At 60.4% G+C, this 57,013-nt stretch carries 51 protein-coding genes and 2 tRNA genes (1 of these 53 cut by a window edge); 32 read left to right on the top strand and 21 right to left on the bottom strand.

Going from position 1 to position 57,013, the window contains the following annotated elements; genetic code table 11:
- Positions 1–431: the 5' portion of a L,D-transpeptidase family protein gene (locus TX23_RS21230; protein ID WP_057703892.1), read on the bottom strand. It extends 73 nt beyond the left edge of the window; only the first 431 of its 504 coding nucleotides appear in the window; its start codon is at positions 429–431; its stop codon lies off the left edge, out of view.
- Between the two features lie 37 nt (positions 432–468).
- Positions 469–1,017 (bottom strand): NUDIX hydrolase, encoded by a 549-nt coding sequence (locus TX23_RS21225; RefSeq protein WP_047711704.1) that lies wholly within the window; start codon positions 1,015–1,017, stop codon positions 469–471.
- Positions 1,018–1,164: 147 nt separating this feature from the next.
- Here TX23_RS21225 and TX23_RS21220 point away from each other — a divergent pair, with 147 nt between their 5' ends.
- The 5 genes from TX23_RS21220 to purT all read left to right on the top strand — a co-directional run bounded on the left by TX23_RS21220 (position 1,165) and on the right by purT (position 4,406).
- Positions 1,165–1,767 carry a CoA pyrophosphatase gene (locus TX23_RS21220; protein ID WP_017736785.1) on the top strand — a complete coding sequence of 201 codons (603 nt, stop codon included), beginning with the start codon at positions 1,165–1,167 and terminating at the stop codon, positions 1,765–1,767.
- Between the two features lie 35 nt (positions 1,768–1,802).
- On the top strand, positions 1,803–2,327 hold the full coding sequence (locus TX23_RS21215; protein ID WP_057703891.1) for a gamma carbonic anhydrase family protein: 525 nt from the start codon (positions 1,803–1,805) through the stop codon (positions 2,325–2,327).
- Positions 2,324–2,539, top strand: a complete 216-nt coding sequence (locus tag TX23_RS21210; RefSeq protein WP_057703890.1) for a DUF1289 domain-containing protein — start codon at positions 2,324–2,326, stop codon at positions 2,537–2,539. The genes TX23_RS21215 and TX23_RS21210 overlap by 4 nt, the downstream gene beginning before the upstream one ends.
- Positions 2,540–2,686: 147 nt before the next feature.
- Entirely contained in the window at positions 2,687–3,154 is a 468-nt protein-coding gene (locus TX23_RS21205) for a VUT family protein (protein WP_057703889.1), read from the top strand.
- A 70-nt stretch (positions 3,155–3,224) separates the two neighbouring features.
- Entirely contained in the window at positions 3,225–4,406 is a 1,182-nt protein-coding gene (gene purT / locus TX23_RS21200; protein ID WP_057703888.1) for a formate-dependent phosphoribosylglycinamide formyltransferase, read from the top strand.
- A 112-nt stretch (positions 4,407–4,518) separates the two neighbouring features.
- On the opposite strand, the gene TX23_RS21195 is transcribed toward purT, so the two are convergent.
- The 3 genes from TX23_RS21195 to TX23_RS21185 all read right to left on the bottom strand — a co-directional run bounded on the left by TX23_RS21195 (position 4,519) and on the right by TX23_RS21185 (position 8,165).
- Entirely contained in the window at positions 4,519–5,829 is a 1,311-nt protein-coding gene (locus tag TX23_RS21195) for an MFS transporter (RefSeq protein WP_057703887.1), read from the bottom strand.
- A gap of 272 nt (positions 5,830–6,101) precedes the next feature.
- Positions 6,102–7,340 (bottom strand): transporter associated domain-containing protein, encoded by a 1,239-nt coding sequence (locus TX23_RS21190; protein WP_057703886.1) that lies wholly within the window; start codon positions 7,338–7,340, stop codon positions 6,102–6,104.
- A 12-nt stretch (positions 7,341–7,352) separates the two neighbouring features.
- Positions 7,353–8,165 (bottom strand): cytochrome C assembly family protein, encoded by an 813-nt coding sequence (locus tag TX23_RS21185; RefSeq protein WP_003193966.1) that lies wholly within the window; start codon positions 8,163–8,165, stop codon positions 7,353–7,355.
- Positions 8,166–8,397: 232 nt separating this feature from the next.
- Here TX23_RS21185 and ffh point away from each other — a divergent pair, with 232 nt between their 5' ends.
- The 6 genes from ffh (at position 8,398) to TX23_RS21155 (ending at position 12,465) form a co-directional block, all read left to right on the top strand.
- The gene (gene ffh / locus TX23_RS21180) at positions 8,398–9,774 is read left to right on the top strand and encodes a signal recognition particle protein (RefSeq protein WP_017736777.1); all 1,377 of its coding nucleotides are present in this window, start codon (positions 8,398–8,400) and stop codon (positions 9,772–9,774) included.
- A 251-nt stretch (positions 9,775–10,025) separates the two neighbouring features.
- Positions 10,026–10,277 carry a 30S ribosomal protein S16 gene (gene rpsP, locus TX23_RS21175; RefSeq protein ID WP_003175899.1) on the top strand — a complete coding sequence of 84 codons (252 nt, stop codon included), beginning with the start codon at positions 10,026–10,028 and terminating at the stop codon, positions 10,275–10,277.
- Between the two features lie 5 nt (positions 10,278–10,282).
- On the top strand, positions 10,283–10,819 hold the full coding sequence (rimM, locus tag TX23_RS21170; RefSeq protein WP_057703885.1) for a ribosome maturation factor RimM: 537 nt from the start codon (positions 10,283–10,285) through the stop codon (positions 10,817–10,819).
- The gene (gene trmD, locus TX23_RS21165; protein ID WP_153475158.1) at positions 10,801–11,574 is read left to right on the top strand and encodes a tRNA (guanosine(37)-N1)-methyltransferase TrmD; all 774 of its coding nucleotides are present in this window, start codon (positions 10,801–10,803) and stop codon (positions 11,572–11,574) included. The genes rimM and trmD overlap by 19 nt, the downstream gene beginning before the upstream one ends.
- 45 nt (positions 11,575–11,619) lie before the next feature.
- Positions 11,620–11,970, top strand: coding sequence for a 50S ribosomal protein L19 (gene rplS / locus TX23_RS21160; RefSeq protein ID WP_003175895.1), 351 nt, complete (start codon positions 11,620–11,622; stop codon positions 11,968–11,970).
- An 81-nt stretch (positions 11,971–12,051) separates the two neighbouring features.
- Positions 12,052–12,465, top strand: coding sequence for an acyl-CoA thioesterase (locus TX23_RS21155; protein ID WP_057704005.1), 414 nt, complete (start codon positions 12,052–12,054; stop codon positions 12,463–12,465).
- Here TX23_RS21155 and TX23_RS21150 read toward each other — a convergent pair whose 3' ends face one another.
- On the bottom strand, positions 12,466–14,274 hold the full coding sequence (locus TX23_RS21150) for a cation:proton antiporter (RefSeq protein WP_057703884.1): 1,809 nt from the start codon (positions 14,272–14,274) through the stop codon (positions 12,466–12,468).
- 107 nt (positions 14,275–14,381) lie between these two features.
- On the opposite strand from TX23_RS21150, the gene xerD reads away from it, so the two are divergent.
- From xerD to TX23_RS21120, 6 genes are all read left to right on the top strand, one after another.
- Positions 14,382–15,278 (top strand): site-specific tyrosine recombinase XerD, encoded by an 897-nt coding sequence (xerD, locus tag TX23_RS21145; protein ID WP_057703883.1) that lies wholly within the window; start codon positions 14,382–14,384, stop codon positions 15,276–15,278.
- A gap of 148 nt (positions 15,279–15,426) precedes the next feature.
- A complete protein-coding gene (locus TX23_RS21140) occupies positions 15,427–16,158 on the top strand; it encodes a thioredoxin fold domain-containing protein (protein ID WP_005791088.1) in 732 nt (243 codons plus the stop codon).
- Positions 16,159–16,286: 128 nt separating this feature from the next.
- Complete coding sequence (locus TX23_RS21135) at positions 16,287–17,591, top strand: homoserine dehydrogenase (RefSeq protein ID WP_057703882.1); 1,305 nt, start codon at positions 16,287–16,289, stop codon at positions 17,589–17,591.
- Positions 17,592–17,658: 67 nt separating this feature from the next.
- Positions 17,659–19,068 carry a threonine synthase gene (thrC, locus tag TX23_RS21130; RefSeq protein ID WP_057703881.1) on the top strand — a complete coding sequence of 470 codons (1,410 nt, stop codon included), beginning with the start codon at positions 17,659–17,661 and terminating at the stop codon, positions 19,066–19,068.
- A gap of 129 nt (positions 19,069–19,197) precedes the next feature.
- Entirely contained in the window at positions 19,198–22,770 is a 3,573-nt protein-coding gene (locus TX23_RS21125; RefSeq protein WP_057703880.1) for an ATP-binding protein, read from the top strand.
- Between the two features lie 182 nt (positions 22,771–22,952).
- Positions 22,953–24,197, top strand: coding sequence for an EAL domain-containing response regulator (locus tag TX23_RS21120; protein ID WP_057703879.1), 1,245 nt, complete (start codon positions 22,953–22,955; stop codon positions 24,195–24,197).
- Here the strand turns inward: TX23_RS21120 and TX23_RS21115 are convergent.
- Positions 24,166–24,828, bottom strand: coding sequence for a response regulator transcription factor (locus TX23_RS21115; protein ID WP_057703878.1), 663 nt, complete (start codon positions 24,826–24,828; stop codon positions 24,166–24,168). The two genes, TX23_RS21120 and TX23_RS21115, sit on opposite strands and share 32 nt — an antisense overlap.
- A gap of 206 nt (positions 24,829–25,034) precedes the next feature.
- Between TX23_RS21115 and TX23_RS21110 the strand changes: the two genes are divergently transcribed.
- Positions 25,035–25,319: a DUF3509 domain-containing protein gene (locus TX23_RS21110; protein ID WP_057704004.1), complete on the top strand. Its 285-nt coding sequence runs from the start codon at positions 25,035–25,037 to the stop codon at positions 25,317–25,319.
- Between the two features lie 170 nt (positions 25,320–25,489).
- Here the strand turns inward: TX23_RS21110 and TX23_RS21105 are convergent, their stop codons facing one another.
- Entirely contained in the window at positions 25,490–26,689 is a 1,200-nt protein-coding gene (locus TX23_RS21105) for a CaiB/BaiF CoA transferase family protein (RefSeq protein ID WP_057703877.1), read from the bottom strand.
- Between the two features lie 137 nt (positions 26,690–26,826).
- On the opposite strand from TX23_RS21105, the gene TX23_RS21100 reads away from it, so the two are divergent.
- Together TX23_RS21100 and recJ are read left to right on the top strand one after the other, a co-directional pair.
- A complete protein-coding gene (locus TX23_RS21100) occupies positions 26,827–27,369 on the top strand; it encodes a YaeQ family protein (RefSeq protein WP_057703876.1) in 543 nt (180 codons plus the stop codon).
- Positions 27,370–27,518: 149 nt separating this feature from the next.
- Positions 27,519–29,228, top strand: a complete 1,710-nt coding sequence (recJ, locus tag TX23_RS21095; protein ID WP_057703875.1) for a single-stranded-DNA-specific exonuclease RecJ — start codon at positions 27,519–27,521, stop codon at positions 29,226–29,228.
- 135 nt (positions 29,229–29,363) lie between these two features.
- On the opposite strand, the gene TX23_RS21090 is transcribed toward recJ, so the two are convergent.
- From TX23_RS21090 to TX23_RS21075, 4 genes are all read right to left on the bottom strand, one after another.
- Positions 29,364–30,644, bottom strand: coding sequence for a virulence factor family protein (locus TX23_RS21090; RefSeq protein WP_057703874.1), 1,281 nt, complete (start codon positions 30,642–30,644; stop codon positions 29,364–29,366).
- The gene (gene mprF / locus TX23_RS21085) at positions 30,644–33,286 is read right to left on the bottom strand and encodes a bifunctional lysylphosphatidylglycerol flippase/synthetase MprF (protein WP_057703873.1); all 2,643 of its coding nucleotides are present in this window, start codon (positions 33,284–33,286) and stop codon (positions 30,644–30,646) included. Before mprF ends, TX23_RS21090 begins: the two co-directional genes overlap by 1 nt.
- Before the next feature lie 279 nt (positions 33,287–33,565).
- Positions 33,566–33,642: transfer RNA gene (locus tag TX23_RS21080), tRNA-Met, on the bottom strand.
- Positions 33,643–33,816: 174 nt separating this feature from the next.
- A tRNA-Met gene (locus tag TX23_RS21075) sits at positions 33,817–33,893 on the bottom strand.
- A 278-nt stretch (positions 33,894–34,171) separates the two neighbouring features.
- On the opposite strand from TX23_RS21075, the gene dinB reads away from it, so the two are divergent.
- Complete coding sequence (dinB, locus tag TX23_RS21070; protein WP_057703872.1) at positions 34,172–35,230, top strand: DNA polymerase IV; 1,059 nt, start codon at positions 34,172–34,174, stop codon at positions 35,228–35,230.
- Positions 35,231–35,314: 84 nt separating this feature from the next.
- Here dinB and TX23_RS21065 read toward each other — a convergent pair whose 3' ends face one another.
- From TX23_RS21065 to TX23_RS21050, 4 genes are all read right to left on the bottom strand, one after another.
- Positions 35,315–36,268, bottom strand: coding sequence for a hypothetical protein (locus TX23_RS21065; protein WP_057703871.1), 954 nt, complete (start codon positions 36,266–36,268; stop codon positions 35,315–35,317).
- A 20-nt stretch (positions 36,269–36,288) separates the two neighbouring features.
- The gene (locus TX23_RS21060; protein ID WP_057703870.1) at positions 36,289–38,004 is read right to left on the bottom strand and encodes a proline--tRNA ligase; all 1,716 of its coding nucleotides are present in this window, start codon (positions 38,002–38,004) and stop codon (positions 36,289–36,291) included.
- Between the two features lie 197 nt (positions 38,005–38,201).
- Entirely contained in the window at positions 38,202–39,734 is a 1,533-nt protein-coding gene (locus TX23_RS21055; RefSeq protein ID WP_057703869.1) for an AmpG family muropeptide MFS transporter, read from the bottom strand.
- Between the two features lie 43 nt (positions 39,735–39,777).
- Positions 39,778–40,131 (bottom strand): MGMT family protein, encoded by a 354-nt coding sequence (locus TX23_RS21050; RefSeq protein WP_057703868.1) that lies wholly within the window; start codon positions 40,129–40,131, stop codon positions 39,778–39,780.
- Positions 40,132–40,285: 154 nt separating this feature from the next.
- Here TX23_RS21050 and TX23_RS21045 point away from each other — a divergent pair, with 154 nt between their 5' ends.
- The 5 genes from TX23_RS21045 (at position 40,286) to groL (ending at position 44,911) form a co-directional block, all read left to right on the top strand.
- Positions 40,286–41,293: a DUF481 domain-containing protein gene (locus TX23_RS21045; RefSeq protein ID WP_057703867.1), complete on the top strand. Its 1,008-nt coding sequence runs from the start codon at positions 40,286–40,288 to the stop codon at positions 41,291–41,293.
- Positions 41,294–41,396: 103 nt separating this feature from the next.
- Positions 41,397–42,128: a HugZ family pyridoxamine 5'-phosphate oxidase gene (locus TX23_RS21040; protein ID WP_057703866.1), complete on the top strand. Its 732-nt coding sequence runs from the start codon at positions 41,397–41,399 to the stop codon at positions 42,126–42,128.
- 66 nt (positions 42,129–42,194) lie between these two features.
- On the top strand, positions 42,195–42,671 hold the full coding sequence (locus tag TX23_RS21035; RefSeq protein WP_032879654.1) for an FxsA family protein: 477 nt from the start codon (positions 42,195–42,197) through the stop codon (positions 42,669–42,671).
- 249 nt (positions 42,672–42,920) lie between these two features.
- Positions 42,921–43,214 (top strand): co-chaperone GroES, encoded by a 294-nt coding sequence (locus TX23_RS21030; protein ID WP_057703865.1) that lies wholly within the window; start codon positions 42,921–42,923, stop codon positions 43,212–43,214.
- 50 nt (positions 43,215–43,264) lie between these two features.
- The gene (gene groL / locus TX23_RS21025) at positions 43,265–44,911 is read left to right on the top strand and encodes a chaperonin GroEL (protein WP_057703864.1); all 1,647 of its coding nucleotides are present in this window, start codon (positions 43,265–43,267) and stop codon (positions 44,909–44,911) included.
- A 751-nt stretch (positions 44,912–45,662) separates the two neighbouring features.
- Here the strand turns inward: groL and TX23_RS21015 are convergent.
- Positions 45,663–46,388: a phosphatase PAP2 family protein gene (locus TX23_RS21015; protein ID WP_057703862.1), complete on the bottom strand. Its 726-nt coding sequence runs from the start codon at positions 46,386–46,388 to the stop codon at positions 45,663–45,665.
- A gap of 49 nt (positions 46,389–46,437) precedes the next feature.
- Positions 46,438–48,387, bottom strand: a complete 1,950-nt coding sequence (locus TX23_RS21010; protein WP_057703861.1) for an LTA synthase family protein — start codon at positions 48,385–48,387, stop codon at positions 46,438–46,440.
- Positions 48,388–48,586: 199 nt separating this feature from the next.
- Between TX23_RS21010 and colR the strand changes: the two genes are divergently transcribed.
- The 5 genes from colR to TX23_RS20985 all read left to right on the top strand — a co-directional run bounded on the left by colR (position 48,587) and on the right by TX23_RS20985 (position 52,356).
- The gene (gene colR, locus TX23_RS21005) at positions 48,587–49,270 is read left to right on the top strand and encodes a two-component system response regulator ColR (protein WP_003208587.1); all 684 of its coding nucleotides are present in this window, start codon (positions 48,587–48,589) and stop codon (positions 49,268–49,270) included.
- Entirely contained in the window at positions 49,260–50,540 is a 1,281-nt protein-coding gene (locus TX23_RS21000; RefSeq protein ID WP_057703860.1) for a sensor histidine kinase, read from the top strand. Before colR ends, TX23_RS21000 begins: the two co-directional genes overlap by 11 nt.
- A 188-nt stretch (positions 50,541–50,728) precedes the next feature.
- A complete protein-coding gene (locus tag TX23_RS20995; RefSeq protein ID WP_057703859.1) occupies positions 50,729–51,409 on the top strand; it encodes a class I SAM-dependent methyltransferase in 681 nt (226 codons plus the stop codon).
- Between the two features lie 3 nt (positions 51,410–51,412).
- Entirely contained in the window at positions 51,413–52,132 is a 720-nt protein-coding gene (locus TX23_RS20990) for a lipopolysaccharide kinase InaA family protein (RefSeq protein WP_057703858.1), read from the top strand.
- The gene (locus TX23_RS20985; protein WP_057703857.1) at positions 52,129–52,356 is read left to right on the top strand and encodes a hypothetical protein; all 228 of its coding nucleotides are present in this window, start codon (positions 52,129–52,131) and stop codon (positions 52,354–52,356) included. Before TX23_RS20990 ends, TX23_RS20985 begins: the two co-directional genes overlap by 4 nt.
- A 180-nt stretch (positions 52,357–52,536) precedes the next feature.
- Here TX23_RS20985 and TX23_RS20980 read toward each other — a convergent pair whose 3' ends face one another.
- The 3 genes from TX23_RS20980 to TX23_RS20970 are packed head-to-tail and all read right to left on the bottom strand — an operon-like array spanning position 52,537 to position 56,160.
- Complete coding sequence (locus TX23_RS20980) at positions 52,537–53,634, bottom strand: DUF1513 domain-containing protein (protein ID WP_057704003.1); 1,098 nt, start codon at positions 53,632–53,634, stop codon at positions 52,537–52,539.
- A gap of 2 nt (positions 53,635–53,636) precedes the next feature.
- Positions 53,637–54,701, bottom strand: a complete 1,065-nt coding sequence (locus TX23_RS20975; RefSeq protein WP_057703856.1) for an imelysin family protein — start codon at positions 54,699–54,701, stop codon at positions 53,637–53,639.
- A gap of 31 nt (positions 54,702–54,732) precedes the next feature.
- Positions 54,733–56,160 (bottom strand): di-heme oxidoreductase family protein, encoded by a 1,428-nt coding sequence (locus TX23_RS20970; RefSeq protein ID WP_057703855.1) that lies wholly within the window; start codon positions 56,158–56,160, stop codon positions 54,733–54,735.
- A 140-nt stretch (positions 56,161–56,300) separates the two neighbouring features.
- Between TX23_RS20970 and TX23_RS20965 the strand changes: the two genes are divergently transcribed.
- Complete coding sequence (locus tag TX23_RS20965) at positions 56,301–56,864, top strand: NAD(P)H nitroreductase (RefSeq protein WP_057703854.1); 564 nt, start codon at positions 56,301–56,303, stop codon at positions 56,862–56,864.
- Positions 56,865–57,013: the final 149 nt, after the last annotated feature.

Below are 57,013 nucleotides of genomic sequence, written 5' to 3'. Positions count from 1 at the left end.
CCGATGCAGCCGTCGGTCCAGTCCAGGGTGTGAAACCACTGTTCCGGGTAGTCTTCGGTGTCGGGGGTGCCGTGGATCATGATCATGCTGCCCGGCTTTACGCCTTCGCGGCGGGCGCGGGCGGCGTCGCTGATGTTGGGGTAGGAAATGTGCATGGCCAGGTTGAAGCGGTCGCTGGTCTTGCGCCAGTCGATCCAGTAGAGGCCTTCGGGTGTGCGGCGGTCGCCTTCGATCAGCTTGTGGCCCTTGGGGTTCTTGCCCAGGGAAATGCGGTAGGTCTTGAACGGTTTGCCGTCGTTGATCAGTTGCAATTGGTGGGCGGACTTGAGCACCAGGACTTTCTCGACCGTTTTACCGCCAAGGGTTTGCACCGTGGCGGCCGGGGACAGCGTGGCGAACGACAGGCAGATCAGAGCAAGCAACCAACGCATTGAAACGGTATCCCTTTGGCGACGATCGGCCGGCTTGTTATTGGGCGGGCTTGGACAGCGGTGGCACAGATTCGCTACGTACCGGGTACGCCTGTTGGCGACGGTCAGCGAAAAAGCATTCTAAGGTACGCCCGACCGTGCGGAAAGCCAGCTCGGACCAAGGGATATCGGCTTCGTCGAACAGCTTCACTTCCAGGCTTTCCTGGCCAGCGGCAAAGTCCAGGTCGATCAGTTCTGCGCGGTAGAAGATATGCACCTGGCTGATGTGCGGCACATTGATCAGGGTATAGAGGCTCAGGTTGCGCACGCGGGCGCAGGCTTCTTCCAGGGTTTCACGCATGGCCGCCTGCTCGACGGTTTCGCCGTTTTCCATAAAGCCTGCGGGCAGGGTCCAGTAACCCAGGCGTGGCTCGATGGCGCGGCGGCACAGCAGCACTTGGTCGCCCCACACCGGCACGGTACCGGCGACGATATTGGGGTTCTGGTAATGAATGGTCGAGCAGTGGTCGCATACATAACGCAGGCGTGCGTCGCCTTCGGGAATGCGTTGGGTCACCGGTTTGCCGCACTGGCTGCAGAAATTCATGCTGGGGTTCCTGGACAATGGGCACATCTTGGCTCGGTGCCGGGCGTTCCTGCAAGTTGTCGTTTCGCGACAGCCCTGCGGTTTTGGGGTTGGGCGCTCGCACGCTTTGGTGCATGATGCAAGGTAGCCAACAGACCGAGATGACTCATGCTGGACGAGCTACTTCGCCGGGTAAGCAATCACACCCCCCACACCCTGGAAACCGACGGGCGTTTCCCCGAGGCGGCGGTGCTGGTGCCGATTACCCGCAGTGACGAACCCGAGCTGATCCTGACCCTGCGCGCCAGCGGCCTGTCGACCCACGGTGGCGAAGTGGCCTTTCCCGGCGGGCGCCGCGACCCTGAAGACCCGGACCTGATCTTTACCGCCTTGCGCGAAGCCGAAGAAGAAATCGGCCTGCCGCCTGGGCTGGTTGAAGTCATCGGCCCGTTGAGCCCGCTGATTTCCCTGCACGGCATCCGCGTAACCCCCTATGTAGGCGTGATCCCCGATTACGTCGAATACCTGGCCAACGACGCCGAAATTGCCGCTGTCTTCAGTGTGCCCCTGGAGTTTTTCCGCCAGGACCCGCGCGAACATACCCACCGCATCGATTACCAGGGCCGCAGTTGGTATGTGCCAAGCTACAGGTTCGGCGAATACAAGATCTGGGGGCTGACGGCGATCATGATTGTCGAGCTGATCAACCTGCTCTACGACGATGCCAAGATCAGCCTGCACCAGCCGCCCAAAAGTTTTATCAATATCTAAGCCATCGCATGAATGGCAAGCCGTGAGGGAAAACCATGAAATACCGCCTGGGCGACGCCCGCGTCGAGACGCATCCCAACAGTTGGGTCGCACCCAATGCCACGCTGGTAGGCAAGGTCAAGCTGGAGGAGGGCGCCAACGTCTGGTTCAACGCGGTGTTGCGTGGCGATAACGAGCTGATCCTGATCGGCAAGAACAGCAACGTGCAGGACGGCAGCGTGATGCACACCGACATGGGCTACCCGCTGACCCTCGGCACTGGCGTGACCATTGGCCATAACGCCATGCTGCACGGCTGCACCGTTGACGACTACAGCTTGATCGGTATCAACGCAGTGATCCTCAATGGCGCCAAGATCGGCAAGCACTGCATCATCGGCGCCAACTCGCTGATCGGTGAAGGCAAGGAAATCCCCGATGGCTCGCTGGTCATGGGCTCCCCGGGCAAAGTGGTGCGTGAGTTGACCGAGGCGCAGAAGCGGATGCTCGAAGCCAGCGCTGCGCACTATGTGCATAACTCGCAGCGTTACGCGCGGGATCTGGTTGAGCAGGAAGAATGAGTACGGTTGAACGGCCTGTTGCCTCGCCGTGCGTGAGTATTTGCGCGCTGGATGACGACGATATCTGCACCGGCTGCCAGCGCAATGTAGATGAAATCACGCGCTGGAGCCGCATGGACAACGCCGAGCGCCGGGTGGTGCTGGGGTTGTGCCATGAGCGGGCGGTGGCCAGTGGGATGATGTGGATGACCCCTGGGAAATCTGGCGCCTGACAGGCCACCATCGCAGGCAAGCCAGCTCCCACCCTTGATGTGTGAATGCGTTCAAATGTGGGAGCTGGCTTGCCTGCGATGAGGCCCTGCCAGACGACAACCCTGTAATTGTGTACCCTGTGCGGCATTACCCACAGGTCCATCCCCATGCTTTTCCTGATCGCCTACATCAGCAGCGTCGTGCTGATCAACTTCGCCTTCTCTACCGCCCCACACCTGGATGTCATCTGGTCTGCCTGGGGCGGCCTGGTGTTTATCCTGCGCGACATGGTGCAAACCCGCTTCGGCCATGGCGCAATCATCGCCATGCTGGCGGCGCTGGTGCTGTCCTATATCACCTCCGACCCGTCCATCGCCCTGGCCAGTGCCACGGCGTTTGCGGTGTCCGAGTGTATCGACTGGCTGGTGTTCAGCATCACCAAGCGCCCGCTACATGACCGCCTGTGGATAAGTTCGGCGCTGAGCATTCCCCTCGATACCTTTATTTTCTTCGGTTTGATCGGTGCGCTCACACCAGCGGTAGCGGGCACGGCGTTGGTGTCCAAATTCGCCGGTGTCACCGTGGTGTGGTTGATCATGGCCTGGCGCATTCGCCGGCGGGCTGTCGCCAACTGAGGCCAATTTTTACAGTTCATGTAAAATGCCGGCCTTTCTCCCCCATGATCCGCTCCCCTGAGGACCTGAGATGACCCGAATCGGAACTCCATTGTCGCCAACCGCGACCCGCGTTTTGCTGTGTGGCTGCGGTGAGCTGGGCAAGGAAGTAGTGATCGAACTGCAGCGCCTGGGCGTTGAAGTGATTGCCGTGGATCGCTACGCCAACGCGCCGGCCATGCAGGTGGCGCACCGTAGCCATGTGATCAACATGCTCGACGGCGCAGCGCTGCGTGCGGTCATCGAGGCGGAGAAGCCGCACTTTATCGTGCCGGAAATCGAAGCCATCGCCACCGCCACCCTGGTGGAACTGGAGGCCGAAGGCTTTACCGTAATCCCGACCGCCCGCGCCACGTCGTTGACCATGAACCGTGAAGGCATCCGTCGCCTGGCCGCCGAAGAACTGGACCTGCCGACCTCGCCGTACCACTTCGCCGACACCTTCGAAGACTACAGCAAGGCCGTCCAGGACCTGGGTTTTCCGTGCGTGGTCAAGCCGGTGATGAGTTCGTCGGGCAAGGGCCAGAGCCTGTTGCGCAGCACTGATGACGTGCAGAAAGCCTGGGACTACGCCCAAGAGGGCGGTCGTGCCGGCAAGGGCCGGGTCATCATCGAAGGCTTTATCGATTTCGACTACGAAATCACCCTGCTGACCGTACGCCACATCGGCGGCACGACGTTCTGCGCTCCGGTGGGTCATCGTCAGGAGAAGGGCGACTATCAGGAATCCTGGCAGCCTCAGGCCATGAGCCCGATTGCTTTGGCCGAATCCGAGCGCGTCGCCAAGGCGGTGACCGAAGCCTTGGGCGGTCGTGGTCTGTTTGGTGTGGAGTTGTTCATCAAAGGCGATCAGGTGTGGTTCAGCGAAGTGTCGCCGCGCCCCCATGACACTGGCCTGGTGACCTTGATCTCCCAGGACCTGTCGCAGTTTGCCCTGCACGCCCGGGCCATCCTGGGTCTGCCGATCCCTTTGATCCGTCAGTTCGGGCCTTCGGCTTCGGCGGTGATCCTGGTGGAAGGGCAGTCGACCCAGACGGCGTTTGCCAACCTCGGCTCTGCGTTGAGCGAGCCGGATACGGCGTTGCGTCTGTTTGGCAAGCCTGAAGTGAATGGCCAGCGCCGTATGGGCGTGGCGCTGGCGCGGGACGAGTCGATTGAAGCGGCTCGGGCCAAGGCGACCCGTGCTTCCCAAGCAGTTGTTGTAGAGCTCTAAAACCCCGTCGCGTCTATCGCAGGCAAGCCAGCTCCCACATTTGATTGGGTTCACATATTTTGATGTGAGTGCTTTCTAATGTGGGAGCTGGCTTGCCTGCGATAGCGGTCTATCAGGCGACCTTGTTCAAGTCGTTATCCCGCGTCTCTTTCAGGCACAGCACTGCAATCAAACTCAGCAACGCTGCCGCCGACACATACCCACCGACATAACTCAGCCCGCCCATCGCCACCAGCTTGGTCGCGAAGAACGGCGCCGCCGAGGCTCCCACGATCCCACCCAGGTTATACGCCGCCGATGCGCCGGTATAACGCACGCGGGTCGGGAACAGTTCTGGCAGCAGCGCGCCCATCGGTGCGAAGGTCACACCCATCAAAAACAGCTCCAGCGCCAGGAACAGCGCCACCGCCCAGGTCGAGCCATGGGTCAGCAGCGGCTCCATGGTAAAGCCCGACAGAATCGCCAGGACCGCGCCGACAATCAGCACCGGCTTGCGCCCGTAACGGTCGCTGGCCAATGCCGCCAGCGGTGTCGCCAGCCCCATGAACAGCACCGCGAAACACAGCAGGCCGAGGAAGGTTTCACGGCTGTAGCCCAAGGTGGAAACGCCGTAGCTCAACGAAAATGCAGTGGTGATATAGAACAGCGCATAGCACACCACCATCGACGCGGCGCCCAGCAGCACCGGCAACCAATGTTGGCTGAACAATTCCACCAGCGGCACTTTGACCGGCTTTTCCTGGGCCACCGCATTGGCGAACACTGGTGTCTCGTGCAGCTTGAGGCGTGCATACAGGCCCACCATCACCAGCGCGGCGCTGAGGATGAACGGGATGCGCCAGCCCCAGCTGCGGAACTGCTCGTCATTGAGGCTCATGGCCAGGATCAGGAACAAACCGTTGGCCGCCAGAAAGCCGATCGACGGGCCCAACTGCGGGAACATGCCAAACCACGCGCGTTTGCCCTTGGGCGCGTTCTCGGTCGCCAGCAAGGCCGCGCCGCCCCATTCTCCGCCAAGGCCCAGGCCCTGGCCGAAGCGCAATACGCACAAGAGGATCGGTGCCCAGGCGCCGATGCTGTCATAGCCGGGCAGCAAACCGATCAAGGTGGTGCACACCCCCATCAGCAGCAGCGAAGCCACCAGGGTTGATTTACGGCCGATGCGGTCGCCGAAGTGACCGAACAACGCCGACCCCAACGGGCGGGCGATAAAGGCGATGCCGAACGTCAGGAACGAGGCCAGCATCTGTGCGGTGCCGGACGTCTGCGGGAAGAACACCGGCCCGATCACCAGTGCGGCGGCCGTGGCGTAGATATAGAAATCGTAGAACTCGATGGCGGTGCCGACGATGCTCGCCGTGGCGACGCGGGCGGTCGAGTTGGTCGGGGCGGCGGCTGCGCCCTCTTGGTAGGTCGTGCTCATGGAGGTATCCCTGACGGTCATTGCGCGTTTGGACGCGGATTATTATTGGTCGAACACCCATGGATCAGGGCAATGCGCGGAGCGGCTCGGGATGGGAGCAAACACCGGTCGGACATGGTAAGGCGGTGCCTGGACACGCTGAGTGCGGATAGCACGCGGTCGGGCGGGGCTTGGGTAAGCCGCAGGGATTATAGGAAGGGGGCTAAGGATCCAACAAGGGGCTGGTGAGGATCTATGGCCTGGAACTGGATCAATGTGGGAGCCTGCTGAGGTCAGGCGGCCACCGGCACATGGCTGGTATGCCAGATCAACACCTTGCTCACCCGGTTATCCTCGGTCTCGAGGATTTCCAGGCGATAGCGGCCGATTTTCAGGCATACCGCGCAATCGGGGATGGTTTCCAGCGCTTCGGTCACCAGGCCGTTGAGGGTTTTGGGGCCGTCGCTGGGCAGGTGCCAGCCCAGGCTTTTGTTTAGTTCGCGGATCGAAGCGGCGCCATCGATGATGTAGCGGCCATCGGGCTGGGCTTCGATGTGCGGGTTATCCACAGCCTGATCGCTTTCGAATTCGCCGACGATTTCTTCCAGGATATCTTCCAGGGTAACGATGCCCAGCACTTCGCCGTATTCGTCCACCACCATGCCCAGGCGCCGTTGCTGCTTGTGAAAGTTCAGCAATTGCAGCTGCAGCGGTGTGCTTTCCGGTACGAAGTAGGGTTCGTGACAGGCGGCGAGCAATGCCTCTTTGGTCAGGCTGGCGTCGGGCAGCAGGTGCTGGACCTGGCGTGTATTGAGCACTGCCTCGACCTGGTTGATATCACTGTGGAACACCGGCAGGCGTGTGCGCTGGGAGTTGCGCAGTTGTTCGATGATTTCATCGATCGAGTCGTCCAGGTTGATGCCGTCCACTTCACTGCGGGGCACCAGGATGTCGTTGACGGTGATGTTATCCAGCGCATGGATGCCGGGCATACCGGGCGCACGATCTTCGTCCATCTCCAGCGGCGCTTGGTCGTCATGGTCCGGCAGCGGTTCGTCGCTGTTTTTCACCACACCGGATTTGCGTGTGAATGGACGCAGCAGCAACAGGCTGATGCCATTGAGCAACCAGGCCAGTGGATAGAGGATTTTCAGCGGTACGCCCAGCAGGGCGTTACCAAAACCCAGCACCGCTTGCGGATGACGGGTGGCCAAGATGCGAGGCAGGTAATCGGCGAGAATCAGCAGCAGTGCACAGGAGATCAGCCAACCCAGCCATGGGCCGTTCTGCGCCCAGGCATAGATTGCCAGCAGCGTGCACAGGATCACCACGGCGGCGCGGCACAGGCTGTTGCACAGGATCAGGCTATGGCGCGGGAAGCTCAGGCGTGCGGCAGCCTTGTCGCCCTGGCGGGTGCCGGGGCGCAGGGCCAACAGATGTTGTTGTGCCGCTTCGATGGCGGTAAACAGCGCCGCCCATAAAATCAGCAAGGCAATGACGGCGAGCATTGGCTCCAGGGGCAAGTTATCCATGATCGCTGCCCGTCAGATATGCAGGATGTATTCGCGAACCAGCTTGCTGCCGAAATAGGCCAGCATCAGCAGGCAGAACCCGGCCAGGGTCCAGCGGATTGCCTTGTGCCCACGCCAGCCGAGGCGGTTGCGGCCCCACAGCAGCACACTGAATACCACCCAGGCCAGGCACGCCAGCAGGGTTTTGTGCACAAGGTGCTGGGCGAACAGGTTCTCGACGAACAGCCAGCCGGAGATCAGCGACAGCGACAGCAGGGTCCAGCCGGCCCACAGGAACCCGAACAGCAGGCTTTCCATGGTTTGCAACGGTGGGAAGTTCTTGATCAGCCCCGACGGGTGCTTGTGCTTGAGCTGGTGATCCTGCAGCAGCAGGAGCAGGGCCTGGAACACCGCGATGGTGAACATGCCATAGGCAAGGATCGACAACAGGATGTGGGCAAGGATGCCCGGTTCCTCATCGATCACCTGTACGGTGCCGGTAGGGGTGAATTGCGCCAGCAGTACCGTCAGCATGCCCAGGGGGAATAGCAGCACCAGCAGGTTCTCGACGGGAATGCGGTAGCAGGCCAGCAGCGTCAGCGCGATGACGGCCGCGGCGATCAGGCTGGCGGCGCTGAAAAAGTCCAGGCCCAGGCCCACCGGCGTCATCAGGTGAGTGAACAGGCTGGCGGCATGGGCCAGCAGGGCCAGCACGCCAAGGCCGACGAGCAGACGTTTGTCCGCTTTGGCGCCTTGGGCCAGACGAGTGCCCTGATAGAGAGTCGCAGCGGCATACAAAATGGCGGCGGCGAGGCTGGGTAGCAAACTGGGTGACAAGGGGAGCATAAATCCTGGTAGGCAAGCCCGAAAGTCGTTGAGTTTGGCACACACCTGCGCTGCAAGAAAGACTCCCGGGCCAGACAGCGGGTGTGCATGGGCGCAGTCTTCGCTATAATCTGCGACCTGCCCACGCCGCAGGCTCGCCGAGCGCTGTTGTTAATAGCGATTTGCCAGAGCCTGGGCCGCCATTACCTCGGTCTACCTGCATTTTGATGAGTAGGGCCTGAAAGGATCGCGCATGTTTGAAAACTTGACTGACCGTCTCTCGCAGACGCTGCGCCACGTTACCGGCAAGGCCAAGCTGACCGAGGACAATATTAAAGACACCCTGCGTGAAGTGCGCATGGCGTTGCTGGAGGCCGACGTGGCCTTGCCGGTGGTGAAGGACTTCGTCAACTCGGTCAAGGAGCGCGCGGTCGGCACCGAAGTGTCCCGCAGCCTGACCCCGGGCCAGGCCTTCGTGAAGGTCGTCCAGGCCGAACTCGAAAGCCTGATGGGCGCGGCCAACGAAGACCTGAACCTCAGCGCCGTGCCGCCAGCCGTCGTGCTGATGGCCGGTCTGCAAGGTGCGGGTAAAACCACCACCGCCGGCAAACTGGCGCGTTTCCTTAAAGAGCGCAAGAAGAAATCCGTGATGGTGGTGTCGGCCGACGTGTACCGTCCGGCGGCCATCAAGCAGTTGGAAATGCTCGCGGGCGAAGTGGGCGTGACCTTCTTCCCGTCCGACCTGAGCCAGAAGCCGGTCGACATCGCCAACGCGGCTATTAAAGAAGCCAAGCTCAAGTTCATCGACGTGGTGATCGTCGATACCGCCGGTCGCCTGCACATCGATGAAGAGATGATGGGCGAGATCAAGGCGCTGCATGCCGCGATCAACCCCGTCGAGACGCTGTTCGTGGTCGACGCCATGACCGGCCAGGATGCGGCCAACACCGCCAAGGCCTTTGGTGACGCACTGCCGCTGACCGGCGTAATCCTCACCAAGGTCGACGGTGACGCCCGTGGCGGTGCCGCGCTGTCGGTACGTGCCATTACTGGCAAGCCGATCAAGTTCATCGGTATGGGCGAGAAGAGCGAAGCGCTCGAACCGTTCCACCCCGAGCGTATCGCCTCGCGTATCCTTGGCATGGGTGACGTGCTCAGCCTGATCGAGCAGGCCGAAGCCACACTCGACAAGGACAAGGCCGACAAGCTGGCCAAGAAGCTGAAGAAGGGCAAGGGCTTCGACCTTGAAGACTTCCGCGACCAGCTGCAACAGATGAAGAACATGGGCGGCCTCGGCGGCCTGATGGACAAGCTGCCCAACATCGGCGGTGTGAACCTGGCGCAGATGGGCAACGCCCAGGGCGCGGCAGAGAAGCAGTTCAAGCAGATGGAAGCCATCATCAACTCCATGACCCCGGCCGAGCGCCGCGACCCTGAGCTGATCAGCGGTTCGCGCAAGCGCCGGATTGCCATGGGTTCCGGCACCCAGGTGCAGGACATCGGTCGCTTGATCAAGCAACACAAGCAGATGCAGAAGATGATGAAGAAATTCTCCGCCAAGGGCGGTATGGCCAAGATGATGCGCGGCATGGGCGGTATGTTGCCCGGCGGCGGCATGCCTAAAATGTAAAGTATTCGAGCGTAAGCCTTGCTTGCGCTCCGACCCACAGGGATGTGGGATCTCCAGCAAACCCGCCGTTGGCGGGCGCTGACTCGCCGTTTTAACCGACGGCTCTATGGCAGATCTGAATGGCACGCTGATAGGCGCCAGAAAAAGACATTTGCAAAAGTCCGGATATTCCTTAGAATATGCGGCCTTTCGGGCACCTATGCCCGCTGTGCATTTAGATTTGCAGCACCGACTACAGGAACGATGTTCACATGCTAACAATCCGTCTTGCCCTTGGCGGCTCCAAAAAGCGCCCGTTTTACCACTTGACCGTAACCGACAGCCGCAACCCGCGTGACGGTTCGCACAAGGAACAGGTTGGTTTCTTCAACCCTGTTGCTCGTGGTCAAGAAGTTCGTCTGTCCGTGAACCAAGAGCGCGTAGCCTACTGGCTGAGCGTTGGCGCACAGCCATCCGAGCGCGTTGCAAAACTGTTGAAGGACTCGGCTAAGGCCGCAGCCTGAGCAATATGAACGCGACGCCAGCTGTTGCTGATGATTTGATCGTTATCGGCAAGATTTATTCTGTTCATGGCGTTCGCGGCGAAGTGAAGGTGTATTCCTTTACTGATCCGACTGAAAACCTGTTGCAGTACAAAACCTGGACGCTCAAGCGCGAAGGCAGCGTGAAACAGGTCGAGCTGGTCAGTGGACGCGGGAGCGACAAGTTCCTGGTCGCAAAGCTCAAGGGTCTTGATGATCGTGAAGAAGCTCGTCTTCTGGCCGGTTACGAGATCTGCGTGCCGCGCAACCTGTTCCCTGAATTGACCGACGGCGAGTACTACTGGTACCAGCTGGAAGGTCTGAAGGTTATTGATCAACTCGGGCAATTGCTGGGGAACATCGATCATCTTCTGGAAACCGGCGCCAATGATGTAATGGTGGTCAAGCCTTGCGCTGGCAGCCTGGATGATCGCGAACGCCTGTTGCCCTATACCGAGCAATGCGTGTTGGCAGTCGACCTGGCAGCGGGCGAGATGAAGGTGGAATGGGACGCGGACTTCTAAGCGTGGCTAATTTGCGCATTGAAGTGATCAGTTTGTTTCCCGAGATGTTTTCCGCCATCAGCGAGTACGGTATCACCAGTCGGGCGGTGAAACAGGGGCTGTTGCAGCTCACCTGTTGGAACCCGCGAGACTACACGACGGATCGACATCACACTGTGGACGATCGCCCATTTGGCGGTGGCCCGGGCATGGTGATGAAGATCAAGCCCCTGGAAGATGCGTTGGTTCAGGCCAAGGCAGCCGCCGGGGAGAAGGCGAAGGTAATTTACCTGTCCCCTCAAGGCCGTCAGCTGAAACAGGCGGCGGTACGCGAACTGGCGAATGAGGAAAGTTTGATCCTGATTGCCGGTCGCTATGAAGGCATTGACGAGCGTTTTATTGAAGCTCATGTCGATGAAGAGTGGTCGATTGGGGACTATGTCCTGTCTGGCGGCGAGCTGCCGGCGATGGTCCTGATAGATGCGGTTACACGACTGCTGCCCGGAGCTTTAGGGCATGCGGACTCCGCGGAGGAAGATTCCTTCACGGATGGTTTGCTGGATTGCCCGCACTACACCCGTCCGGAGGTGTATGTGGATCAGCGTGTTCCCGACGTATTGCTAAGTGGCAATCACGCACACATCCGGCGTTGGCGTTTACAGCAGTCCCTTGGTCGGACCTATGAACGACGCGCCGATCTTCTGGAAAGCCGCTCGCTTTCTGGAGAAGAGAAGAAGCTGCTCGAGGAATACATCCTCGCGCGGGACGATAGTTAACAACGTATCGATGGTAGGTCCATTGACTTACCTTAGGAGCACAGCATGACTAACAAAATCATCCTTGCACTCGAAGCAGAGCAGATGACCAAAGAGATCCCTACCTTTGCCCCGGGCGACACCATTGTCGTTCAGGTGAAAGTGAAGGAAGGCGACCGTTCGCGTCTGCAAGCGTTCGAAGGCGTGGTAATCGCCAAGCGTAACCGTGGTGTGAACAGTGCTTTCACTGTTCGTAAAATCTCCAACGGTGTTGGCGTAGAGCGTACTTTCCAGACCTACAGCCCGCAGATCGACAGCATGGCCGTTAAGCGTCGCGGTGACGTACGTAAAGCCAAGCTGTACTACCTGCGTGACCTGTCCGGTAAAGCAGCTCGCATCAAGGAAAAACTGGCTTAAGTCCAGCTTCCCGATGCAGAAAAAAGCAGCCTACGGGCTGCTTTTTTGTGCCTGAAATTTGTCCATTTGTCGGTATTGACCATGACCACCCGTTTCGAAGAAATCCAGCGCCGCACCGACCTGTCCGTCACCCACGTGACCAAGGCCGTGTTCCCGCCTACCACCAACCATCACAACACCCTGTTCGGCGGCACTGCCCTGGCATGGATGGACGAAGTGTCGTTCATCACCGCCACGCGCTTTTGTCGCTTGCCTTTGGTGACGGTCTCCACCGACCGTATCGACTTCAATCACGCGATCCCGGCCGGTTCCATCGTTGAGCTGATCGGTCGCGTGATCAAGGTCGGCAACACCAGCCTCAAGGTCGAGGTTGAAGTGTTCGTCGAGAGCATGAGCGCCGATGGCCGTGAAAAGGCGATCCAGGGCGTGTTCAGCTTCGTCGCGATTGACGCGGACAAACGCCCTGTACCGGTATTGCCTGGGTTTGCCGACTGATTACTCGGTGGTACTGTTTTGCGGTTGAATCACCGCCAGCAGGGTCCAGCCGGCCACGGGCTTCAGGCTGCTCTCGGGCGTGACCACATGCACCCAGCCGCTGGTGTCCCGGGCAAACAGCAAGGTGGCGCGCTCGCCGTGCAACGCCTGGTACTGCTCCCAGCCAAAGCCATCGGTGAGGTTGGTGCTATATAGCTCGGCACCCTGGCCCAGCAGGCTTGCCAGTTTGGTATAGCTCAGGGGTTGGCTACCCAACAGGTGGCCGCGGTGTTCGTGGCTGGCCTTGTGTTTGTCGGTGCGACGGTTTTCCTGGCTGCTGGCCAGGGCGAACAGTCGCTGGCCGAAATCATGGCGAAAACGCATGGTCGCCAAGGCGTTCAACTCGCCGGACGGGGAGAGCGCAAGCAAATGCCCCAGGCCGACCAGGTCCAGATGCGACTCGGCATGTTGGGAGGCGGGGTTACCGAAGTAGGTCGGCAGGCCCTCCATGCGACTGGCGCGGATGTTTTCCCAGCTTGAATCCGTCAGCAACACCCGGCTGCCCAATTGCTGCAATGCCTTGCCGAGTGCCCGCGCCGGGCCGTTTGCGCCCACGATCAGGAAACCGCTGGGCGCAGGCTCGGCGACTTTGAGCAAGCGCGCCAAGGGGCGCGCCGTGGCACTTTGCAGCACCACGGTGCCGATGATCACCGCAAAGGTCAGCGGCACCAGCAATAACGCGCCTTCATGACCCGCCTCATCCAGGCGGATCGCAAAGATCGCCGACACCGCCGCCGCCACAATGCCCCGTGGCGCGATCCAGGCCAGCAGTGCACGCTCGCGCCAGTTCAGTCCGGAGCCGAAGGTCGAGAGCGCCACGTTCAGCGGGCGGGCAATAAACTGGATGATCACCAGCAGAATCAGCACGAATGGGCCCAGGGCGATCAAGGCATTCAGGTCCAGGCGCGCCGCCAGCAGGATGAATAGCCCGGAAATCAGCAACACGCTGAGGTTTTCCTTGAAGTGCAGGATGTGTCTTACATCCACACCCTTCATGTTCGCCATCCACATGCCCATCAGCGTGACCGCCAGCAGGCCGGACTCATGCATCACCTGGTTGGCGGCAATGAAGATGCCCAGCACACCCGCCAGCGTCGCCAGGTTATGCAGGTATTCCGGCAACCACTGGCGGCGCATGATCTGCCCCAGTACCCAGCCGCCGGCGATCCCGAACAGGCTGCCGCAGAGGATGACGCCGCCAAAGGTCAGCAGGCTATGGCTCAAGCCATCGCCCGAAGCCCGGGCAATGATGAAGCTGTAAACCACCACCGCCAACAGCGCGCCGATCGGGTCGATGACGATGCCTTCCCAGCGCAGGATATTGGCGATGGAGGCTTTGGGGCGTACCACGCGCAGCATCGGCACGATCACGGTTGGCCCGGTCACCAGGGTCAGCGTGCCGAACAGCAGCGCGAGCATCCAGTCAAAACCCAGCAGCCAGTGCGTGGCCAGGGTGATCACCGCCCAAGTCGACAGGGCACCGACCGTGACCAGGCGATGCACCACGCTGCCGATTTCCTTCCATTCCGACAGGTGCAGGGTCAGGCTGCCTTCGAACAGGATCAACGCCACGGCCAGGGACACCAACGGCATTAACAGAGGGCCGAACATCTCCTGCGGGTCGAGCCAGCCCAGTACCGGCCCCGCCAAAATACCCGTCAATAACAGAAACAGGATCGCCGGCAGCTTGAGCCGCCACGCCAGCCATTGGCAACCCAATGCCGCCACTCCAATGCCGCCAAAGGCCAGCAAAATCTGTTGTTCATTCATTGAAGCTTCCTGTTCCTTGAAGTAGCGGGCTATGAAAGACTAGCGGCCCTTGCCACAGTTCACTAAATAATTCGCGCAGTCCCCATCCTGCGCTGCCTTGAGTACCCATGCCCGCCATCGACCACCCTTTGATCGACCGTTTCCTTGACGCCCTCTGGCTGGAAAAAGGCCTGTCGGACAACACGCGCCAGGCGTATCGCAGCGACCTGGCCCTGTTCAATGGCTGGTTGCAGGAGAAAAACCTTGAATTGATCAACGCCGGGCGCGAGCTGATCCTCGATCATCTGGCGTGGCGCCTTGAGCAGAACTACAAACCACGCTCCACCGCACGATTCCTGTCCGGCGTGCGCGGCTTTTATCGCTACCTGCTGCGGGAAAAGCTCATTGCGACCGATCCCACTCTACAAATCGATATGCCGCAATTAGGTAGGCCTCTTCCTAAATCTTTGTCGGAAGCTGACGTGGATGCTCTGTTGGCTGCGCCGGATCTCAGTGAAGCCATCGGCCAGCGCGATCGCGCCATGCTGGAAGTGCTTTACGCCTGCGGCCTGCGCGTGACCGAACTGATCAGCCTGACGCTGGAGCAGGTTAACCTGCGCCAGGGCGTATTGCGCGTAATGGGCAAGGGCAGCAAGGAGCGGCTGGTGCCCATGGGTGAGGAGGCGATTGTGTGGGTTGAGCGCTACATGCGCGATGCGCGCCACGAATTGCTCGGCGGGCGCCCCAGCGACGTGCTGTTCCCCAGCCTGCGCGGCGAGCAGATGACCCGCCAGACCTTCTGGCACCGCATCAAGCACCAGGCCAAAGTGGCCGGGATCGGCAAGGCCCTGTCGCCTCACACCCTGCGTCATGCGTTCGCTACCCATTTGCTCAACCATGGCGCGGATTTGCGCGTGGTACAGATGCTGCTCGGCCACAGCGACTTATCCACAACCCAGATCTACACCCATGTGGCACGCGCACGTTTGCAGGATATGCACGCCAAGCATCACCCGCGCGGATAAAACCGTCAGAAATGGCCCATTTTACCTGTCGCGGTCTGCCCTCCCGCCCAACTGTGGTAGGCTTTGCCGGTTCGCAAAGGGGACGGCACCCGTTGTGTTCCAGATCAGTATTCCGCTCCCGTCCCTGCCTCTGCCTTCAGGAGTTCCCATGCGCTTGACCCAGATTATTGCCGCCGCAGCCATTGCGTTGGTTTCCACCTTTGCTGTCGCCGATGATGCGGCCGAGCAGACCATTCGCAAGAGCCTGGCCAACCTGGCGCTCGATACCCCGATCGAAAGCATCAGCGCCAGCCCCATGGCCGGCCTGTATGAAGTCAAGCTCAAGGGCAGCCGTGTGCTGTACGCCAGTGCCGATGGCCAGTACATCGTCCAGGGCTACCTGTTCCAGCTCAAGGACGGCAAGCCGGTCAACCTGACCGAGAAGGCCGAGCGCCTGGGCGTGTCCAAGCTGATCAACGGTATCCCGGTGGCTGAAACCGTGGTGTACCCGGCCATCGGCGAGACCAAGACCCACATCACCGTATTCACCGACACCACCTGCCCGTACTGCCACAAGCTGCACGCCGAAATTCCGGCGTTGAACAAGCTGGGCGTGGAAGTGCGCTACGTCGCCTTCCCGCGCCAGGGCCTGGGTTCGCCGGGTGACGAGCAGTTGCAGGCGGTGTGGTGCTCGGCCGACAAAAAAGCGGCCATGGACAAGATGGTCGATGGCAAGGAAATCAAGTCGGCCAAATGCGCCAACCCGGTTTCCAAGCAGTTCGCCCTGGGCCAGTCCATTGGTGTGAACGGTACACCGGCCATCGTTTTGGCCGACGGCCAGGTGATTCCGGGCTACCAGCCGGCGCCGCAAGTTGCCAAACTGGCACTGGGTGCCAAGTAAGCATTTATCGTTGAGCCTTTGACGATCATGACTCGCCGAACTGTCGGCGGGTCATTAATTGAGAGCCGCAGTTGTGCGGCTGTTTTCACGGCCGACCTAGCGTCGGCCGTTTCATGGGGAGTTCTTCAGTGAAACCGGTCAAAGTAGGCATCTGTGGGTTAGGGACCGTCGGTGGCGGTACCTTCAACGTACTTCAGCGTAACGCTGAAGAAATTTCCCGCCGCGCAGGTCGCGGGATTGAAGTGGCGCAAATTGCCATGCGTTCGCCAAAGCCTCAGTTCGAAACGACCGGTATTGCGATTACCAACGATGTGTTCGCCGTGGCCACCAACCCTGAGATCGATATCGTTATCGAGCTGGTAGGCGGCTACACCGTGGCCCGCGAGCTGGTGCTCAAGGCCATCGAGAACGGCAAGCACGTGGTCACCGCCAACAAGGCGCTCATCGCCGTGCACGGCAACGAGATCTTCGCCAAGGCTCGCGAGAAGGGCGTGATCGTGGCGTTCGAAGCCGCGGTGGCCGGTGGTATCCCGGTGATCAAGGCGATCCGTGAAGGCCTGTCCGCCAACCGCATCAACTGGGTCGCCGGTATCATCAACGGCACCGGTAACTTCATCCTCACCGAAATGCGCGAGAAGGGCCGTACCTTCGAAGACGTGCTGGCCGAAGCCCAGGCCCTGGGTTATGCCGAAGCCGACCCGACCTTCGACGTGGAAGGCATCGACGCGGCCCACAAGCTGACCATCCTGGCGTCCATCGCCTTTGGTATTCCGCTGCAGTTCGACAAGGCCTACACCGAAGGCATCACCAAGCTGACCACCGCCGACGTGAACTACGCCGAAGCCCTGGGCTACCGCATCAAGCACCTGGGCGTGGCGCGCAGCACCCCGGCCGGTATCGAATTGCGTGTGCACCCGACGCTGATCCCGGCCGACCGCCTGATCGCCAACGTCAATGGCGTGATGAACGCGGTGATGGTCAACGGCGACGCCGCCGGTTCCACCCTGTTCTACGGCGCCGGTGCCGGCATGGAGCCGACCGCTTCGTCGGTAATCGCCGACCTGGTGGACGTGGTTCGCGCCATGACCAGCGACCCGGAAAACCGCGTGCCGCACCTGGCCTTCCAGCCGGACTCGCTGTCGGCCCACCCGATCCTGCCGATCGAAGCCTGCGAAAGTGCCTACTACCTGCGTATCCAGGCCCAGGACCATCCGGGCGTGCTGGCCCAGGTCGCCAGCATCCTGTCGGAGCGCGGTATCAACATCGAGTCGATCATGCAGAAGGAAGTCGAGGAGCAAAACGGCCAGGTGCCGATGATCCTGCTGACCCATCGCGTGCTCGAACAGCACATCAACGATGCCATCCACGCCCTCGAAGCCCTGCAAGGCGTGGTCGGCCCGGTGGTGCGGATTCGCGTCGAACACTTGAACTAACCGATTTGTTCCAGGGGCCCCGTCCATTCGGCGGCCCCTGTTCGAGAATGTTTTAGAGGAGCCAGTCATGCGTTACATCAGCACCCGCGGCCAGGCACCGGCCCTGAATTTCGAAGACGTTCTGCTGGCAGGCCTTGCCACCGACGGCGGCCTGTATGTGCCGGAAAACCTGCCACGCTTCACCCAGGAAGAAATCGCCTCCTGGGCCGGCCTGCCGTATCACGAGCTGGCTTTCCGAGTGATGCGCCCGTTCGTCACCGGCAGCATTCCGGATGCGGACTTCAAGAAGATTCTGGAAGAAACCTATGGCGTGTTTTCCCACAACGCCATCGCGCCCCTGCGCCAACTGAACGGCAATGAGTGGGTACTGGAGCTGTTCCACGGCCCGACCCTGGCGTTCAAGGACTTCGCCCTGCAACTGCTCGGTCGCCTGCTCGACTACGTGCTGGAAAAGCGCGGCGAGCGCGTGGTGATCATCGGCGCCACCTCCGGCGATACCGGCTCGGCGGCTATCGAAGGGTGCAAGCACTGCGAAAACGTCGACATCTTCATCCTGCACCCGCACAAGCGCGTGTCGGAAGTTCAGCGTCGCCAGATGACCACCCTCTTCGGCGAGAACATCCACAACATCGCCATCGAAGGCAACTTCGATGACTGCCAGGAAATGGTCAAGAACAGCTTCGCTGACCAAAGCTTCCTCAAGGGCACACGCCTGGTGGCGGTGAACTCGATCAACTGGGCGCGGATCATGGCCCAGATCGTCTACTACTTCCATGCATCGCTGCAGTTGGGCGGCCCGGCGCGTTCGGTGTCGTTCTCGGTGCCGACCGGCAACTTCGGCGACATCTTCGCTGGTTACCTGGCACGCAATATGGGCTTGCCGATCAACCAGTTGATCGTTGCCACCAACCGCAACGACATCCTGCACCGCTTCATGAGCGGCAACCAGTATGTGAAGGAAACCTTGCACGCCACGCTGTCGCCATCCATGGACATCATGGTCTCGTCGAACTTCGAACGCCTGCTGTTCGACATGCACGGTCGCAACGGCGCAGCCCTGGCCGAGTTGATGAACAGCTTCAAGCAAGGTGGTGGTTTCAGCGTCGAGCAAGAGCGCTGGACCGAAACCCGCAAGCTGTTCGATTCCCTGGCCGTGGACGACGCGCAGACCTGCGAAACCATCGCGCAAGTCTACGCCGAGACCGGCGAAGTGCTCGACCCCCACACGGCCATCGGCGTGAAAGCTGCGCGCGAATGCCGCCGCAGCCTGGATATTCCGATGGTGATCCTCGGCACGGCACACCCGGTCAAATTCCCCGAAGCGGTGGAGAAAGCCGGTGTTGGCAAGGCACTGCAATTGCCGGAGCACCTGGCCGACCTGTTCGAGCGTGAAGAGCGCTGCACCGTGTTGGCCAATGACCTGAAGGCGGTGCAGGCGTTTGTCAGCCAGCACGGTAACCGCGGCAAGCCGCTCTGATTTCCACAGTTGGTCAGATTACATCCGGCAGTTAGCTTTTTTGCAGTCGGCCAAGCCCGTCCTCGTGACGGGCTTTTTTATTTTGGCGAGCCATACTTGTCCCTTCGCCCAATCAAGGAAGCTAAATCGGTGCAGGTTTTGATTCAATGGACAGTGCGGCTGATGTGCGTGCTGTGGCTCACCCAACTACCGGTAAGCCTGGCGGCCGTCAGCCTGCCCTTCAAGCTGGTGCCGGCGTTTATCCCGCTTGAGCCTTTGCCCCTGGCGCCCGCAGAGCAGCAGTGGCTGGCGACCCATCGGACGTTGAAGGTGGGTATCTCCATTGATGACTATCAGCCGATCGATATCACCCGCGACCGCAACCGCTATCAGGGCATCAGTGCCGATTACCTGAGCCTGGTCGGCGCACGCTTGCAGGTGCCGATGCAGGTGCTGGGCTTTGCCGAGCGGGCCCAGGCGGTCGAGGCGTTGCGCAGCGGGGCCATCGATATTCTGACCAGCGCCAACGGCTACGAGCGCGATGTGCCCGGCTTGCAGTTCACCCAGGACTACATGCCCGACCGGTCGGTGGTGGTGCTGCGTCGTGATGAGTTTCAAGAGGATGACCTGGCGGGCAAGAAAGTCGTATTGCTTGATGGCTACGCCAATGTGCACAACGTGCAGGCGGCTTACCCCGATAGTCACATCATGCTCGCACCCAACCTCTACAGCGGCCTGGAAGCGCTCAAGCAAGGGGATGCCGATGCGTTTATCGGCAATGAAGTGATTGTGCGGGCCTACAAATCGCTGCGGCCTTACCTGGGGTTGCAGATCAAGGAACAAAGCCGGCTGGCGCCCATCGGCTTTGCCTTTGCCACCCGCCAGGCCGATCCATTGCTGGGGGCGATGATGAACCGCGCCTTGGCGAGCATTGACGAGTCGGTACAGCGGGAGATCCTGGGCCGCTGGACGACAGGGCTTGGCGTCGGCTTTCGCGGTGAGCGCGTAGAGTTGTCCGCCGCGGAGCGCACCTGGCTGTTGCAGCATCCCCATGTGGTAGTGGTGGCCCAGCAAATGTCGCCCTATATCTTCAGGGATAAGGACGGCCACTGGGTGGGTTTGAATGTCGACCTGCTGCACCGCATTTCGCGCATGACCGGTTTGCAGTTTGTCTTCGAAGAGGTGCACTCCACCGCGCAAACCCTGGAATGGCTGGAAACCGGCAGGGCGCAGATGAACACCACCCTGGCGTCGAATCAGGAGCGCAGGGCGCTGCTCGACTTCAGCCATGGCTTTGGCGGCTCCGGCTGGGTGTTCGTGGAGCGCGCCGACGCCACGCCGCTGACGGGCTTGAAGCAGCTGGACGGTAAGGTTCTGGCGCTGCCGGCGCGCCATGTGCTGGAGAGTTACGTCCGCCAGATGCACCCGCAGATCAAGCTGCGCCTGGTAGACAATTACGCCCAGGCCCGTGAACTGGTGCAACGGGGCGAGGCCGCTGCCACGCTGCAAACCGAAGTGGAGGTACAGAGTTACTCCCAGGAGGGTTTGCGTATCGGCCGCAGCGTCGACGGCAAGTGGTCATCCAATTGCCTGTCGGTACGCAAGGACCAGCCTGAACTGCTGAGTATCCTCAACAAGGCCCTGGAAGCCTTGCCGGTGGCCGAGCTGAGCGCACTGCGCCTGCGCTGGATCGGTGCTGTGGCGATTCCGGTGCCAGCCTGGCAACGGGTGCCCCCCTGGGCGTATTGGACGGTGGCCACGGCGCTGCTGTTTGTGCTGGTGTCGCTGGTGTGGAACAGCCGGCTCAAGCGTCAGATTCGTCAGCGGCTGGAAGCCGAGCAGCGGCTCAATGACCAATTGGCGTTTAAACGCGCGTTGCTCGACGGTATGCCCAACTCGCTGTTCGTGCGTGACCTGGCCGGGCGGCTGGTGACCTGCAACAAAAGCTATGAACAGCAACTGGCGACCCGGCTTGAGCTGATTCAGGGGCTGACGCTGATGGAGAGTGGGGTAATGCCTGAGGCCACAGCGGCGCGCCTGCACGCCGGCCATATGGAACAATTGGCCACGCAAGAGTCGTTGTTTGTCGATCGCGAGCTGGAGTTCAACGGCGGCAGCTTTCACGTTTACCAATGGACGGTGCCGTTCTTCGATGCTCAGGGCCGCTTGCAGGGGCTGCTGGGTGGCTGGATCGATATCAACGAACGCAAAGACCTGGAGCACCAATTGATGGATGCCCGCCAGGCTGCCGACGAAGCCAACTACGCCAAAAGTGCATTTCTTTCTGCATTGAGTCATGAGATTCGTACACCTATGACCGCTATCATCGGGTTGCTCGAACTGGAGCAGGAACGCTGCCTTGCCAGCGGCCAGCCCGTCTCTGAAGCCTTGCAGGTGGCCCATCGTTCGGCGCGCGAGCTGATCGCGCTGATGGGCGACAGCCTGGACCTGGCCAAGATCGAAGCCGGTCACCTGCAACTGGTACCGCAAACCACCGAATTAAAGAGCTTTTTCGAAGGCATCCAGCGCCTGTTCGAAGCCACGGCGCAAAAAAAAGGCCTGCATTTGACCCTGGCGTTTGATCCGGCAGCCAAGGGCTATTACTGGTTCGATCCGCTGCGTTTACGCCAGGTGATGCACAACCTGCTGGGCAATGCGCTGAAGTTTACCGAGCAGGGCGGGGTGCGGCTCAGCGTCACCTGCCAGCGGGATGAGTCCAATAACGAATACCTGCACCTGTGCGTCGAGGACAGTGGCCCAGGCATCAGCGCCGAGCAGCAGCCGCGGCTGTTCAAGCCATTTACTCAAGTGAGCGCATTGACCGCAGCGGAGCATGGCGGCACCGGGCTGGGCCTGAGTATCTGCAAGCAATTGGTGGAATTGATGGGCGGTCGCATTCACCTGGCAAGCGTGGTGGGTGAGGGCACCGAGGTGTGCATCGACCTGCGTCTTGATCGGGTCAGCACCGACGATGTGCCGGCCACGCCTGCACCAGCCTTGCCTGCTGCAGGTCGCAGCCTGTCGGTGCTGGTGGTGGATGATTTGGCCGCCAACCGTCTGGTGCTGGCGCAGCAGTTGCAGTTTCTGGGGCATCAGGTGATCGCCCTGGATTCGGCCGAGGCCGCCTTGCAGCGCTGGCGTGAGCAGCGTTTTGACGTGCTGGTGACCGATTGCCAGATGCCGGGTATGTCCGGCTATGCCCTGAGCGAGGCGGTCCGGCGTATCGAAGCCCAAGAGCATCGGCCCCGTTGTGCGTTGATCGGTTGCACGGCGAACGCAATGAAAGATGAACAACGACGCTGCGAGGATGCGGGGATGGATGAACTGCTGGTCAAGCCGGTGACCCTGGAGCACTGGACCCGCGTGCTGGCGCAGGTGGCGCCGCAGCGTTCATTCGATATCCAGGCCCTGCGTACCATGACCCAGGCCGATGGGCCGGTGCTGCACAGCATGTTGCAGGAACTGGCCAAAAGCCTGGACCACGAACATGAGGTGTTGGCCAGCGCCCTGGCCGAGCGTGATGTGGCGCGCTTGAATGCGGCGTTGCATCGCCTCAAGGGCATTTGCTCGCTGGTGGATGCGTTGCCGTTGGCCAAGGCTTGTGTGGCGCTTGAGCAATGCGCGCGAGAACAGCGTGGGGCTGAGCTTGAGCAGCCGTGGTTGAGGTTGTCCGAGGTGCTCAAGGCGTTTCGTCGCGACCTGCAGCCTTATCTGGACTTGTAGGAGCGAGCTTGCTCGCGAAAACCTCACAGGCGCCGCGTCTATTCAGGGAACACACGTTATCGTTGACGTTTTTCGCGAGCAAGCTCGCTCCTACAGGCGACTCATTTCGGACGCGTCCTATGGGGTGCTTCGCGGCTTATGGCTACTGTGGGGGACTTTTCCCAGTATCGACTCCATGACCCATGCGCTCTCTCAATGTACTGATCCTCGAAGACAACCCGTTTCAGCTGATGGCACTGCACCAGATGCTCAATGCCAACGGTGTGTTCAATGTGCTGACCGCAGAAGATGTCGAAACGGCCCGTCAGTCCCTGGACAGTAAAGGGCCGGTGGATATCGCCATCTGCGATCTGTACCTGGAGCGCGGCGATGGCCTGGAGTTGATCCGTGAGCTGGCCGAGCATCGTTTGGCCCAGGTGTTGGTCCTGCTCAGCAATGCCGAACCCGATGTGCTCGAAGGCGTGGCGAATATGGCGCGGCAATTGGGCCTCAACGTGCTGGCGTGTTTGCCCAAGCCAGCCTCGGCAACGCTGATCGGGCAAGTGTTGGCTGACTGCCAGAGGCATTTGCGGCCGGGGCCAGCGGCGCTGTCCTGGGAGCGTGTGCGCCAGTTGCTGGGGTTGAACACCAGGGAGCAACTGCCGCCGTCGGCGGATGTCAGCCAGGCGACCATCGCGGCCTGCGGCAGGGTCTGGTATCAACCCATCGTCAGCCAGGCCGGGGTGTTGCAAGGGGTGGAGGCCTTGGCGCGCTGGCAGTTGCCGGAAGCTCAATTGCTGCTGCCCGATGAGTTCCTGCCGGTGCTGGAGTTTGCCGGCATGGAAGAGGCCTTTACCTGGCATGTGCTGGAACAGGCACTGGGCCTGGCCAACCAGGTCATGGGCGAGACCGGCCAGGTGCTGCCGGTGGCGGTGAACATTCCCGGACGTATGCTTGAGCGCACGCACTTTCCCCAGATATTGCAGGGCCTGCTGCAACTTCACGGCATACCTGCCCATAGCCTGACGCTGGAGCTGGTGGAAACCTCAACGCTGAAAACCGACAGTGCCCACCTCACCGGCTTGCTGCGCCTGCGGATGCTGGGCTGCCAGTTGTCCATCGGGGATTTCGGCATGGGCGGCACCAGCTTGCAGCATTTGCTGGAATTGCCCTTTACCGAACTGAAAATCCCCCCGGCGTTTGCCTGCGGGATGGCCGGTGACGATCGCAAGGCAGCAGTGGTGGCGGGGGCCATGAGCATGGCCGCGCGTCTGGATATCGCCGTGGTGGTCACCGGGGTTGAAAGCGCTGCCGATTATCACGCCGTGGGTGAACTGGGGGCGGCGTGGCTGCAAGGCTGTTTCATTGCCCGGCCGATGGAGGCCGAGGCGCTCAAGCAATGGATCGCGTTCCAGGCTAGGCCAGCCCGTGTTCCTGCACATAAATAAACAGCGCGGCATCATTGGCCAGTCCCAGTTTGCGCATGGCGCTGACTTTTTGCGCACTGACGGTCTGCTTGCTGCGATGCAGGTGCGCGGCGATCTGGCCCACCGTCATGCCCGTGGCCAACAGGCGAATCACCTCCAGCTCCCGGGGTGACAGATGCTCCTGGGAGTGCAGGCGATCGGCGCCGACTTCCCCGGCCAGGCTCAGCGCCTGGCGAATGGTCTGGGCCACGTAGGTGCGTTGCTGGCGCACCTGGCCAATCGCCTGGGGCAGTTCATCGGCCAGGCTGGCCTTGCTCAGCAAGCCCATTACGCCCAATGCCAGAATCGAATGAAACAAACCGGCATTGTTGAGCATGGTGACCACCACAATCGGCAGCTGCGGAAAGCGTCGGCGCAGTTGCTCGATCAGGCGCAACCCGTCGGCGTGGGGCTCGGAGGGCATCATAAAGTCGGTCACCAGCACATCGCAGGCACCGTCTTGCAGTAACGCATTGAGGGCCTGTGGCGAGTTGGCCTCCCCGACGATGCTGATGTGCGGGTCACGCTCAAGCACTGCGCGCAGGCCAATCAGGAAAATCGGATGATCGTCGGCAATGACGATACGCAAAGGCGGTTCAGACGCAGCTCTCAAGGCAGGCTCCCAGGTAGTCCAGGGATTCTAGCGTGTGAAGGTGTGTTTTTTCTCTGTCATCTTTTCCGTGCATGCTCGTTTTCCTCAAGCAGTGGATTACATAAAAGGTAGAACTTTCTGCTTTGAGCACGGGTCACTTGAATGTCAGCCTCTTCGTGACATTTTTGTTTTTCGAACCTTTTTCGAATGATTGAGTGGTGATCGAGATGGAAAGTATCCACCTATTGCTCAGTGAAGCACTGAGCCCTTATCAGGTTACGCTGACCACTTCTGGTATGCGGGAAGACTGCCTGGTAACCGTAAAGAACCCCGGCGGCGCCATTGTGGTAGAACGCGAAGTCGATCGCGCGCAATTGGCCGACAAACGCGCGCTGGTGGATGTCGTGGATTGCCTGCTGCGCGACGTGAAAATCGCCGAAGGGCGCCTGGAACCCTCGGTCATTGCCGCCTTGCGTAACGCTGCCCAAACCCGTGGCGGCGCACTGGCATGAAACATTATTTTTCTTCGGAACCTTCCTACGCGGCGGTCAGTCAGAGTCCGTAACAGCAAGAGCAATCATTGTGCTCCGGTGTTTGTCGCTTGCTGTGCGTGCCTTTTTAAGGCCACGTTTAACCCCGAGTTGTCTCCCCACTGCTCGGGGTTTCTTTTTGCCCGCGATTCTCAGATCGCGCCATTCTCGCGCAGGCGAGCAATAGCTGCGGCGTCGTAACCCAGCGCATTGAGCAGCACAGTGTTGTGCTCACCCAATTGCGGGCCCACCCATTCACAGCTGCCCGGTGTGTCCGAGAGCTTGGGCACAATGCCCGGCATCTTGAAGTCCTTGCCGTCCGGGAGCTTGGCCTTGAGGAACATTTCCCGGGCCAGAAATTGCGGGTCGCCCAGCATGTCTTCGGCGCTGTAGATACGGCTGGCGGGCACTTCGGCTTTGTTCAGTTGCTCTATCACCTGCTCCAAGGGCAGCGAGTTAACCCAGCGGTCGATCACGCCGTACAGCTCGTCGCGGCGGCTGTCGCGCCCGTCATTACTGGCCAACTGCGGGTCGTTCGCCAAGTCGTCGCGGCCGATGGTTGCCATGAAGCGCTTGAAGATCGCATCGCCATTGGCGCCGATCTGCACATGCTTGCCGTCTGCGGTGGTGTGGATCGAGGACGGGGTGATGCCGGGCATGATGTTGCCGGTGCGCTCACGGATAAAACCGAACACATCGAACTCGGGGATCATGCTTTCCATCATGGCGAAGATGGCTTCATACAGCGCCACATCCACCACCTGGCCCAAGCCGCCGTTGACTTCGCGGTGACGCAGCGCCATCAGCGCGCCGATCACTGCCCACAACGCGGCAATCGAATCGCCGATGGAAATCCCGGTGCGCACCGGCGGGCGGTCCTCGAAGCCGGTGATATAGCGCAAGCCGCCCATGGACTCACCCACTGCGCCAAACCCCGGCTGGTCTTTCATCGGCCCGGTCTGGCCGAAACCCGAGAGGCGTACCATCACCAGCTTGGGGTTGAGGGCGTGCAGGGTTTCCCAGTTCAGGCCGAGTTTTTCCAGCACCCCGGGGCGGAAGTTTTCGATCAGGATGTCGGCGTCGGCCAGCAGTTGCTTGAGGATCGCCAGGCCGTCGGGGTGCTTGAGGTTGAGGGTCAGCGACTGCTTGTTACGGGCCTGCACGAACCACCACAGCGAGGTGCCCTCATACAGCTTGCGCCATTTGCGCAGCGGGTCGCCGCCGTCCGGGGATTCGACCTTGATCACCTCGGCACCGAATTCAGCGCAAATGCGTGAGGCAAACGGGCCGGCGATCAGGGTGCCCAGTTCGATGACTTTCAGGCCGGCAAGTGGTTTGGCAGTGAGCGACATGGGGATCCTTACAAGCGCGGGACGATGATGTCCTGCTTTTTAACATAGGCGAGCCGCCCGGATGCAGCGCAGTATTCGTTCAATGCCCTCGCCATCGGTTAGACTGGCCGCCTTTCCTTGTCTTTAGAAGCCCGTTCATGGCCCAGCCGTCCACGACCTACAAATTCGAACTCAACCTCACCGACCTCGACCGCTCGGTGTACGAGAGCGTCAAACAGACCATCGCCCGCCACCCTTCGGAAACCGAAGAGCGCATGACCGTGCGCCTGCTGGCCTACGCCCTCTGGTACAGCGAGCAGTTGGCGTTCGGGCGTGGCCTGTCGGATGTAGACGAACCGGCCCTGTGGGAAAAAAGCCTGGATGATCGGGTTTTGCACTGGATCGAAGTCGGCCAGCCGGATGCCGACCGCCTGACCTGGTGCTCGCGCCGCACCGAACGCACCAGCCTGCTGGCCTATGGCAGCCTGCGCGTGTGGGAAGGCAAGGTGGTGCCGGTGGCCAACAACCTGAAAAACGTACATATCGCTGCCGTGCCCCAGGAAGTGTTGGAGACCCTGGCCAAGGACATGCCCCGCGTCATCAAGTGGGACGTGATGATCAGCGAAGGCACGATCTTTGTGACCGATGACCGTGGCCAGCATGAAGTGCAACTGCAATGGCTGGTCGGCGAGCGCGGTTAAACCTTGGCTGAACCCGGCTCCCTGTAGGAGCGAGCTTGCTCGCGAAAAACTCCAGGGCACCACGATCACCCAGGCACACGCGTCATCGTTAACCACCTTCGCGAGCAAGCTCGCTCCTACAATGATTAAAGAGAAGTTATCACCACCGTATGCGTATCGATCCCCGCCCTTTGCCCGCCGTCCTGCCTTTTCTCGGTGAACTGCCGCCGCTGTTGACCCGCCTTTACGCCGCACGCGGGGTGCAGTCGGAGGCCGAGCTGGACAAGAGCCTGGCGCGGTTGATTCCCTACCAGCAGCTCAAGGGGATCGACGCGGCCGTGGACTTGCTGGTGACCGCCCTGGAGCAGCGCCAGCGTATCCTGATCGTCGGTGACTTCGATGCCGACGGCGCCACGGCGAGCACCGTGGGCACCCTGGGCCTGAGATTGCTCGGTGCGGCCCATGTCGACTACCTGGTGCCCAACCGCTTCGAATACGGCTACGGCCTGACGCCGGAAATTGTCGCGGTGGCGTTGCAGCGCGAGCCGCAATTGCTGATTACCGTGGACAACGGTATCTCCAGTGTCGAAGGCGTGGCGGCGGCGAAAGCGGCGGGGTTGCAGGTGCTGGTCACCGACCACCACTTGCCCGGCGATGAACTGCCGGCCGCCGACGCCATCGTCAATCCGAACCAGCCGGGCTGTACGTTTCCCAGCAAGGCCCTGGCCGGTGTCGGCGTGATCTTTTACGTGCTGATGGCCCTGCGCGCACGCTTGCGCAGCCTGGGTTGGTATGACAACAAACCCCAGCCGAACATCGGTGAACTGCTTGATCTAGTGGCCCTGGGCAGCGTTGCCGACGTGGTGCCGCTGGACGCCAACAATCGTATTCTCGTCCACCAGGGCCTGGAGCGTATTCGTGCCGGTCGTGCGCGGCCGGGCATCAAGGCAATCCTGGAAGTGGCCAAGCGTGATCATGCGCGTATCACCTCCACCGACCTGGGTTTTATCCTCGGCCCGCGCCTGAATGCCGCCGGACGCCTGGATGACATGAGCCTGGGCATCGAATGCCTGCTCACCACCGACGCTGGCGCCGCACGGGAAATGGCCGCGCAACTGGACGGCATGAACCAGGACCGTAAATCCATTGAACAAGGCATGCAGCGCGAGGCCCTGGCCCAGCTCAAGGACTTGCCGGTGGAGTCGATGCCCTACGGTTTGTGCCTGTTCGACCCGGAGTGGCACCAGGGGGTGATCGGTATCCTCGCCTCGCGCATGAAAGAACGTTACTTCCGCCCGACCATTGCCTTTGCTGACGCCGGCGACGGACTGCTCAAGGGCTCTGGACGCTCGGTGCAAGGCTTTCATATCCGCGATGCGCTGGCGGTCGTCGCCAGCCAGCACCCCAACCTGATCACCAAGTACGGCGGCCACGCCATGGCGGCGGGGCTGACCTTGCCCGAGGCCAACTTCCCGTTGTTTGCGCAAGCCTTTGATGCCGAAGTGCGTCGGCAACTGCGCGAAGAAGACCTCACCGGCCGCCTGCTTTCAGACGGTACCCTGGCGGTGGAAGAGTTTCACCTGGAACTGGCCCGCGCTCTGCGCCATGCCGGCCCATGGGGGCAGCACTTTCCGGAGCCGTTGTTTCACGGCGTGTTCCAGTTGGTGGAGCAGCGGGTGGTGGGTGAGCGGCATTTGAAAGTGGTGCTCAAGAGCGAATGCGGGTCGGTGAAGCTCGATGGCATCGCCTTTGGTGTGGACCGCGAAGTGTGGCCAAACCCGACGGTGCGTTGGGTGGAATTGGCCTACAAGCTGGATGTGAATGAGTTTCGTGGCAATGAGACGGTGCAACTGATGATTGCGCACATCGAACCGCGCTAGTTTTCATCAACACCACGTACCACTGTGGGAGCGGGCTTGCCCGCGATGACGGAGTGTCAGTCAACGCTACTGTGACTGCGCCAGCGCTATCGCGGGCAAGCCCGCTCCCACATTGGGTCTTGGGTTAAGCTGGAGTTATTCGGCTTTGGCCTGATGCTTGACGATGATATCCACCAACCGCTTGGCCAGCGCCGGGTAGTTTTCATCGAAGTGATGCCCGCCCGGCAGCTTCATGGCTTCGCCCACGGCGGTCTTGTCGGTGCAGCCACTCTCGTCGACTTCTTCGGCACCGTAGATGCACACGACTTTTTCAGGCGGCAGCTTGGCCATTTCCGGGCCGGTGGCGGCTTCTTTGCCGGCGTTGCCCAGCCAGCCTTCCACTTCGATTTCAAAGCTGCCGGTGCGGGCGAAGGCCAGCAGGATGATCGCGTCTACCCGTTGCTGTTCGTTCTCTGGCATACGGTTGTAGATCGCCGGCAGTACGTCGGCGCCGAACGAGTAACCGGTCAGCACGAAGCGCTTGGTGCCCCATTTCTGCCGGTAGTGTTGCATCAGTTCGGTGAGGTCCTTGGCGCTTTGCTCCGGCGTCTTGTGCTGCCAGTAGTAGCGCAGGGTGTCGATGCCGACCACCGGGTAGCCGATCTTCGCCATCTCGCCCGCCACGTCGCGGTCCAGGTCACGCCAGCCGCCGTCACCGGAGAGGAACAGGGTCACGGTGTCCTTGGCTTGCCCGGCAGGCACTTCTACCACCGGAATCGCCAGGCCGCCGTTGTCCGAACCGACCAGTTGCTTGCGCAGTTCGTTGTTCAGCACTTGCGGGTAATGAATGTCGTAGTCGCTGATGCTGGTGGTGGCACGCGGTGTGTCACGTACGAAGCTGGCGCTTTCATCGTCCGGGTTGTCGTTCCACGCCACCAGCCAGTTGCCGTGGGCAGAGGCTTTGGGCAGCGGGTCGTTGCAGCCTTCCTGTTTCAGGGCAAAGCCCACGGAGATCGCGTTAGCCTTGTCATCATTCTGAGTGGCCAGCCAGCGCCAGGCGAGCGCAGCGCCAGGGCCGATGCCGCTGACCAGGGTTGCCGGGCCTTTGAGCTGCGCCAGGGCGCCTTGCAGGGCTTGTTCCTGCAGCTTGCAGTCATCCTTGGGCAGGATCACTTGAACGATTTGCGCTGCGCCGCCCTGGCTCAGGGCAACCAGCTGACTGTCGGTCAGGGCTTCGTCGGCCAGCACGGCCACGGCCACACGGGCTTTGGCGGCGCTTGCGGGGGTGACGCGGGTCATTACCGAGCCGTCGGCCTGGGGCAATTGCTCCAGGGTCGGTTGCGGGGCAGGGCGGTTCCAGTACCAAAAGCCACCCGCCGCGATCAGCGCAAGCAGCACTACAAAGGCCAATACATACCGCCAGGAGCGTCGAATCATCAGCGTTTCACCAATCCAGTCAAGCCGCCCGCGATCAGGGCGGCGGTATCGGCCAGTGCCACCAGCGGATCAAGTCCTGCGGGCACGGCCATGTAACGGGGTTCCCAGTCGGGCTGGAACTTGTCTTTGAAGCGGCGCAAACCTTGGAAGTTATACAGTTGCTCGCCACGGCGGAACACCATCGAACCCAGGCGCTGGGTCAGCGGTGCGCCACGGCGCGGTTGCAAGCCCGACAACGGCACCATGCCGAGGCTGAAGCGGGCGTAGCCGTGGCTCTTATAATGTTGAATCAGGCCTACCATCATGAATTCCATGGTCAGCTTGGGCGCGTCGGGGTGGGCGCGCATCAGGTCAAGGCTGGCCAGGTCGTGATTGTAAGTCTCAAGCAGGTTGGCGAAGGCTACCGGGCGCCCTTCAAAGCGAATGATCGCAATACGAAAGTGCTTGAGGTAGTCGTCGCTGAAACGGCCCAGAGAGAAGCCCTTTTCGCGCACATTCTTACCTGTAAGCCAGGCATCGGAGATGACTTTTAATTCATCCATCGGCGCCTGGCCGGGTTCGAAGATTTCCAGGGACAGGCCGTCGCGGGTGCCACGGTTCCAGGTGTAGCGCAAATCCTTCATCTCTTTGCCCTTGGCTTCAAGGTCAAAGCGTTTCAGATCGACCCGGGCTTCCTCACCCAGTTTGATCGCGGTGAGGCCGATGTCCATGTAGTACGGCAGGTTCTCGGCGCGTACCTGGTAGAACACTGGGCGGGCGTGGTGGATGTCACACAGGTCACGGAACTGCCAGATCATCTCGGCGCGCGGCTGGGTCGGGCCGATCGGGTCGTACAAGGCCACCAGGCTGCGCCCGCGACGAGCGTACATCAGGAAGGCTTCATCGTTGGGGTGAAACAGCAGGGCCTTGTCGCCGGTGAGCGCCAGGCCGCCGTCGGGTTGGGACGAGGCCATCAGGATCTTGCTGGCGCGCTCCAGTTCTTCCGGGGTCGGCAAGTGGATGACCGGGCGCGCCGTGCGCAGCAGCCAGGTCAGCGACACGATCACCAGCAGCACCGCGGCACCCAGCAACGAGCGCAAGCCGCGCGGGGCGTTGGCGTCGAGGGTGAACTGCCACCACAGTTGATGGCTGTAAGGCACATCCTGATAGGCGAACAGCAGCAGCCAGATCGAAGCGCCGAGCACGCAGACACTGGCCACCAGGTACAGCGGCGAAAACGGCAGTTCGGTCAAGCGGCTGGCGCGGTAGAACGAGCGGCGAAAGATCGCCAGCAGCACCGCGGTCATGGTCATCAGGCTGGCTTCTTCCCAGTCGAAACCCTTGAGCAGCGAGAGCAGGGCGCCCACCAGCAGCAACACCATGGTCAGCATCCAGGCCGCCGACAAACGTCGACGCAGGCCCTGGGCGAGCAGCAAGCACAACACGCCGATCAGGCTGGCACCAAAGTGCGAAGCGTCAATCAGGCGGTGGGGAATCAGGAAGCCGATGTTTTCCAGGCGTGAGTCGATCTCTGGCGTGGCGCCGGAAAACAGCAGGACCACGCCGGACAAAAAAACCAGGACGGCCAATACCGGCGCTGCCAGCCCCGACGCTACCCGCAGGCTCTGTTGGGTCTGGAACAGGCGCTGGGCCTCGTTGACCAGCAGGAACACACAGGCGATCAACAGCGGCAGCACCACGTAGATCATCCGGTACAGCAGCAAGGCGGCGGCCAGGGGCGCGGCACCGAGTTTGTCGGCGAAGGCCGCCAGCAGGATCGCTTCGAATACACCCACGCCCCCCGGCACATGGCTAAGCACGCCGGCGGCCAGGGCCAGCAGGTATACCAGCAGGAACGGGCCGAAGGGCGGTGCCTCCGGCAACAGCATATAAAGGACGCCAGCGGCGGCGGCCACGTCGAGGGCGGTGATGATCAGTTGCAGAAAGGTCAGGCGTCGGCCCGGCAGGCGCAGGGTACGGCGACCGGCCTTGACCAGCAGGTTGTCGGGGTAGGGTTGTTCCGGCAGGCGGCGGCGATAGATGCCGACGCACAGCATGGCCGACAGCACTAATACTGCGCCGGAAACACCCCCGAGCAGGCTTTGCGGTAAATGCAGGTAAGTCGAAGCCGCCGGCAAATTGCTCAGCGTCGCCAATGCGGCCAGCGGCGGCAGGGCGCAGCCCAGAGCGAGGCTGGCGAACACGGTCATGTGCGCCACTTCCGATGCGCCGATGCCGTGGCGGGCATATAAACGGTAGCGCACCGAACCGCCCGAGAGCATCGACAAGCCAATGGCGTTGCCGATGGCAAAGGCGGTGAAGCCACCCAGGGCCAGGGTTCTGGCGGGTAACTTCACCCCGGCATAGCGTGCGCCGGAAAATTCGTAACCGAGCAGGATAATGAAGCCTGCAACCGCCGCTGCAAACGCACCGAGCAAGGCTGGCTTGGGCACTTCCAGAATCGAATCGTGGAGTGCGTAGAGGTCCAGCTCCAGCAGCAGATGGCGGCAGGCGATCAGGGCGATTGCAAACAGCAGCAGCGTGACGGCCAGGCCGATGGGCTGGCGATACTTGCTCAACAAATCCAGCCAACGTAAACGGGTCGGCGTGATCGGTTGTTCTGCTGTGACGGTGTCTTGTGGTTCAGACGAGTTGGCGCGCATCAATCACCTCGTGGATTGTGCGCGACAGGATGGGGGTATCCAGCCAAGTTACCAATCCCTATGGACAAAATAATTACAAATATTAACGCGGATCACCGGGGGCGGCGACTGCGGCCATTGGTCGTAGAGGGCAGTGCTTGAGCATTGAGCATAGCGTGCAATGAGATGGACTCTACAAACCGACTACGGTTTCATGAAAGATGCCATGCCATTGTTTCAGAAGAACTTTTTCGCCAGATACAAAAAAGGCCACTCTTTCGAGTAGCCTTTTTTGATGTTTGGTTGCGGGAGCCGGATTTGAACCGACGACCTTCGGGTTATGAGCCCGACGAGCTACCAGACTGCTCCATCCCGCGTCTGTGGGCGGCATTCTACAGCGCAATGGCGAGGTGTCAACCGTTAATGAGCCGATGGCACAAATAAGCGCGAATTATTCTGAAATCAAGGTGTTGGCGGTGTTTTCAGGCGCAACGGGAGAAAACAGGCGCGCACAAAAAAGGCCACTCTTTCGAGTAGCCTTTTTTGATGTTTGGTTGCGGGAGCCGGATTTGAACCGACGACCTTCGGGTTATGAGCCCGACGAGCTACCAGACTGCTCCATCCCGCGTCTGTGTGTCGGCATTCTACAGAGGAACGCGAGTGTGTCAACCTGTAAATCAAACAAAAGCGCTTGTGGTTCAATCGGTTAGCTCTCCAAGGCATGATCTTGAAGCGCTCGGGGCCAGTCGGGCCGAGGCTTTCAGCTCTATCGGAAGCCTGGATTCGATTGAGAAAATAAATTCATCATAGAAACTTCCTACCACTTGGAAGGAAGAATCAAACTACTGGTGCTATATACAGGGGTGAATGCGATACTGACCACCCGTTGGTCCACACCCCGTTTATATGACGCAGCGCAAAATCATCCACGTCGACTGTGATTGCTTCTACGCCGCCATCGAGATGCGTGACGACCCGAGCCTGGCGCAAAAACCCTTGGCTGTGGGCGGCTCGGCGGACCGGCGGGGGGTGATCGCTACCTGCAACTACGAAGCGCGTGCGTATGGGGTTCGTTCTGCGATGTCGTCGCGCCATGCCCTGAAGCTGTGTCCCGACCTGACCATCGTCAAACCGCGCATGGATGCCTATAAGGAAGCGTCGAAGGAAATTCAGACGATCTTTCGCGACTACACCGACCTGATCGAGCCGTTGTCGCTGGATGAAGCCTACCTCGACGTCTCCGACAGTCCGCATTTTAACGGCAGTGCCACACGTATCGCCCAGGACATCCGTCGCCGGGTCTCCAACCAACTGCATATCACCGTGTCGGCCGGCGTGGCGCCGAACAAGTTCTTGGCCAAGATTGCCAGCGACTGGAAAAAGCCCAACGGCCTGTTTGTGATTACCCCGGACCAGGTCGAAGACTTTGTCTCGCAGTTGCGGGTCAGCAAGCTGCACGGGGTTGGCAAGGTCACCGCCGACAAGCTTGCGCGCCTGGGCATCGAAGACTGCTTGCAGTTGCGCGAGTGGAACAAGCTGGCGTTGGTGCGCGAATTCGGCAGTTTTGGCGAACGACTCTGGAGCCTGGCCCGTGGGATTGATGACCGCGTGGTGCAAAACGACAGCCGTCGGCAATCGATCAGCGTGGAAAACACCTACGATGTGGACTTGCCGGATCTCTCAAGCTGCCTGGCCAAACTGCCTGAGCTGATGGACACCCTGGCCGGGCGCATGGCACGCATCGACAGCAGCTACCGGGCCGGCAAACCGTTCGTGAAAGTGAAGTTTCATGACTTTACCCAGACGACGCTGGAGCAGGCCGGGGCAGGGCGGGATCTGGAGAGTTATCAGCAGTTGCTGACCCAGGCGTTCAATCGCGGGGGGAAGCCGGTGCGGTTGCTGGGGATTGGGGTGCGGTTGCTGGACCTGAGCGGCGGCAACGAACAGCTCGAATTTTCCTGGTAGAAACCGGGATTAAAGAATGTAGGGGATCTAAATGTGGGAGGGGGCAAGCCCCCTCCCACATTGTCCTGTGCAAACTTTGAGAGCTCAGCGTACGCCAGGGTCTGCGACGAGTCGCCCCGCATCCTTGGTCAACGCTTGCACAAACTCCTGCTGCAATTCCGGATCATTGCGCGTCAGTTCGATCAGGCTTTGTTCCAGTTCGCTGGCTTCTTCTTCCAGGCCCAACTCCGACAGGCGCTTGACGCGGTGCACCCACTGGTTCACTTCGTCATCTTCCAGGTCGTCGTAGATCAGGGCATGGGCTTCCAGCAATTTGCCGCGCAGGGAGTTGCTGACCGCCAGGGTCGAGTCCGTATGCACGTCGTCCTGGCCATCTTCCACGCTGATCTTCAAGGTGGTGACGCGGTTCAGGTCCTGCTCGGCGAATGGGCTGTCCAACAGGTTCAGGCGCAGGACGCCGTTGCGGTCGGTGGTCAGCTCATGGGTCTGCTTGCCGGCAGTGACTTGTACCGGGCGCTCGCTCCATGGCAGGCTCGAATACTCCAGGCGCTTGTCACGCTGGACTTCATCGATAGCCGCCAGGTTCTGTTGCGCACGGCCGTGGGATTGCACGTTCATGAACGGGTTGATGCCGTCCACGCCGTAGCTCAGCCAGTCTCGCGTCACGCTCGTGGGCAGGTTGCCGAGGGCGAAGATATTCGCCACGTTGGCACCCACGCCTGCCACTAACGCCACGGCACCCAGCGGCATCTCATAGAGTTTGCGCCAGGGTTGGTAGGGCGTGTAGCGATCGTAACGACGGGTGACTTCGAATTCGGTGACCTCGAAGGTCTTTTGCTCATGAATGCGAACTCGGCGTTGCGGCAGCTCCAGCACTTTGGGTTCGCCTACATCAATCTGCAGGCTGTGGTCGAGCAACTTACGCTCGACCCGCTCCTCGTGCTCACTGCGTTGCGACATCTGATTGGCGCAGCCGCTGACCAGCAGGGCGCCGCACAAGGCGGCGCCCCCCAGGGCTCTGGTGTTTCGCTTGAACATGACTTCTCTTGATCTGGTTTTCAGCGACGAATACGCGCCTGAAGGAAAGACAGCACGTCAGCCACCGGCAACGGTTGAGCTTCGGCTTCGGTCCGGCTCTTGTATTCCAGATTGCCATCAGCCAGGCCGCGGTCACTGACCACGATCCGGTGCGGGATGCCAATCAGTTCCATGTCGGCGAACTTGATGCCCGGGCTGGTTTTCTTGTCCCGGTCATCAAGCAGCACTTCAAAACCGGCAGCGGTCAGTTCAGCGTACAGCTTGTCGGTGGCTTCGCGTACTTGCTCGGTTTCATAGCGCAACGGCACCAGAGCCACCTGGAACGGCGCCAAAGCGTCACTCCAGATAATGCCTTTCTCGTCGTTGTTCTGCTCGATGGCAGCGGCAACCACGCGGGATACGCCAATGCCGTAGCAGCCCATGTCCAGGGTGATCGGCTTGCCGTTCTCGCCCAGCACTTCGCACTTCATCGCCTTGCTGTACTTGTTGCCCAGCTGGAAAATGTGCCCGACTTCGATGCCGCGCTTGATTTCCAGGGTGCCTTTGCCATCCGGACTTGGGTCACCCGCTACGACGTTGCGCAGGTCGGCCACGGTTGGAACCGGCAGGTCACGCTCCCAGTTCACGCCGAAGTAGTGCTTGTCGTCGATGTTCGCGCCGATACCGAAGTCGCTCATCAGCTCGACGGAACGGTCGATGATGATCGGCAGCGGCAGGTTCAGCGGGCCGAGGGAGCCTGCACCGGCGCCAATGGCGTCGCGCAGTTCGGTATCGGTGGCCATGACCAGCGGGCTGGCTACGCCAGGCTGGTTGGCGGCCTTGATTTCGTTGAGCTCGTGGTCGCCACGGATCACCAGGGCGATCAGCTTGCCTTCTTCTTCAGCGCGCACGATCAGGGTCTTGATGGTCTTTTCAATCGGCAGATTGAATTTCTCCACCAGCGCCGCGATGGTCTTGGTGTCTGGCGTGTCGACCAGGCGCAGCTCTTCGGTCGGTGCTGGGCGCGAGGTTTCACGCGGTACGGCTTCGGCTTTTTCGATGTTCGCCGCGTAGTCGGAGCCGTTGCTGAACACGATATCGTCTTCGCCGGACTCGGCCAGTACGTGGAACTCGTGGGAGCCGGCACCGCCGATCGAGCCGTTGTCCGCTTCAACCGGGCGGAACTTCAAGCCCAGGCGCGTGAACACGTTGCAGTAAGCCTGGTGCATGCGATCGTAGGTCGCTTGCAGGGAAGCCTGGTCGGCGTGGAACGAATAGGCGTCCTTCATGATGAATTCACGGCCACGCATCAAACCGAAGCGCGGGCGGATCTCGTCACGGAATTTGGTTTGGATCTGATACAGGTTCAGCGGCAACTGTTTATAGCTGCTCAACTCGTTGCGCATCAGGTCGGTGATGACTTCTTCATGGGTCGGGCCGGCGCAGAAATCGCGGCCATGACGGTCCTTGAAGCGCAGCAACTCGGGGCCGTACTCTTCCCAGCGCCCGGATTCCTGCCACAACTCAGCCGGCTGGGTGCTCGGCATCAACACTTCCAGAGAGCCGGCAGCGTTCATTTCTTCGCGAACGATGGCTTCGACCTTGCGCATCACCTTCAAGCCCATGGGCAACCAGGTGTACAGGCCCGAGGCCAGTTTGCGGATCATACCGGCGCGCAGCATCAGCTGATGGCTGATCACAACCGCGTCGGAAGGCGTTTCTTTCTGTGTGGCGAGCAAATATTGACTGGTACGCATGGTAGGCCGTTGTCGGTTGCTTGGACTTGAAATGACTTGGGATTGTACGGGCGGTTGCTGCTGGAGTACAGGCGTGAGGTGGCGGGGCGTATCTGTCGTAACCGTCGCTTGTGTGGGCGCTGGCTTGCCTGCGATAGCGGCGTTGGGTTCACCCTCACTATTGCAGGCAAGCCAGCTCCCACATTGACCGAGTCGTATCAGTCTTCCTGCGGCGGATTCAGCCGGGCGCGGCGGTTCTCCTGGAACCAGTGCAGCGCAATCAGGAACAGCGTCGGCACGCCCATCAGGCAAGTGATCATAAAGAAGTTGTGATAACCGAACTTCTCCACCATAACCCCCGAATACCCGCCGATCAGGCGTGGCAGCAACAGCATGATCGAGCTGAGCAACGCATATTGGGTCGCGGAGAACTTGAGGTTGGTCAGGCTCGACAGGTACGCCACGAAGGCTGAGGTGGCCATCCCCGAACTGAAGTTGTCCAGGGAGATGGTGACAATCAGCATCTGCAGGTCGGGGCCCATGTCGGCAAGCATCACGAACAAAAGGTTGGTGCCGGCCGAGGCCACGCCGCCGATGAACAGGATCGGCAGGATCCCGAACCGCACGATCAACAGGCCGCCCATGCCGGCGCCGAGCAGGGTCATGATCAGGCCGAAGATCTTGCTCACCCCGGCGATCTGGTCCTTGGTGAAGCCCTGGTCGATGTAGAACACGTTGGCCATCACGCCCATCACCGTGTCGGACATGCGATAGGTGGCAATCAACCCGAGCAGCAGCAGCGCCTGCCAGCGGTAACGCAGGATAAAGTCGTTGACGGGCGTCAGCACCGGCGCCAGGCCCCGGCGGCCCATGGCCGAAAGGCACAGGCCGGTGAGGGTGATATAGAGGATGGCGCGCAGGAACGCGCGGTCTTCCATCAGCAGTTCCCACAGGCTTACGCCCTGGAACAGCACGCTGGCGAAGTCGGTGTTGTATAGCTGGGTGAACATCGCCGGTACCGACACCAACAGTACGATCAGTACGAACACCGACACCAGTTGGTGCACGAAGCTGTAGCGCCCGGCCTGCAGTTGGGTGCGCAGGGGCACATCGGGTTCACGCATGAGCAAGGTGGTCAGCAGCGCCGGCACCATCAACACGCCGAACAGCACATAGGTGCCGGTCCAGGCCGAGTGTTTATAGTTGAAACCGGTGGAGCCGAAGCCTTCGGCAAAGAACAGCGCGCCCGCTGTGGCCAGCAGAGCAGCGATGCGATAGCCGGACATGTAGCTCGCGGCCAGGGCGGCCTGGCGGCTGTCATCGGCGATTTCCAGGCGGTAGGCGTCGACGGCGATGTCTTGTGTGGCCGAGGCAAAGGCGACTACCACCGCAATGGCGATCAACCACGACAAGTGTTTTTGCGGATCGCAAAAGCCCATGCCGATCAATCCGAGGATCACCAGCGACTGAGCCAGCACCAACCAGGAACGACGACGCCCCAGTTTGCCGAGCAGCGGCAGGCGCCACTGATCGAGCAGCGGCGACCAGACCCATTTGAACGCGTAGGCCAGGCCGATCAAACTTGCATAGCCGATGGTCTCGCGGGCCACACCGGCCTCGCGCAGCCACACGGAAAGCGTCGAGAACACCAACATGTAAGGCATGCCGGCGGCAAAGCCGAGCAACAACAGCACTAACGTCGAGGGGCTGGCATAGGCGGCGAGCGCGGCGCGCCAGGTTTTACGGGGCATGGGCTGGAGTCTGCCTCAGATTTGCGGAAACAAAGCGCGCACTCTAACCGCTGTGCTCTACCGGACGCCAGCCATGGCGCTGAATATCAACACGATTGTTCAAGATAGTGACGCCTTCGCTACGCAAACGCGCACGTTGTTCATCGCCCGAGGCGCTGCCTACCGGTAGACTTATCCGACCACCGGCGCCCAGCACCCGATGCCAGGGTAATCGCGTGTCCTCGGGCAACTGGCTCAGGGTGCGTCCGACCCATCGGGCGGCACGACCCAGGCCCGCCAGGTGAGCCAGCTCGCCATAGCTCACCACGCAGCCTTCGGGCACTTGCGACAAAGTCAGGTACAGCGCGGTACGCCGCATTTCGGCGGGGCTTTGCGGCGCATCGGCGGGTGGCTTCATTATGGGGATATCCGTTGAGATCGTCGCGGTTTTGTCAGAAACGTCTGTAAACATGACGATGAGCATTGAACTCAATATAAATCCTTGAGTCAGTTCTAGCCATGTAACACTATAACGCCCCTTTTTTTGCCACTCCTGAGCCCCGTATCTGCTTATGTTGTCCAGAACTCTGTTATGCCTTGCTGTTTTCAGTGCTTCCACGCCTTTGCTCGCCGATACCGTCTGGTTGAAAAACGGCGACCGGCTGACCGGCAAGATCAAAGTCTTCGACGGTGGCAAATTGCTTATCCAAACCACCTATGCAGGATCGATCCCGGTGGACTGGAAGCAGGTCAAGACCCTGGAAAGCGACCAGGAGCTGCTGGTCAAGCAGGACGCCTACAGCGGCGAAAAAGCCAAGTCGTTGCAGGCATCTGACGAGGGCAAGGTGGTGCTGGCCAATGGCGAGGCACCCAAGACGGTGGAGCTGGCAAGCATTCAACAAATCATGAAGCCCAAACCGGTGATCGAAGATCTGGTGTGGAAGGGCAACGTCGACCTGGCGCTGGACTACAAGCGCGCCGACAAAGACACCAACGACTACGACATCGACTTCAAAACCTCGGCCCGTCACGGCCAGTGGCGGCATACGGGCAAGGGCGAATACAACCGCGAGTTCCAGGACGACATCACCACCACCGATAACTGGGCGCTGGAATACAACCTGGACCGCTTCATCACCGAGAAATGGTTCTGGCAGGGCCGCCTGACCTACAAGCGCGACAAGATCGAAGACCTGGCGCGTCAGCGCGTTGTCGGTACCGGCCCGGGCTATCAGTTCTGGGACGATGAACTGGGCGCGTTCTCCCTCGGTTCGCTGGTCAACCGCACCGATTATGAATATGCCGATGGCGGCAAGGACAACTTCTATTCCCTGGCCATGAAGTGGAACTACAACCGCTACCTGGTGGGCAAGACTGTTGAGTTCTTCACCAACGGCGAATTGGGCAAGCCCCTTGCCGGGCCGTCGGAATATTCCCTGGATGCGGAAATGGGCCTGCGCTACAAGGTCACCGAATGGGCCTCGCTCAACTTGAAGGCTGAACGCAACGAGGTCAGCGGCAGTTCCGAGAGCAGCCTGAGCAAGACCCGCTACACCGCGGGCTTTGGTGTGGCCTGGTAAAAGCAGCTGCGGCCACTCTGGCAACCTGCGCGGATATTGATTACCTTGTGTTGAGATCCATTCCCATATGCCATGGGCGGCGGAACACCCGAGGAGTCATACGTTGAGCGCGCACGTTGCCAAGAACGCCCGAGAGCTGTTGCTCAAGGAATACCGTGGGGCTTTGGCCACACAATCCAAAGCCATGCCCGGTTTTCCCTTCGGCTCGGTCGTGCCCTACTGCCTCGACGAGCAGGGCCGCCCGCTGATCCTGATCAGCCGCATCGCCCAGCACACCCATAACCTGCAAAAAGATCCCAAGTGCTCGCTGCTGGTGGGTGAACGCGAGGCCGATGATGTGCAGGCGGTGGGGCGCCTGACCTACCTGGCCGAGGCCCAGAAGCTGGAAGACGCCGCGGCCATCGAAGCGGCTGCCGAGCGTTACTACCGCTACTTTCCCGATTCGGCCAACTACCACAAGGCCCATGATTTCGATTTCTGGGTGCTCAAGCCGGTGCGCCACCGTTATATCGGTGGGTTTGGCGCGATTCACTGGGTCGACGAGTTGACCCTGGCCAATCCGTTTGCGGGCAAGGCCGAGCGCAGCATGATCGAGCACATGAACAGCGATCACGCCAAGGCCATTGCCCATTACGTCGACCTCGGCGGCTTGCCTGCCAGCGAGCCTGCGCAGTTGGCCGGCATCGACAGCGAAGGCATGCACCTGCGTATTGGCCAAAGCTTGCATTGGTTGCCTTTCGAGATGCCTTGCAATACGCCGACACAAGTACGCGAGGCCCTGGTTTCATTGGCTCACGCCCAGGCGTGGCCGAAAAAAACCACGGCAGGCGCTTGAATTCACACAACGGCGACGTCATCTAAGGTGAACTGGCAAGGCATTCTTGCGTTGAGGAACCATTTGATGCGCCCTTTTTTATTGCTCTTTCTGCTGTTCCCGGTGCTGGAGCTGTTCGTATTCGTTAAAGTCAGCGGTGCGATCGGGTTCTTCCCGGCGCTGTTGCTGATCATTGCAGGCTCCATGCTCGGCGTTCTGGTGTTGCGCGTGGCTGGCCTGGCCACGGCGCTGCGTGCCCGTGAAAGCCTGAACCGCGGCGAACTGCCGGCCCAAACCATGCTTGAGGGCCTGATGATGGCGCTGGCCGGTGGCCTGCTGATCCTGCCGGGCTTTATCAGCGACGTGCTCGGCCTGGTCCTGCTGCTGCCGTTTACCCGCAAACTGCTGGCCGGCAAGATGCGTCAGCGCGCCGAAGAGGCGGCCATACGCCAACGCGCGTTTGCCGACGACCTGCAACCCCGTGGCGGCCCGGCTCCGCGCCAACCGCTGGGGCGTGAAGGTGACGTGATCGAAGGCGAGTTCGAACACCGCGACAACAAATAACCGCTTCACTGGCACGGCACCTTCGGGTGCCGTGTTGCATTTACCCGGAGAGTAATCTGAAAAAAATTTCCGCCCGGGCCCCTTGTAATAAGCTCATGCGCCCTTATGTAACGGTCACCGCAAGGTTTCTGGTGGTGACATCAGACAGACTTCCGCGTCTCGCCCTGCGAGCCGCGACCGGCACCGCCGGAATTTAACCCGCCGGAATTGATACCGGCCGATGAAAAACACAATTAGGAGAGATCGACAATGAAGCTTCGTCCTCTGCACGACCGCGTCGTAATCCGTCGCAGCGAAGAAGAAAAGAAAACCGCTGGCGGGATCGTTCTGCCAGGTTCGGCTGCTGAAAAAGCCAACCACGGTGTAATCGTCGCTGCTGGCCCAGGCAAAACCCTGGAGAACGGTGATGTACGCGCACTGGCCGTGAAAGTGGGTGACAAGGTTGTTTTCGGCCCTTACTCCGGCAGCAACACTGTGAAAGTAGACGGCGAAGACCTGCTGGTCATGGCTGAGAACGAAATTCTCGCCATTCTGGAAGACTGATTTCCTCGCTAATTTTCCCGTTACTACAAAGTATTTAAGGAATATCGATCATGGCTGCTAAAGAAGTTCTGTTTGGCGATTCCGCCCGTAAAAAAATGCTCAAAGGCGTTAACGTCCTGGCTGACGCGGTAAAAGCGACCCTGGGCCCGAAAGGCCGTAACGTGATCATCGAGAAGAGCTTCGGCGCTCCGACCATCACCAAGGACGGCGTTTCCGTCGCCAAAGAAATCGAACTGAAAGACCGTTTCGAGAACATGGGCGCGCAGCTGGTCAAAGACGTTGCCTCCCGTGCCAACGATGACGCAGGCGACGGCACCACCACTGCTACCGTACTGGCTCAGGCGATCGTCAACGAGGGCTACAAGGCCGTTGCTGCCGGCATGAACCCTATGGACCTCAAGCGTGGCATCGACAAGGCGACCGTCGCCATCGTTGCCGAGCTGAAAAACCTGTCCAAGCCATGCGCCGACACCAAGGCCATCGCTCAGGTAGGCACCATCTCCGCCAACTCCGACAGCTCCATCGGTGACATCATTGCCGAAGCCATGGAAAAAGTCGGTAAAGAAGGCGTGATCACCGTTGAAGAAGGCTCGGGCCTGGAAAACGAACTGTCGGTTGTAGAAGGCATGCAGTTCGACCGTGGCTACCTGTCTCCTTACTTCGTCAACAAGCCAGAGACCATGGTTGCCGAGCTGGACAACCCGCTGATCCTGCTGGTCGACAAGAAGATCTCCAACATCCGCGAAATGCTGCCAGTACTGGAAGCCGTTGCCAAAGCCGGCCGCCCATTGCTGATCGTTTCCGAAGACGTTGAAGGCGAAGCCCTGGCGACGCTGGTTGTGAACAACATGCGTGGCATCGTCAAGGTTGCAGCCGTCAAGGCTCCAGGCTTCGGCGACCGTCGCAAGGCCATGCTGCAGGACATCGCCGTATTGACCGGCGGTACCGTTATCTCCGAAGAGATCGGCCTGAGCCTGGAAAGCGCCACCCTGGAAAACCTGGGTAGCGCCAAGCGCGTGACCATCTCCAAGGAAAACACCATCATCGTTGACGGTGCTGGCGTTGAAGGCGACATCGAGTCGCGTATCGCGCAGATCCGTGCACAGGTTGCCGAAACTTCCTCGGATTACGACCGTGAAAAACTGCAAGAGCGCCTGGCCAAGCTGTCCGGCGGCGTTGCAGTGATCAAGGTTGGCGCTGGTTCCGAAGTTGAAATGAAAGAGAAGAAGGCCCGCGTTGAAGACGCCCTGCACGCAACCCGTGCAGCCGTTGAAGAAGGCGTGGTACCTGGCGGTGGCGTTGCGCTGATCCGTGCTCTGGAAGCGCTGACTAACCTGACCGGCGAAAACGCCGACCAGAACGTCGGTATCGCTGTGCTGCGTCGTGCTGTTGAAGCACCGCTGCGCCAGATCGCTGCCAACTCCGGCGACGAGCCAAGCGTTGTGGTCAACGAAGTCAAGAACGGCAAAGGTAACTACGGTTACAACGCTGCGACTGGCATCTACGGCGACATGATCGAAATGGGCATCCTGGACCCTACCAAGGTGACTCGTTCCGCGTTGCAGGCAGCAGCCTCCATCGGTGGCCTGATCCTGACCACTGAAGCTGCAATCGCTGACGAGCCGAAGGCCGAAGGCGCAGCTGGCGGCGGTATGCCAGATATGGGCGGCATGGGTGGCATGGGCGGCATGATGTAAGCCAGCCTTACCCGGCACTATAAAAAGCCCCGCCTGCAGTGATGCAGGCGGGGCTTTTTTATGCACGGTTGCATGCTGGACCTGTGGCGAGGGAGCTTGCTCCCGTGACTGGCGCAGTTCTCCCAGACACCCCCGCGATCCAACTGTGGGAGCTGGCTTGCCTGCGATGACGCCCTGCCAGCCGACGGCAATCTCCCTGACACCCCGCGATCCCAATGTGGGGCGGGCTTGCTCGCGAAGGCGGCCTGACAGTCAACACAGTTGGACCGGGTACATATCCGTTATTTAGGTAACGGCCACCTAGGGTTCCGCTCTGACAGCGGCTCACTTTTGAAAAAAGCGCAAAAGTAAGCAAAACGCTCTTGCCCCACCACTCGGCACCTCGCTTGGGCTCGGTGTGCCCGAACGCAGGCTTGAATCCGTGGGCCGCCGCCACGCGCCATCCATGGCGCGGGGCGGCTAACCCGGCGTCCTGCCGGGTTACCCACGAATTCAAGCCTGCGTTCGGCCAGCGTGGTTTAACGGGGCGCCTAAGATCAAAAGCCAGATCAAGATCACAAGCAGATCAAGATCAAGAGCGACTCGCTTCGCATCGTGGTTACCGTTGGCTTTCGCAGGCAGCCCTAATGGCTTTTTTGTAGGAGCGAGCTTGCTCGCGAAAAACTCAAAGGCGCCGCGTTCATTCAGCAAGCACGCGTTATCGTTGAAGCTTTTCGCGAGCAAGCTCGCTCCTACAGAAGGCTATGACCGTTTAACTGTCTGGCCCTACGGCTTGCCGTGAAGGTCGGTACAGCAACAAGCAATACAGCCCCAGGCAGATCAGCCAGCAAAAGATCGCTGTCCACACGTTGTGGGAAAAAAAGTGCGCCCCTTGCAGCATACGGCTGACGGAGAACACGCTGCCCAGGCTGACAGCAAAGATGAACGCGTAGCGCGCCAGTCGTGGCCGTCGATCCCGCAGGGCGAAGAACCAGGCGAACAAGGCAAACCCGGTGGCTGCATGTCCGCCGGGCCAGCAGCGGCCAGGTTTATCGGTAGGCGGGCGCGGGCTGAGCAGTTCGCTGTAGGTTTCCTGACCGCCGAATTCCTTAAGGCTCCAGGGGCATTGCACGGCGGTGATGGTTTTCAATGGCGACACGAACGCCGTCGCCATTCCCAGCGACAGCACCAGGCACACCAGTTCACGGCGGTACGGCTTGAGTCGCTGCAGGATGAAGCTGCCGACCAGCCCCAGAATCGCCAGCACCGAAAACAGGATCACCAGTTGCTTGGCACGGTCATGCAGGATGTCTTCAAGGAAGAAGCTATAGCGGCCAATAAAACCGCCAGCCTCTGCGCTATAGAAATGCCTGGCCAGGTCCATATCCAGCGAGGTCAGCTCCAGCAACAGCAAGGCCACTGCGGCGCCGGCAGGCAGGCCCAGGCACAGCCAAAAATTAAGCGGTTTGGAAACCGGTAAAGAGGAGGGGGATTTCATCACGAACCCTGGTGAAAAAGTCCCGTGCTCACCTGCACGGGACTTTTGATTAGCGTTTGCTTAAGGCTGGAGCCTCTTCCTTGGGCGCTTTCCAGCTCAGCAGTTGCTGTTTGTAGTCATAGCTGGCGGCCTGATAGTAGGTAATTGCCCGCTGGATCAATGGGTCATCGCTACCGACGCGCAACTCCTGGCTTGCTCCAAGGGCCTGGTCATGGCGACGCAAGCCTTGGCGCGGGCTGAGGATTGCCAGGTCCTTGCCGTCAAACAAGCCCAAATGCTGGTAGTTGCCCACCACGACTCGCGGTGGCAGCGGGTTGTCTTGCAACAGGTTACGGCCGAAGAACGTCGACTCGTAGCTCAGGTTGATCAGGCCCAGCAAGGTCGGCGCCAGGTCGATCTGGCTGGCCAGCTGTGCGGACTCTCGTGCGTCGATCAGCTTGGGAGCATAGATAAACAGAGGAATCTGGTAGTTGGTGATCGGCAGGTCTTCCTTGCCTGCGCTGCCGGCTGTGTGGTCGGCGACGAACACGAAAATGGTGTTATCGAACCATGGCTTTTGGCGGGCCGCCTCAAGGAACTGGTTGATGGCGTAGTCGGTGTATTTCACCGCACCATCGCGGCCCTTGCCGGATTTGATATCGATGCGCCCATCCGGGTAGGTATAGGGACGATGGTTGGAGGTGGTCATCAGTTGCAGCAAGAACGGCTGTTGCTTGGCGTAGTCGGCGTCGGCCAGTTTCAAGGTCTGCTTGAACAGGTCTTCGTCGGCCATGCCCCAGGCATTTTTAAACGAGATTTCTGACTCGGGCACGCTGCTTTGGTCCACGACCCGATAACCATTGCCGCTGAAAAACGCGTTCATGTTGTCGAAGTAACCGCGTCCGCCATAGACAAACACGCTGTCATAACCGATGGCCGCAAGTTGTTGGCCGAGGCTGGCGAACCCGCTTTCACGGCCGATGCGCTTGACGATCGAACGACCTGGCGTGGGTGGCACCGCCAGCGTAATGGCTTCCAGGCCCCGGTCGGTTCGTGTACCGGTGGCATAGAAGTTATTGAAGTACAGGCTTTGTTTGCGCAATGCATCCAGGTTCGGCGTGAGGTTGCGTTGATCGCCGTTACTGCCCATGTACTTGGCGCTGAAGCTCTCGATGGTCACCAGTACGATGTTGGGTTTACGCAGTGTTCCAGGGTTGGTGATGGCGCGGCGAATATCGAGCGGGTCCGGGTCGATAAAACGTGCATTGGGTTCGCTGAGTTCGGCGCGCAGTTGCCGGGCGACCAGATCGGTGGGCAGGCTCTGATAGAACTGGGTGTAGTCCAGTTCGTTATTGCGGAACGCGGCGAAGAATTGATAAGGGCCGTTGCTGGCCAATTCGTTTTTGTAGGCGTTACCGCCCTGGGCACGCGGGCTGTCCTGGCTGATCAGTTGCAGGCTGAGGCCGGCGACCACCAACAGGCCCAGAGCGTTGACCAAGCGGCCACGCAGTGCCGGCAACGGTGCCGCCATGGCGGCATTGAACGGTTTACGCAGGGCCAGGCTCAAGATGACGGCCAGCATCGCCAGCAGACTCAGCAACTTGCCGATTGGGTAAGACTCCAGCAGGTTGTTCAGCACCTCATCGGAATACACCAGGTAATCGACGGCGATAAAGTTGAAGCGCACGCCAAACTCATCCCAGAACAGCCATTCGGCCACCGAGGTGAACAGCATGGCGAACAGGCTGATCGTCAGCAGTGCCTGCAAGAACCAGCGGTGGCCGCGGCGGCGCCACAGTGCTGGCGGGCAGAGCAGCAAATACAAGCCCAGCGGCAAGGCCGCATAGGCAAGAAAGCCCAGGTCGTAGAGCAGACCCACGCCAAACACTGGCAGCAAGTTGCCGCCCACTTCATTCAGGTGAGTCACCAGCAACACGCTGCGAGTGAGCAGGAAAACCACTAACCATGCACCGATTATCAACAGCAGATAGCGCATTGGCGCCGTTTTGAGAAAGCCCATGTCCAGGTTCCTTAGATCAATGGGCGCGATCTTCACCCTGACACTGTGGTCGGTTTGTGAAGCTATAGTGAAAAACTCGTTTGACGTGCAATCAGTTGAAAAGCCTCGCCGGTGGGCCTTTGAGCTCTATCCCTGAGCCTCGCTTGGCCTTAAGCTGCGCGAGCCAACACGGCCGTTACCGCGTACGGAGACACTGCCCATGCGAATTCTTTTGGTTGAAGACAACCGCGATATCCTCGCCAACCTGGCCGATTACCTGGGGCTCAAAGGCTACACAGTGGACTGTGCGCAGGACGGCTTATCGGGCCTGCACCTGGCGGCCACCGAGCATTACGACCTGATCGTGCTCGATATCATGCTGCCTGGCATCGATGGCTACACCCTGTGCAAACGCCTGCGCGAAGACGCACGCCGCGATACGCCGGTGATCATGCTCACTGCGCGCGATCAACTGGATGATCGCCTGCAAGGCTTCAAATCCGGGGCTGATGATTACCTGCTCAAGCCATTTGCCTTGTCGGAACTGGCCGCGCGGATCGAGGCGGTGTTGCGGCGGGCCCAGGGTGGCGGTCGCCGTGCCCTGCAGGTGGGTGACCTGAACTACGACCTCGATACGTTGGAAGTCACCCGCGAAGGGCGCCTGCTCAAGCTCAACCCCGTAGGCCTGAAACTGCTGGCGGTGTTGATGCAGAAGAGCCCGCACGTATTGCGCCGGGAGATTCTTGAAGAGGCCCTGTGGGGCGATGACTGCCCGGACAGCGACAGCCTGCGCAGCCATGTTCATCAATTGCGCCAGGTGATCGATAAGCCCTTCGCCAAGCCGTTGTTGCAAACGGTGCACGGTGTGGGTTATCGCTTGGCCGAGGGCCGTGATGGAGTTTAAGCAAAGCCTTGCCCAACGGATCATCATCGCCTTTGCCTTGATGAGTGCGTTGGTGGCGGGGGCCTTCGCCATGGGGATCGTTGCGACGGTGCACCTGGTCGAAGAGAAGTTGATCTCGGCGGGCCTGGGCGGTGACCTGCAACGCTTGCTGTTGATGGACAGCCTGGAAGACTGGCGACATCGGCCGGAGCCGGACCAGCTGTTCTACTTCAGCGGCGGGCAAGGCGATTTCGAGTTGCCCAAGGATCTTCGGCATCTGGACCCGGGCTTTCACGAAGTCTTTCGCGAATCCCTGTCGTACCACGCCATGGTCGAGGTGATCGACGGTCGGCGCTATGTGCTGTTGCAGGATCAAAGCGATTTCGAAGAGCGTGAGCGCGTGCTGTTTGCCGTGGTGCTGGTGGGGTTCGTGCTCAGCCTGGCGCTGGCGGTGTTCCTCGGCTGGGTGCTGGCCCGCAAGGTGATGGCGCCGGTGGTGCGCCTGGCCCGCCAGGTCCGCCATCGCGACCAGTTGCTGGGATTGGCGCCACCTCTGGCGCCGGACTATGCGGCCGATGAAGTGGGCGAGTTGGCGGTGGCGTTCGATGCCACGCTGGGTCGTCTGCGACAGGCGTTGTCCCGTGAGCAGTTGTTTACCAGCGATGTAAGCCATGAGTTGCGCACGCCCTTGATGGTGCTGGCCAGCTCGTGTGAACTGCTGCTGGAAAACCCGGCCATCGATCAACGCGGTCGTAACCAGGTCCAGCGAATCGCGCGGGCCTGTGAAGAAATGCGTGAACTGGTGCAGACCTTCCTGATGCTGGCCCGCGCCAAACACGACGACACCGCCATGTCGGCTCAGGTCAACCTGACGCAGGTCGCCGAGGACTTGCTCGGAATCTGGCGTGGGCCTATCGAGCAAAAAGGCCTTGAGTTGATCTACTGCCCTGGCAACCCACTGGATACCCGCTACAACACCACGTTCCTGCACGCGGTGATGGGTAACCTGTTGCGCAATGCACTGCATTACACCGAGCAAGGGTTTATCCGCCTCACGCTGGAGCCGAGTGGTTTTGTGGTGGAGGACTCTGGCGTGGGTATTCCTGAAGACAAGCGCGAAGCAATGTTCGAGCCTTTTGTGCGTGGCAGCGAGAACCGTGGCGAGGGGCTGGGGCTGGGCCTTTCGCTGGTGCAACGGATCTGCGAAAGCCAGGGCTGGAGCGTGAGCTTGACGACCATGGAGCCCAATGGCTGCCGTTTTCATGTGGAATTGAGCCAGGTCAAAACCTGACCGTTCAGTCTGTCGCTTTGCGGATGCAGACTGCCTGCTTTTCAGCGAAGATGGCCCGATGCTACTGAATGTTTCTGTAAAGTCTTGAAATGTATGCATTTGGACAGGACAAGATTTTCACAATGAGTTGACCTGTTGATTACGTTTAGCTGCTTAAGGTTGTAGGCATTAGTTACCGGAGACGTACGATGCCTTCCCCAATCAAGTTGGAATTTTCCGAAAAGTACGACGATCAACACGCGCAGCAATATTTACTCAAACATCAGGACAATCTGGCTCGCCGGTTGTCCCACAAACGCGACGAGCAACTGGCGCGCGGTGCACTGGCCATGGCTGGTGAGCCAGGCCTGGTGCTGGACTTGCCTTGTGGTGCCGGACGTTTCTGGCCGTTGCTGGCCGAAAAACCCAACCGTGTGATTATCGGGGCTGATAATTCGGCGTCGATGTTAAAGATCGCCACTACCGCTCAACCGGCGGAGGTGGTGAAACGGGTACGCCCTTTGCAGACATCTGCCTTTGATATCGATTTGCCAGATAACTCCGTCGACAGTATTTTCTGCATGCGCTTGATGCACCACATCGGTGAACCGGAGCACAGGCTGACAATACTGCGCGAGTTTCAGCGGGTTACCCGCGACAGCGTGATTATTTCGCTGTGGGTGGACGGCAATTTCAAGGCCTGGAAGCGCAAGCGCAGCGAAGTACGTCGTCGCAATAGAGGTGAGCAGGAAGGTTACCAAAACCGGTTTGTGTTACCGGCTGCTACTGTCGAGGCAGAATTCGAGCAGGCCGGTTTCCGTGTTCAGGAATCCCTGGACTTCATACCGCTCTACGCCATGTGGCGAGTGTATGTATTGCGCAAGAGGTAACAGATGGCAGTTGAGTGCGTAGCAGGCAGTCATGTAGCTCCCGAGGAGCGGTTTGATTATTTCTGGCGTCAGAAGGGTGAGTGGGTCGAAGAACCCAATCGCCGGCGTGGCGGTGAAAGTGGTGTGCAGCGGGTGGTCAGCCCTAATGGGCGTTTGCTGTATTGCAAGCGTCAGACCGGCCACATCTACCGCAGCTGGTTGCATCCCTTTGGGCGTCCGACCGTGCTGCGTGAGCGTGATGCCTTGAAGGGCCTGCGTTTGCTGGATGTGCGCGTACCGGAGTTGGTGTTTTGCGAGGCGCGACGCGACCCGCAACATCAATGGAAAGCCCTGTTGGTGACCGCGTCCCTTGACGGTTTCGACGAAATCGAAAACTGGTATGCCGCCGGTGGCCGTGAGCAGTACGGCGAGGCGGTCCACGAGCGTTTGCTCCAGGAATTGGCCGGTACCCTGGCCCGTATGCACAAAGGCCGCTGGCAACACGGTTGCCTGTATATCAAGCACATTTTCGTTCGGGTAACCGGTGAGCCTGATGCGGCAATTGTGGAAGTGGCGCTGCTGGACTTTGAAAAATGTCGCCAGCGTTTGACCGCTTATCGGGCCGCGTCCCACGACATGCTGCAATTGCGCCGCCATTCGTCGTGGAATGATACCGACTGGAAAAAACTCAGCTACTTTTACGAGACGGCGTTTGGCAGCGCTATCAAGGGTTTAACCAGATGAAGCTAGAAATAGCACGAGGTTTGTTTTTGGTCGGGGCATTGGGCATATCAGCCCTGGCCCTGGCCGCATGGGAACAACCTCGCACACAGGTGCTCAGTGCTGTAGACGGTGGCGGGCAATGCCTGCTGCCGCGTATTGCCAAGGCGAGTGTGGCGGTCAAGCCGGATCATGATTTGCTGTTATTCATGTTCGGGATGTCTCAAGCGATGAGGCCGCACAGTTGAAACGAGTCAAACCCCCGGAAAGGGCCTTGCGATGCGAGGCCCTTTTTTTATGCCTGACGCTTTAACTGTTGTAGGAGCGAGCTTGCTCGCGAAAAACCTGAGGACGGCGCGTTCATCCAGGATGGGCGCGTTATCGTTGGCGATCTTCGCGAGCAAGCTCGCTCCTACAGAAGGGTCATTTCAGGCCATGTGCAGGTGGTTGTCCCAGAACCCCGCCGGTAACTCCAGTGGTGTTGCCAGTAACTTTTCCTGGCGGCAGTCATAGAAGCGGCAACGCCCCTGACCGGATGTCACCACAAAGCCATCCGCCACAGCACCCACCCCCGCACAGTCGGGCAAGGGGCCATCCAGGCGCAGCTCAGCGCTGTCCATATCCCAGATGAAGAAACGGTTGCCACGCGGTGCTGTCAGCGCCACCAGGCGCAGTTCGTTGTGCACCGCCACGCTGGCGGTGTAATGCCCCATCGCTTGCAGTTGCTCATCGGCCACCGGGAAAGCCACAAAAGGCTGGCCCGGGCGCTTGATCGCCAGTAACTCTGAACGCTCCTGGGACGGCCCCATGAACTGCTGCCCGGTGAGGATGGTGCCATCGCTGGCGATCCCCATGTGGCGCACGCTGTTCATCTGCTGGCCCAACGTTTCCTTGCTGATCAGGGTGCCATCGCGCTGCATCAACACCAGGCTCGGTTCCATGGCGTTGAGGTTCATCTCCACGCGGCTTTCGGCTTCGGTGCGAATGCCGCCGTTGGCCACCACCAGGGTTTCACCGTCGGGCATCCATGACACCTGATGCGGGCCGATACCGTGGGTGGAAATCTCACCGCTGTGCACCAGCCGCTCGCCTTCAAACGTGTACACACCCAACAACCCGCGACCGGGATCGGAGGTGTCGTTCTCGGTGGCGTACAGCCAGTCGCCGCTCTTGTGGATCACCGCATGGCCGTAAAAGTGGCGGTTGGCGTTTGAGGTGATGGTTTGCAGCAGCGTGCCGTCGCGCACGTCGATCAGGTAGCTCTCGGTGCCCGGACGACGGGCGACGAACAGCGCAATCGGCAGCGTCGGGTGGTTGATGATGTCGTGGCAACGCTGGCCGACCTGGGTGGCAAAGACCGGCTTGCCGTCCAGGCGGTAGCCGACAGCGTAGTGCTTGCCATCGGCATCATCGCGTGCCGAGAGCAGCAGCGGCCCCTTGTCTTTGCCTTTGAACAGCGTCCAGCCGCCCAACGTGAGGGCGCTGAGCAACACGCTACCGAGCGCCAAAGCCTGTCGCCTGAGCATCATCAGTCACCGTCGTTGGCGTTAAAGCCCAGTTGGACGCCCAATGCTTTGGCCAGCTCGCCCTCGTGAAGGCGATGGACCACATTGAGGCTGTCGTAGATATCGTTGAGTTGCTGGCGCCCGGCGTCATCGTTCAACAGTTCGTTGAGGGAGCGCTGGTTGCTGGCGAACAGTTTCAGCGACGCGGCATAGGCGGCGTCGATCTTCTCGGCCAACGGCTTCTGATCGCTGGGCAACAGGCCGCGCAGGCCTTTGTTGTCGACACCCACCCACACGGTCTGTGCGGCGGCGAGGCTGGCCTCCAGGCTTTGCAGGGAGGACTGGCTGCGCCATGCATCGGCCTGGAAGGGTTGTGGAATGCCCTTGGTCTGGCGGCCCATCGGGGTGCCGAGTTTTTTCTTAAGGGTGTCCAGCGCCGTCACTTGCACGCGCAGCAGATCGGCGATGGCTTCGTGGGAATCAGCGTAGCGCTGGTTCGGAAACTTGGTCATCTGCGCGAGCATACCGTCGGTGCTGTTCCAGCTGGCGAGGATCTCCTCGGCCAGGACTTTCTGGCGCTCGCCGATGGCCATCAGCAACGGGCAATAGCGGGCTTTCTGGGCCTCGTCGGCGACGTCGGGCTTGGCGTCGTAGAGGATGTATTCGTAGGCCGACAGGCCCTGCACCACCACACTGGATTTGGCCAGGGCGGCCGCATCGATCTGCGGCTGGGCGCTGACCAGTTGCTCGACCTGGCGACCGACCAGGTTCTTCTTGTCCGGCCAGAACTGCACCTGCCAGGCGCGGTTGCCCTCGGCCAGCGGGCCGATCAGCAGCGGTTGCAATTCGGCCCAGGCTTTTTGCGCGTGCAGGAAGTCGGCGCGGGCGGTGTCCAGGCTTTCCTTGCCCTGGCAGTAGGCCAGGGCGCTGACGGCCAGTTGACGGTCGGCTTCAACCCAACGGCTGTAGGTCGGCAGGATCACCTGCTTGGCGATGGCCGCCGAGGTCACCGCTTGCGGATCCTGGGGCGAGCACGCGCCCAGGGCAAGGGCGGCGAGGCTGGTGAACAACAACTTGGGACGAAACATGTCGAGCTCCCTTCTGTGAGTGGGGCAAAGCTTATAAAGAATTCAGGAACGCCAGCAACGCGGCACGCTGCTCGGCGTTAAACGACAACACATGTTGCTGCGCCGCTTGTGCTTGCCCGCCGTGCCACAGCACGGCCTCAAGCAGGTTGCGGGCGCGGCCATCATGCAAAAACTGGGTGTGGCCACTGACGGTTTGCGTCAGGCCAATGCCCCACAGCGGCGGGGTGCGCCACTCACGGCCAGTGGCTTTGAATTCAGTGCGGTTGTCGGCCAGGCCTTCGCCCATATCGTGCAACAACAGGTCGCTGTACGGGCGGATCACCTGGTTGGCCAGTTCAGGTTCGGCGGCGTTGGCGGCCGTGGTGAATGTCGGCGTGTGGCAGCCCTGGCAACCGGCCTGGTAGAACAGGTTCTTGCCGGCCAGCACTTGAGGCGTGTTGACGTCCCGACGTGCAGGCACTGCGAGGTTGCGGGTGTAGAACAGTACCAGGCGCAGGATGTTATCGCTGACTTCCGGCTCGCCGTCAGGGCCGTTGCCATTGGGCGCCTGTTTGCAGGCCACTTGGGCGTCGGTGCAGTCATCGAAGGGTCTCAGGGAAGTCGTGAGGCCCATATCACCCGAAAACGCGTGAACATTTTGTTGATTGAGGTTGGGTTGCCCGGCTTTCCAGCCAAAACGCCCGAGGACGGTTTTATGCTGGGCGTCATCCCAGACCCAATTGGCGCGGCCGACGATGGCGTCTTTGTCGGCGGTCTTGGGGTCGGTGTTGCGCAGGATATCGGCGTCACTGATTGCTTCGAGCAGGCCCAGGCCGATCATCGGCGGGGCGATACGCGCCGAGAAGCGTGTGTCGGGGTGCATCGGGCCGTAGCCGAGTTGGGTAATCTGCAGGTCGGGCTTGCGCAATTCAACCACCGTACCGTCCTTGAACCTGACGGTGACCGGTGTGTAGTCGACCCGCACCTTGCCTTCCGGCGCAACGCCGGGCACCGCCATATCCTGAAGCTGTCCGCCGTAGACTGGCTCGGGTACCACGCCGATCTGTTCGATGAGCTTGGCGTAATGCGGGGCATCGGGAACAGATAGGCGCACCAGCATCGACACGGCATTGGGTGCGTCGGGCAGTGGCGGGTGGCCACGGCCATCCTTGATATGGCAGTTCTGGCAGGCGTTGGTATTGAACAGCGGGCCCAGGCCATCCCGAGCCGTGGTGGTGGCTGGCGCAATCACCCAGGGGTTGCGGAAAAAGCTGTTGCCGACGCTGAAGTCCAGGCGACGGGTGGGCGCCAGGTTGGCCGAGGGCAGGGAAAAGGCGTTCTGGTCGCGCTTGTTTACCGTCGTCGCGCCACCGGATCGCGATTCACCCGGCTCGGCCTTGGTGAAGCGAGGGGCGTCGTCGCAAGCCGTCAGGCATAGAGCCATCAACGCTGCAGACAGGTAAGAAAGCGAACGGAACATCGAGATTCCTGGACGAGGGCGCAAAATCTGGTCGCAAAGTCTAACAGGGCCGGGCGGTTTGAATAAGAGCAATTATCGTTTGGTGGCATCGCGATTCTTTCCCGCTAGAATGACCGCACATTTTTTTCTGGAGGTGGCCAATGCAGGCTCTCGACGCTTTGCTCAACCGTGTTTCCGTGCCGCGTTTACTTGACCCGGCACCGACCCAGGAGCAGCGCGACCTGTTGTTCGCTGCCGCCATGCGTGCGCCCGATCATGGTCAGTTGCGCCCTTGGCGTTTCCTTACCGTAGAAGGTGCAGCCCGTGAGCAGATGGGCACGCTGTTGGCCGAAGCCGCCCGGCTGCAGGATGCCGACGCACCGCAAGCTGTCATCGACAAGGCCCAGAACGGCCCGCTGCGTGCGCCGTTGGTAGTGGTGGTGATTGCGCGCCTGCAAGAGCACTTCAAGGTGCCCAAGTCCGAGCAATTGCTGGCGGCAGCCTGTGCGGCCCACGGCATCCTGCTGGCGGCGTATGCCCAGGGGATTGGTGCAGTGTGGCGTACCGGCGAATTGTCCTACTCTGCCCATGTCGCCAAAGGCCTGGGGCTGGCGGCGAATGAAGAAGTGATTGGTTTTCTCTACTTGGGCACACCGCAGAACCCGCCACGCACCGCGCCGAAGGAAGACCTGACGCCGTTCGTCCAGGCCTGGCCCGGCCTGTAATTCACCCCCCTCCTGCTCTATATGTAATTAGATGGACTCGCCCAAGCCGAGGCGTCTATGCGCCACGGTGGCATTCTTATAGAAGCCAACGACAGCGAGGGCGAGCCCATGAAAAAGCATACGACGATCAATCAGTCTTTGTCAGCCGA

The organism is Pseudomonas paralactis (assembly GCF_001439735.1).
Taxonomy (GTDB): domain Bacteria; phylum Pseudomonadota; class Gammaproteobacteria; order Pseudomonadales; family Pseudomonadaceae; genus Aquipseudomonas; species Aquipseudomonas paralactis.
The sequence above is the reverse complement of the archived record's forward strand: the minus strand, read 5'-3'. Positions and strand labels throughout refer to the sequence as shown.

What these genes read in the sequence shown, in the direction of transcription:
- TX23_RS21225 (WP_047711704.1), bottom strand. Translation starts at nt 1,017, where the DNA reads ATGAATTTCTGCAGCCAGTGCGGCAAACCGGTGACCCAACGCATTCCC.
- TX23_RS21220 (WP_017736785.1), top strand. Translation starts at nt 1,165, where the DNA reads ATGCTGGACGAGCTACTTCGCCGGGTAAGCAATCACACCCCCCACACC.
- TX23_RS21215 (WP_057703891.1), top strand. Translation starts at nt 1,803, where the DNA reads ATGAAATACCGCCTGGGCGACGCCCGCGTCGAGACGCATCCCAACAGT.
- TX23_RS21210 (WP_057703890.1), top strand. Translation starts at nt 2,324, where the DNA reads ATGAGTACGGTTGAACGGCCTGTTGCCTCGCCGTGCGTGAGTATTTGC.
- TX23_RS21205 (WP_057703889.1), top strand. Translation starts at nt 2,687, where the DNA reads ATGCTTTTCCTGATCGCCTACATCAGCAGCGTCGTGCTGATCAACTTC.
- purT (WP_057703888.1), top strand. Translation starts at nt 3,225, where the DNA reads ATGACCCGAATCGGAACTCCATTGTCGCCAACCGCGACCCGCGTTTTG.
- TX23_RS21195 (WP_057703887.1), bottom strand. Translation starts at nt 5,829, where the DNA reads ATGAGCACGACCTACCAAGAGGGCGCAGCCGCCGCCCCGACCAACTCG.
- TX23_RS21190 (WP_057703886.1), bottom strand. Translation starts at nt 7,340, where the DNA reads ATGGATAACTTGCCCCTGGAGCCAATGCTCGCCGTCATTGCCTTGCTG.
- TX23_RS21185 (WP_003193966.1), bottom strand. Translation starts at nt 8,165, where the DNA reads ATGCTCCCCTTGTCACCCAGTTTGCTACCCAGCCTCGCCGCCGCCATT.
- ffh (WP_017736777.1), top strand. Translation starts at nt 8,398, where the DNA reads ATGTTTGAAAACTTGACTGACCGTCTCTCGCAGACGCTGCGCCACGTT.
- rpsP (WP_003175899.1), top strand. Translation starts at nt 10,026, where the DNA reads ATGCTAACAATCCGTCTTGCCCTTGGCGGCTCCAAAAAGCGCCCGTTT.
- rimM (WP_057703885.1), top strand. Translation starts at nt 10,283, where the DNA reads ATGAACGCGACGCCAGCTGTTGCTGATGATTTGATCGTTATCGGCAAG.
- trmD (WP_153475158.1), top strand. Translation starts at nt 10,801, where the DNA reads ATGGGACGCGGACTTCTAAGCGTGGCTAATTTGCGCATTGAAGTGATC.
- rplS (WP_003175895.1), top strand. Translation starts at nt 11,620, where the DNA reads ATGACTAACAAAATCATCCTTGCACTCGAAGCAGAGCAGATGACCAAA.
- TX23_RS21155 (WP_057704005.1), top strand. Translation starts at nt 12,052, where the DNA reads ATGACCACCCGTTTCGAAGAAATCCAGCGCCGCACCGACCTGTCCGTC.
- TX23_RS21150 (WP_057703884.1), bottom strand. Translation starts at nt 14,274, where the DNA reads ATGAATGAACAACAGATTTTGCTGGCCTTTGGCGGCATTGGAGTGGCG.
- xerD (WP_057703883.1), top strand. Translation starts at nt 14,382, where the DNA reads ATGCCCGCCATCGACCACCCTTTGATCGACCGTTTCCTTGACGCCCTC.
- TX23_RS21140 (WP_005791088.1), top strand. Translation starts at nt 15,427, where the DNA reads ATGCGCTTGACCCAGATTATTGCCGCCGCAGCCATTGCGTTGGTTTCC.
- thrC (WP_057703881.1), top strand. Translation starts at nt 17,659, where the DNA reads ATGCGTTACATCAGCACCCGCGGCCAGGCACCGGCCCTGAATTTCGAA.
- TX23_RS21120 (WP_057703879.1), top strand. Translation starts at nt 22,953, where the DNA reads ATGCGCTCTCTCAATGTACTGATCCTCGAAGACAACCCGTTTCAGCTG.
- TX23_RS21110 (WP_057704004.1), top strand. Translation starts at nt 25,035, where the DNA reads ATGGAAAGTATCCACCTATTGCTCAGTGAAGCACTGAGCCCTTATCAG.
- TX23_RS21105 (WP_057703877.1), bottom strand. Translation starts at nt 26,689, where the DNA reads ATGTCGCTCACTGCCAAACCACTTGCCGGCCTGAAAGTCATCGAACTG.
- TX23_RS21100 (WP_057703876.1), top strand. Translation starts at nt 26,827, where the DNA reads ATGGCCCAGCCGTCCACGACCTACAAATTCGAACTCAACCTCACCGAC.
- recJ (WP_057703875.1), top strand. Translation starts at nt 27,519, where the DNA reads ATGCGTATCGATCCCCGCCCTTTGCCCGCCGTCCTGCCTTTTCTCGGT.
- TX23_RS21090 (WP_057703874.1), bottom strand. Translation starts at nt 30,644, where the DNA reads ATGATTCGACGCTCCTGGCGGTATGTATTGGCCTTTGTAGTGCTGCTT.
- mprF (WP_057703873.1), bottom strand. Translation starts at nt 33,286, where the DNA reads ATGCGCGCCAACTCGTCTGAACCACAAGACACCGTCACAGCAGAACAA.
- dinB (WP_057703872.1), top strand. Translation starts at nt 34,172, where the DNA reads ATGACGCAGCGCAAAATCATCCACGTCGACTGTGATTGCTTCTACGCC.
- TX23_RS21065 (WP_057703871.1), bottom strand. Translation starts at nt 36,268, where the DNA reads ATGTTCAAGCGAAACACCAGAGCCCTGGGGGGCGCCGCCTTGTGCGGC.
- TX23_RS21060 (WP_057703870.1), bottom strand. Translation starts at nt 38,004, where the DNA reads ATGCGTACCAGTCAATATTTGCTCGCCACACAGAAAGAAACGCCTTCC.
- TX23_RS21055 (WP_057703869.1), bottom strand. Translation starts at nt 39,734, where the DNA reads ATGCCCCGTAAAACCTGGCGCGCCGCGCTCGCCGCCTATGCCAGCCCC.
- TX23_RS21050 (WP_057703868.1), bottom strand. Translation starts at nt 40,131, where the DNA reads ATGAAGCCACCCGCCGATGCGCCGCAAAGCCCCGCCGAAATGCGGCGT.
- TX23_RS21045 (WP_057703867.1), top strand. Translation starts at nt 40,286, where the DNA reads ATGTTGTCCAGAACTCTGTTATGCCTTGCTGTTTTCAGTGCTTCCACG.
- TX23_RS21035 (WP_032879654.1), top strand. Translation starts at nt 42,195, where the DNA reads ATGCGCCCTTTTTTATTGCTCTTTCTGCTGTTCCCGGTGCTGGAGCTG.
- TX23_RS21030 (WP_057703865.1), top strand. Translation starts at nt 42,921, where the DNA reads ATGAAGCTTCGTCCTCTGCACGACCGCGTCGTAATCCGTCGCAGCGAA.
- groL (WP_057703864.1), top strand. Translation starts at nt 43,265, where the DNA reads ATGGCTGCTAAAGAAGTTCTGTTTGGCGATTCCGCCCGTAAAAAAATG.
- TX23_RS21015 (WP_057703862.1), bottom strand. Translation starts at nt 46,388, where the DNA reads ATGAAATCCCCCTCCTCTTTACCGGTTTCCAAACCGCTTAATTTTTGG.
- TX23_RS21010 (WP_057703861.1), bottom strand. Translation starts at nt 48,387, where the DNA reads ATGGGCTTTCTCAAAACGGCGCCAATGCGCTATCTGCTGTTGATAATC.
- colR (WP_003208587.1), top strand. Translation starts at nt 48,587, where the DNA reads ATGCGAATTCTTTTGGTTGAAGACAACCGCGATATCCTCGCCAACCTG.
- TX23_RS21000 (WP_057703860.1), top strand. Translation starts at nt 49,260, where the DNA reads ATGGAGTTTAAGCAAAGCCTTGCCCAACGGATCATCATCGCCTTTGCC.
- TX23_RS20995 (WP_057703859.1), top strand. Translation starts at nt 50,729, where the DNA reads ATGCCTTCCCCAATCAAGTTGGAATTTTCCGAAAAGTACGACGATCAA.
- TX23_RS20990 (WP_057703858.1), top strand. Translation starts at nt 51,413, where the DNA reads ATGGCAGTTGAGTGCGTAGCAGGCAGTCATGTAGCTCCCGAGGAGCGG.
- TX23_RS20985 (WP_057703857.1), top strand. Translation starts at nt 52,129, where the DNA reads ATGAAGCTAGAAATAGCACGAGGTTTGTTTTTGGTCGGGGCATTGGGC.
- TX23_RS20980 (WP_057704003.1), bottom strand. Translation starts at nt 53,634, where the DNA reads ATGCTCAGGCGACAGGCTTTGGCGCTCGGTAGCGTGTTGCTCAGCGCC.
- TX23_RS20975 (WP_057703856.1), bottom strand. Translation starts at nt 54,701, where the DNA reads ATGTTTCGTCCCAAGTTGTTGTTCACCAGCCTCGCCGCCCTTGCCCTG.
- TX23_RS20970 (WP_057703855.1), bottom strand. Translation starts at nt 56,160, where the DNA reads ATGTTCCGTTCGCTTTCTTACCTGTCTGCAGCGTTGATGGCTCTATGC.
- TX23_RS20965 (WP_057703854.1), top strand. Translation starts at nt 56,301, where the DNA reads ATGCAGGCTCTCGACGCTTTGCTCAACCGTGTTTCCGTGCCGCGTTTA.